Source organism: Pseudomonas sp. FSL L8-0168 (assembly GCF_037976155.1).
In the GTDB taxonomy this organism is placed as follows: Bacteria; Pseudomonadota; Gammaproteobacteria; order Pseudomonadales; family Pseudomonadaceae; genus Aquipseudomonas; species Aquipseudomonas paracarnis.
On sequence record NZ_CP150262.1, the window covers coordinates 631,312 to 688,982 of the forward strand.

Genomic DNA, 57,671 nt, shown 5'->3' on the forward strand with positions numbered 1-57,671 from the left:
AAACCGGCCCCAACGGCCCGCTGGTGCCCGAGCTCAAGGCCCTGTTCCCGGATGCGCCGTACATTGCGCGCCCAGGCCAGATCAATGCCTGGGACAACGAAGATTTCGTCAAGGCCATCAAGGCCACCGGCAAGAAGCAATTGATCATTGCCGGCGTCGTGACCGAAGTGTGCGTGGCGTTCCCGGCGCTGTCGGCCCTGGCCGAAGGCTTTGAAGTGTTTGTGGTCACCGACGCCTCCGGCACCTTCAACGAACTGACCCAGCAGTCCGCCTGGGCCCGCATGTCCGCCAACGGCGCGCAACTGATGACCTGGTTTGGCCTGGCCTGTGAGCTGCACCGCGACTGGCGCAACGACATCGAGGGCTTGGGGACGTTGTTCTCCAACCACATTCCGGACTACCGCAACCTGTTCACCAGCTACAACGCGTTGACTGAAGGCAAGTAAGCCTGATGGAAGGCGGCCGCTAGCCGTGGGGGGAGCGGTAGAACGCCTATTTCCCCTGACACCCCTAGGTCCAACTGTGGGAGCTGGCTTGCCTGCGATGGCGGCATTGCGCCCGACACCTATTTACCTGACACACCCGCGATCCAACGGTGGGGTGTCAGGTAAATAGGCGTTGGCTGTCAGACCGTCATCGCAGGCAAGCCAGCTCCCACAGTTGGATGGCGCAGCATCAATGGGATCAGCTTCGACCGTCACGGGCGCAAGATCAGTACCGCTAGAGGGATGACAGCACTGTAGTCGTATTTTGTTACTAACCCATGCCCTAAAAACACAGCGCTGTGGCGGCAAAGCGGGACAAAACACCCCCTCGCCATTCAATTTTCATAAAAATGTAACAACCCTGCTTCACAGTTCGGGAGCCCGTCACCACAACGAGTTCCTTTTAATGAAAAGCTTGATGAAGTCCGCAGCACTCGCCGTTACGGTATCCCTGTGTGCCTCCTCCATGACCTTCGCCGCCGAAAACGTGCGTCTCACCGGCTCTGGCGCCAGCTTCCCTGCACCGATCTACCTCACCTGGTTCAAGGATTTCAGCAAGAAGACCGCTGGCGTCACCGTGGATTACCAGTCCAAGGGCAGCGGCGCAGGTGTGCAGGACTTCCTGAATAAAACCGTCGACTTCGCCGCCAGTGACTCGGCCATGAAAGACGAAGACATCGCCAAGGTCGCCGAGGGCGTGCAACTGCTGCCAATGACCGCCGGTGAAATCGTGCTGGCCTATAACCTGCCGGGCAATCCCAAGGGCCTCAAGCTGCCACGCGATGTTTACTCCAATATCTTCCTGGGCAAGATCACCAAGTGGAACGACCCACAGATCGTCGCCGCCAACCCGGACCTGAAGCTTGGCGACACGCCGATCACCGTGGTGGTGCGCGCAGACTCCAGCGGCACCACGGCGGTATTCACCAAACACCTGGCGACCATCAACCCTGAATTCAAAACGGCACTGGGGGAGGGCAACACCGTCAACTGGCCGGCTAGCGACAAATTCATCAAGTCGCCCAAGAACGATGGTGTGACTGCCACCGTACGCCAGACCCCAGGCGCGATTGGCTACATCGAATACGGCTTCGCCAAACTGGCCAAGGTTGACTTCGCCCAGTTGCAGAACAAGGCCGGCCAGTACGTAGTGCCGAACGCCGAAAGCGGCGCCGAGGCCCTGGCCGCCGTGAAGATGCCGGAAAGCCTGGTGGCCTGGTTGCCGGACCCGGACGGTGCCAAGTCTTACCCGATCACCTCGTACACCTGGATGATTTTCCGCAAGGACAACGGCAACCCTGCCAAGGCCAAGGCCATGCGCGAAATGGTTGAGTACAGCCTGACCGAGGGGCAGAAAATCGCCGACTCGATGGGGTACATCCCGCTGCCGCCATCGGTGGTGGAGCAGGTACGCAAAGCCTCCGCCAACATTCAGTAACACCCGTGAGGCCGCTCTCGGTGTGGGCTGTTTGCCGCGCCGGGGGCGTTTCCCCCCTGTTCCGGAATTAGCCAATGAACAAACCTTTCGTCGTACCGGTTAACCGGGATTCTGCTTGCCAACCTCCCTCGGCCAAAGACTTCCTGGTCGATCGCACCTTCCGTGGGCTCGCGCGAATCGGGGTGGTACTGATTCTGGCGTTGGTCGCAGCCTTGGTATTCGAGGTGGGACGCAAGGCCTTGCCGGGCATGGAAAAGCACGGGTTCGATGTGCTTTTTGGCAGCGTCTGGGACGTTAATCAGGGCAAGTACGGGATCTTGCCGGCCATTTGGGGCACGCTCTACAGCGCTTTCATCGCGCTGCTGATTGCAGGCTTTTTCGGTGTCAGCATGGCGATTTTCCTGACTCAGGATTTTCTGCCGGCCAAGCTGGCCGCTGTGTTTCGCACCATCGTTGAACTGCTCGCTGCTATTCCCAGCGTAGTGTACGGCCTGTGGGGCATCTACGTGGTGATCCCGGCCATTCGGCCACTGACCACCTGGTTGAACAGCGAACTGGGTTGGATCCCGTTTTTCGGCACGTCCTTGAGCGGGCCGGGGTTGCTGCCGGCGGCGCTGGTGTTGGCCATCATGATTCTGCCGACGATTGCCGCCGTGTCCCAGGACGCGCTCACCAGCGTGCCGATGAAGACCAAGCAGGCCGCCTACGGCATGGGCACCACCCATTGGGAGGCGATTCTCAAGGTGATGGTGCCATCCGCCGCCACCGGTATTTTTGGCTCCCTGGTACTTGGCCTCGGCCGTGCGCTGGGCGAAACCATGGCGCTGGCGATGCTGGTGGGCAACGCCAACAACATTTCCCTGTCGCTGTTCGCGCCGGCCAATACGTTGGCAGCCTTGTTGGCGCTGAACTTCCCCGAAGCCGGGCCCAACGAGGTGGAGGTATTGATGTACGCCGCTCTCGTCTTGATGTTCATCACGCTGCTGGTGAATGTCATCGGTTCCATGATCATGCTCTACGCCCAACGGGGTAACCGATGATGACGAATCTCACATCCCCTATCACCGCTGTACCGAGCCTGCAGCGCAAGTTCGAAGGCCGCGCCTTGCGCAGCCTGGTGTTGACCACGTTGGTATGGTTTGGCGCGCTGCTGGCCAGTGTGCCGCTGATTTCCGTGCTCTACATGCTGATCACCCGTGGCGGCGCACGCCTGAGCCTGGAGGTGTTCACCGAACTGCCGCCCACCGGCTTCGAAACAGGCGGCGGTTTCGGCAACGCCATGGCAGGCACCTTTGTGATGGTCGGTATCGCTGCCGCGATTGCGGTGCCGGTCGGCATCATGGCCGCGATCTTCCTGGCCGAACTGGGGCCGGACAGCAAATTGGCCAACGCTGCACGCTTTGCCGCCAAGATGCTCACCGGCTTGCCTTCGATCCTGGCCGGCGTGTTTGCCTATGCCTTGGTGGTGATGACCACCGGCACCTACTCGGCACCGGCAGGCGGCGTAGCCCTGGCGGTACTGATGCTGCCCATCGTGGTGCTGACGGCTGAAGAGTCGATGCGCATGGTGCCCAAGATCATGAAGGACGCTGCCTACGGCATGGGTTGCACCCGCTCGCAGGTGATCTGGAAGATCATCTTGCCGACCGGCCTGCCGGCGATCCTCACCGGCGTAATGCTTGCTGTGGCTCGTGCCGCAGGCGAAACCGCGCCGTTGTTGTTCACCGCGCTGTTCAGCAACTACTGGATCTACCACGACGGCGACCTGGCGGTGATGAACCCCACGGCCTCCCTTGCCGTGCTGATCTACAACTTTTCCGGCATGCCCTTCGACAACCAGCTGGAGCTCGCCTGGGCGGCCTCGTTGGTGTTGGTGATGATCGTGCTGGTCGTGAATATTGTGAGCCGTATCTTCGGCAAGCCTAAGTATTAAGAACGGGAGCATCTGAATCTTGAACGTCTCAACTGCGCAAATAGCCGCTCCGTTTGTTACCCAATCGCCTGTGGTCATGGACTGCAAGCTGGACAGGATTTTCTACGGCAACTTCATGGCAGTGCGTGACAGCCATGTGCCGATCGAGAAAAACAAGATCACCGGTTTCATCGGCCCGTCCGGCTGCGGCAAAAGTACGGTACTGCGCAGCCTCAACCGCATGAACGACCTGGTGAAGGGCTTTCGTTTCGAAGGCCACGTGCATTTCCTGGGGCAGGATGTGTATGGCAAGGGTGTAGACCCGGTGGTGGTACGCCGTTACATCGGCATGGTGTTCCAGCAGCCGAACCCGTTTTCCATGAGCATCTTCGACAACGTCGCCTTCGGCCTGCGCCTGAACCGCTACAAAGGCGACTTGGGCGATCGCGTCAAGCACGCCCTGCAAGGCGCTGCGCTGTGGGATGAAGTCAAGGACAAGCTCAAGGTCAGCGGCCTGTCGCTCTCCGGCGGCCAGCAGCAACGGCTGTGTATTGCCCGCGCTATCGCCACCGAGCCGGAAGTGCTGTTGCTCGATGAGCCGTGCTCGGCACTCGACCCGATTGCGACTCGCCGGGTAGAGGAGCTGATGGTGGAACTGAAGAAGGATTACACCATCGCCCTGGTCACCCACAACATGCAGCAGGCCATTCGCGTGGCGGACACCACGGCGTTTTTCTCGGTGGATATTTCCCAGGGCACGCGTACCGGCTACCTGGTGGAAATGGGCCCGACCGCGCAGATTTTTGGCAGCCCGCGTGAACAGATGACCGAGGATTACATCAGTGGCAAGTTCAGCTGAGTAACTCCATGTTCGATAGAAACCACAGGTGCGCCACCGTCAGCCCAGGATTGCCAATGTCTGCAACGCATCGTCTTGATTTGTCAGCGATTGAACGCGCGCTCCGCAAAGTGCAGAGCCGCTTTGCCGAGCTCAGCACGCAATTTACCGAGCCGCGCGACCCCTTGACCGACGAAGTGCTGCACAACGTGCTTGAAGGCTATGCGCTGGTTGACGACTATGTCGCACGGGGCGTTGACCTGTTTGACCTTCATCATCTGGACCTGATGCTGGAGATCAACGCCACGGTGCTCTGCGGTAGCGACCCGGCGCGCCGCGTGGAATACGCGCAGCACCTGGCCGCCACCGAGGAGCACTTCTTCAACAACGTTGAAGGCGGTATCAAGGACTTGTTCAATTGGTACTGCGCGTATCGCAGTGAATCGGTGTGGAAGCGTGCGGCCGGTGTGTATGTGCGCATCCTCAGCAAGCCGCAGTTGTTCATCGAAGGCAACAACCGCAGTGGTTCGCTGATCGTCAGTTATCTGCTGATGCGGGCCGGGTTGCCACCGTTCGTGCTGACGCTGGAAAATGCCGAGGGTTACTTCAATCCTTCCTCGGTAATCCGCAACTCGGCCAAACATGGGGTCAAGGCGTTGTATGAATTGCCCAAGATCAAGAAAAAGTACGCCGCCTTCCTGGAGGAACAGGCGCCGGATCCCAAGGCGTTTTTCTTGAACGACGCACCACAGCCTATTTATCAGGGAGGCCATTAATGCGCCGGTATCCAACACTCGCCAGCCGAGCCGTGCAAGCCATCCAGCAGGCGCTTCTCACGCGTGCCGCCAAGCGCCCGCGCGTACGCATCTCCTTTGATATCGACGACACATTGGCTTGCCAGCTCCACCACGCTGACGTCGAGAGCAGCTGGCTACCGGCTTGTGCTCATCGTTGGTGGGGAGAGCCGCTGCGTATCGGCACTCGTTCGCTGACGCGGCAGCTGCGGCGCCAGGGTTGCAGTATCTGGGTCTATACCTCATCGGGAAGGGCGCCTTCCTACATCAGGCGTTGGCTGATGCTGTACGGCATTCGTGTCGACGGCGTAGTCAATAGCGAGCGGCATAACCACGCCCTCACGGTGCATGGGCTGTCGAACACCCCCTCGAAATTTCCGCCGGCCTTCGACATTGATTTGCACGTGGATGATTCCGAGGGCGTGCGCCTTGAAGGCAACGACCACGGCTTTCGCGTGGTGGTGGTCGACCCGCAGGATGAGCACTGGGCACAACGAGTGCTTGAAGCGGTCGCGGGCGTGCAGGCGCAACTGGCCCGGCAGCAATTACCCAGGTTCAAGCAGCCTGTATGCCAAGGTGCTGAGGTTTATTCTTCCTGAGTTCCAGTGAAACCTGAACTTATCGAACCCTTATTGCAGTTCACAACTTGCTATAAGGGTTTGATTTTCTTTGACTCGCCAGTCACGAACAACACAGAACTTCACCTCGTGTTCGTCAAACAGCGCTTATGGCGCTTTTGTCGTCTATCTCCCTAAGTACATACCCTTGTCATCCGATAGTCGGTCACTTTAACGCTGCACTTCTAGGCTAGTGTTGACGAGCTTCCTTAATGGTCAACCTCGATATTAAGCAACGAAGCAGCCTGAACAGAATGCACAACAACAACTTCAATGCATATTGTTTAGCCCGACGCATCAGGTATTACCGTTGACTTTCGGTGTTGATCGCTGGGCTCAAGGAGTACTGACATGGCTATATTCGATTACAAGGGGCAAGATGCCCGCGTCCTGATTTCAGATGCCTGGACCCTTGCCACTTACACCAGTGGTGTCGCGACCGTCGGCGCGCTCTACAACATTCCGGGACTTGTGCTGGGCGAGGGCAACACCTTCGCGCTGCCCAAGGGCTGGCGTGAAATCGGCGCGAGCGAACTGCAGGTGGATAGCAGCCACATCGACATCACTGGAAGTTTTACCGGTGACGGCGTGTTCGGCTCCCAGGCCAGGGTGTTTGGTCAATACGATGACAGCGGCCAATTAGTCAAAATGGGTTTTTCCATTGCCGGCACCAACTCGCCAATTGATCTGCTGGGTTGGCCGGCGATGATCGATAACTCTTATATCAACGGCTACGACTACCTGCTCAATTCAATCAAGGATTACGCCACCGACCACAACCTGAGCGGCAAAGATGTTCTGGTCACCGGCTACAGCCAGGGTGGTTCTGTCACCAACAGCATGTATATCGGCAAGGACACTTTGGCAGACGGTTTTTTCAAGGATTCGGACTACTTTGGTATGGAGTCGCCCAAGTCCAGCAACAGCGACGGAATCTTCAACTTCGGTTTTGAAAACGATGTGGTCCACCGCCTCACGGGGCAAGAGACCAACGTGGGCAGCGCCATTATCGATGCGCTTCAAGGCAGTGACGCCAGTTACACTTCGACGACTGACAACATCGTGCTGTTCGACACGATCTACGCGCTGCCAACCTGGCCCAATGGTCCGTTCTCAATTGCCAACCTGTCAGGCTGGGCCGCGCATCTGGAAGGCATTTTCATCAACCCTATCCAGCGTATCGCCCAATCGACCTTCTACGATTACATCGAACGCGACAGCACCATCATCATCAGCAATCTCGACGCCATCAGCCGCAGCTTTACCTGGGTCAGCGACAAACAGACCGCCACCTCCAACCATTACGGCACACCGGCCTTCCTGCTGGGCACCGACAGTTCGGACAAGCTGCAGGACGGGCGCAGCGATGACTTCCTCGACGGGTTCAAGGGTGACGACAGTTTCCGCGTGAGTACCGGTACCGATATTGTCGCCGGCGGTGAAGGCAACGACAAAGTCTTCCTCAAAGGCACTGCATCTTCCTACGAAGCGGTGAAACTCAGCGATGGCACGTTGTTTTTGAACGACAGCAGCGGCCAATACGGCCTCAAGGAATTGCACGGCGTAGAGCATGTGGAGTTCGAAACCGGCCTGGCCAATAGCCTCGGCCAGGTGCCCGTGTTCGGCGGGCTCTTCGGTGGCATTGGCGAGGTCCTCACGCCGGCCTATACGGTGACCAGTGGCAAACTCGACTTCGAAGGCCTGTTTGGCGCCGATAAGGCGTATGCCAGATCCATCGAAGGCAGCCAGTTGGCCGACACCCTCAAAGGCACCGCCGCGCGTGACCTGATATTCGGCCAGAACGGCAATGACCGGCTCGACGGTGGCGCCGGCAACGACCTGCTGCACGGCGGCGACGGCAACGACACACTGCTGGGCGGCACGGGCAACGACGCGCTGTATGGCGCCAGCGGCAATGACGTCCTGATCGGCGGGTTGGGCAATGACCAACTCAGCGGTGGCGTGGGCAGCGACCTGTTTGTTTTCGATCAACGCGGGTTTGGCCACGACGTGATCAGCGACTTCAACATTCACCAGAATGGGCAGGACCTGCTGGTGTTCGCCAAGTCGCTGTTTGCCAGCGCCGATGCCGTGCTCGGTGCCACTACCCAGCATGGCAGTGACAGCGTAATTCTGGCGGGGGACAGCAGTGTCACCTTGGTGGGGTTCAATGCGGCGCAGTTGAGTGCAGAGATGATCAGCGTGGTGTGATGCGACACCTGCGAAACGGAAGGTAAAACCTCACAGGCTCCCCGAAGCTGTGGGGTTTTTTATGGCCTGCTGTTTGACGCAATGGCTCGGTACCACACGCAGCGTCAGTGCCTAGCGGTCGGACTCAAACGGGCAAAAACTCTTCATTTTCACGCCTGAGCCGCTCTGCGTGAAGGGTTGAACGAGTTTGCACTGTTAATTGACGCCATCAAAATGACATCTTATCATCGCCACATTGGATGGCATAAAGCCATATAGAGGGATCTATACAGTGTGGCGTTTACCGCGTCGGACCAGGTTAAGCCTGCTGTCCGCTTTTTTTTGCCTGGGCACCTCCGGATGGGCGCAAGCGGCCACGCCGCAGAACGCCCCCGGCATCACCGACCTGATCCGTGACCGCCAGGACCGCCTGCTCGAAGAGCAGCAACGGCGCCTTGAGGAGCTCAAAGACTTGCCGGGTAAAGCCGCCGCGCCGGCAACCTCGGCAACACCTGTCGATACCCGCTGCTTCCCGATCAAAACCATCGAGCTGGGCGGCGCGGATGCGCTGACTGAAGGTGAGCGAGCTCATCTGATCAAGCCCTACCTCGGCCAATGTCTTGGTGTGCCGCAACTCAACGCGGTGCTCAAGGTGATCACCGACCGTTATCTGGCCAAAGGCCTGGTCACCAGTCGCGCGTATTTGCTGCAGCAAGACCTTTCCAGCGGCAATCTCAAGATCCAAGTGGTCGAAGGTAAGCTGGAGAGCCTCAAGGCTGCCGAAGGCAGCGGAATCACTGACCGTCAATTGACCATGAGCTTCCCCGGCAAGCAGGGCGAACTGCTCAATCTGCGCGAAATCGAGCAGATGGTCGATCAGTTGAACCGCTTGCCGTCGAACCAGGCGCAGATGGAATTGGCGCCGGGCAAGGCCGTGGGGGGCAGTGATGTACTGGTCAAAAACACCTCGCAAAAGCCCTGGCGTGTTGGCCTGTCGCGGCACAACGGCGGCCAGCGCAGCACCGGTGAGCAGCAGTGGGGCGCCAGCCTGGATTGGGACAATCCGTTGGGCCTGGCCGACCAGCTTTCGCTACGTGGCGGCCACGATGCCGTCAGCGATCACCAGAAAACCTCGCGCAATTCGATGCTCAGTTACAGCCTGCCGTTCGGTTGGTGGAACCTCTCGTACAGCTACATCGAAAGTGAGTACCGCTCCCAGGCCGAGGCCAACCACTTCAAGTTCAAGCAGACCGGCGACAGTCAGAATCACCAGTTGCGCCTGGAGCGGGTTATCCATCGTGATGCGTTGAGCAAAACATCTCTGAACACTGGCATCGCCTACCTTCGTACCAATAATTTCATTGAAGACAGCAAGCTTGCCTTGAGCAGCAACCGCCTCAGCGAAGCGCAAGTGGGTATCAACCATGGTCGGCGTATCGGCGGTTCATTCCTCAACATTGACCTTGGCATGCAAAACGGCATCGGCGCATTCGATGCCCAGGCCAATCACGATCCAAAGCCTGGGCAGCCGGATGCGCGCTACCGCAAGTACACCGCCACGGTGAGCTATCTGTATCCATTCAAACTGTGGGGTGAGTCCCTCAGTTTCAGCAGTGTGATGACCGGTCAGCACAGCGAAGACGTGTTGTTCAGCCCACAGCGCATGAGCCTCGGCGGGCAGTCGTCGATTCGTGGCTACAAAGACCAAATGCTTGCCGGCGACAGCGGCGGCTACTGGCGCAACGACCTGCGCTGGAGTCGGCCGGTGACTTGGGCCTGGATGCAGCCGGTGCTCACTGAATACGGCACCAGCCTGGGCTACGACCAGGGCGTCATCAGCCATGGCCGCTACAACGCCGAGCAGCATGGGCGCATGAGCAGCAACTCGGTGGAGTTGTTTGCGCGCGGCAAGAACGTCGCGGCCAGCGTGACCTTTGCACACTCTTTGGAACGACCGGAAGCGATCACGGACCGTGAAGCGCCGATCTATTTCCGTCTGGACTTTTTCCTTTAAATTTTTGACCGCCTTCGGGCTTCGAGACATGACATGGACGTTCGCCAGTACGCATTCCTCGCGCGCCAGCCTTCTGCTGCCGTAAAAAGCCGCGCCCATTTCCTGGGGCTGCCTAAACGTGGGTTGGCATTGATTCTGGCCAACGCCATGTTCTGGCACCCGTTGCTGGCCCAGGCAGACGGCATTGTGGTGAATGCTCCAGGTACTTCGCTCGGACAAGCGGGCAATGGCGTGCCCATCGTCAACATCGCCACGCCGAACGCCAACGGCCTCTCGCACAACCAATTTCATGACTACAACGTTGGCGCCAACGGGGTCATCCTCAATAACGCCACCGACCGTACCCAGTCCACCCAACTGGGCGGCATCATTGTCGGCAACCCCAACCTCCACGGCACCGCGGCCAATATCATTCTCAACGAAGTCAACGGCGGCAGCCCCAGCCAACTGCGCGGCTACACCGAAGTGGCCGGGCAGTCGGCCCATGTGATCGTTGCCAACCCGTATGGCATCAGCTGTAACGGTTGCGGCTTTATCAACACCCCGCAAGCGACGCTCACCACCGGTAAAGCCGTGATTGAAAACGGCCAGATCAATCGTTACCAAGTGGAACAGGGCAGTGTGGCTATCGAAGGCGCCGGCCTGAATGCCAGCAACGTCGACCAGTTCGAAATCATCACCCGCGCCGCCACCATCAACGCGCAGATCCAAGCGAAAAAACTCACCATCGTCGCCGGTCGTAACGACGTCGACGCTCGCACCCTGAATGCCACGGCGCGGGCAGCGGATGGCAGCCAGGCGCCGGATCTGGCGATTGACTCGTCGGCACTGGGCGGCATGTATGTGGGCGCAGTCAAGCTGGTGGGGACCGAGGCGGGTGTCGGCGTGAAGTTGTCGGGGGACATGGTCGCTGGCGGTGATATTCAGATTGATGCCGGTGGCCATGTGGTCATGGGCCAGACAACGGCGGCCGGCGCCATTGACGTGAAGGCCCGCAGCGTTGAAGCCCAGGGCGTGGTCGCGGCGGGCAGTGTGCTTGAGATGAAGACGCAAGGCGACTTGCTCAATCAAAAAAGCCTGGCTGCGCGTGATCGCGTGGCGCTGCAAAGCGGTGGGGTGTTGACCAACAACGGCGTCATCGAAGCGGGTGTCAACGCTGATCAGACGCGCAATGCTCAGGGCGATATCCACGTCACTGCCGCCCAGTTGAATAACAACGGCAAGACCGTCATCGCCAGTCGTGACCTAGCCGTGAATGTGGATGGCACTCTCGACAACCGCGGCGGCACCCTTAGCGCGCAAAACCAGCTGAAGGTGACGACCGAAGAACTGGATAACCAACAGCAAGGCCGCGTGTTGAGCGCCGCGCGCCTTGAGCTGAATGCCGGGCAGTTGCTCAATACTGACGCAGGCCTGGTGGTGGGCGACCGAGGGCTCAGTGGCCGCATCGGGCAGTTGGTCAATCGCAAGGGCGAGCTCTCAAGCCTTGCTGACGTCACCTTGCAGGTCGACAGCCTGGACAACGTCGCCGGCCTGATATCTGCGGGCCAGGCGCTGCGCTTGACTGCCAGCGCGGCGGTGAACAATCAAAACGGTCGCCTGGTGGCCGGGCAGATGGTGCGGGTCAACGCGGGGCAACTGGACAATAGCCAGTCAGGCATCCTCACCAGCCAGGGCGAGCTGGGGCTGAATATCGCCGGCACGTTGGATAATCAGCAGCAGGGCCGCATCGAATCGGGGGCCGCTGCACAGGTCAATGCCGGGAACTTCAATAACCAACAACATGGCGTGCTCGCCAGTGGTGGCGCCCTTGAACTGGCGGCCGGCCCGGTCAATAACAGCCAAGGTGGATCAATCTACAGCGCCAAGGCTCTCAATGCCCGTGTCACCAGCCTCGACCAGCATGACCAAGGGCGCATTTACAGCAATAGCGACCTAACCCTGGACCTGAGCAACGGCCACCTCGACAACCACGATGCAGGTTTGATCAATGCCAGTGGCCAGCTGGCGCTGAATAATCTCAATAGCGTCGACAACCGCAGTGGCGAGATTTCCAGTGCCCGTGGGTTTAGCGTCGCGGCGAACAGCCTCGACAACCGCGCTGGCAAGCTGCTCAGTGATCAAGCCTTGGGCTTGCGTATCGCCCAGGCACTGAACAATGGTGCCGGTCAGATTGCAGCCAGCGGCCTGGATATTGACGTTGCCAGTTTGCTCAACGACCAACGCGGTCGAGTTCACAGCCGTGATCGGCTTAACGCCCGGGTGGGTGGTTTGCTCGCCAATCAAAGCGGAAGTTTCAGTGCCGATTCAGGCGCACAGTTGACCGTAGGTCACCTGGACAACAGCAATGGCGGCCAACTCTTCAGCCAAGGCGATTTGAGCCTGAACCTCAATCGGGGTCACCTCAACAACCAAGGCGGCTTGATCAACTCCCCAGGCCAGTTGTTGCTGACTCAACTGAACAGCGTCGATAACCAGGGCGGCGAAATCTCCAGCACCCAAGCCTTCGATCTGAATGCGGATCAACTCAATAACAGCGCCGGCAAGTTGCTCAGCGAGCAAGCCTTGAGCGTGCGCATTGCCCGCGCCCTGGACAATACCAAAGGTGGGTTAACCGCCAAGGCCCTGGAGGTACGTGCGGGCACACTGATTAACCAGGCCGGTCGACTCGCTGCGGTGGAGGGCCTCAACCTGCAAGTCGATGGCGAGCTGGATAACCGCAGCGCGAAGGTGCTAGGCAAGCACCTGGTGCTTGGGGTTGGGACGCTCAATAACGACCAGGGCCTGGTGCAGGGTGATGGAACGCTGGTGCTCCAAGCGGGTGGCGCGATCAGCAACCAGGCAGGCACATTGGCCGCCGGGCAAAGCGTGACCGTCAACAGCGCCAGCCTGGATAACCGTCAGGGCACCCTGACCAGCGATGCGTCGCTGACGGCGCGTATAGCCGCGAATATGCTCAACCAAGCGGGGCTGGTGAGCGCCGGCACTGACTTGCAGGTGAACGTTGCTGACTTGAACAACTCGCTCAACGGTCGTATTGCCGCTGAGCAGGTACAGATCAGTGCACAAGGCATCGATAACCGCGCGGGCGGTAGCCTGTACGCCAAACACCAACTGGGCGTCGATGTTGGCGGTCAGTTGAACAACGCCCAAGGCACGCTGCGCAGCGATGCTCGCCTGACCATCAATGCCGGTGGTTTAACCAACGATGACGCAACGCTATCGAGTGCTGGCGAGCTGAAGATTGCAACGGGCAACCTGAGCAACCAAGGCGGAGAACTGCGCAGTGCCACTCAGTTGGGGATGACCGTTACTGCACTGGACAACAGCCGTAACGGGCATGTCGCAAGCCAAGCCGATGTAAGCCTGGATATGCAAGGTGGTTACCTAAACAATAACGGTGGTTTGATCAACGCGCCGGGGCAATTGCTGCTCAAGCAACTGGGCAGCGTTGATAACCAGGGCGGTGAAATTTCCAGCGCCCACGCCTTTGAGCTGGCGGCAACCGCCTTGAACACATCGGACGGCAAGTTACTCAGCCAACAAGCCTTGACCCTGCGAATCGCCCAGGCACTGGATAACACCCGTGGCCTGATTTCCGCGGCAGCCTTGCAGGTCAGCAGCGCCAGCCTGGACAACCAGGGCGGCAAACTGAGTGCCGTTTCCGACCTGAACCTCGGCGTAGAAGGTGTGCTGGACAACCGCAACGGTGAATTGCTGGGTCAGCACTCGACAGTCGAAGTGGCTGCGCTGAACAACAGTCAAGGGCGCATCCAGGGCGATAACCGCTTGACCTTGACCAGCCACGGCGCGGTCAACAATGACAAAGGCACGCTAGCTGCCGGTCAGATGCTGACGGTCAATGCTGCCAGCCTGGACAACCAGTCCAAGGGCCGTCTGACCAGCAAGGGTGAGGCGCACCTTGTGGTGGGTAGCGTGGATAACCGAGGTGGCAGCATCACGTCGGTCGGGCAGTTGCAAGTCAAGGGGGACGAGCTGGACAACCGTCAGGCCGGGTTGCTCAATTCGGGTAAAGCCATGAACCTGTCCATCGGCAAGCTGGACAACCGAGGGGGTGAAGTTTCCAGCGTTACCGAACTGACGATGATGGGCCGTGAGCTGGACAACAGCAATGCCGGTCGCGTACTGGCCAATAGTACGCTCCAGCTGACGCTCGACAGGCTGAACAACCAGCTCAAGGGCCTGATTTCTGCGCAGCAGGATGTCAACCTCAAGGCCACCAGCCTGGATAACAGCGCCCAAGGCAGTGTCTACGCCAAACGCAACCTGGACGTGACCCTGGCCGGGCAGGCTGACAACAGCCAAGGCGTCATGCGCAGCGACGCCGCCTTGCAACTGCGCAGCGCCAGCTTTGGCAACAACGGCGGGCGTATCAGCAGCGGCGGGGCGTTACTGTTGAGCGCCGCCAATGCCCTTGCCAATCAGAACGGCGAGGTGCTCAGCGCTGATACGGCGACGGTAAATGCAGGCAGTGTCGACAACAGCCACGGGCGCATTGTGGCTGACGGTGCGCTGCAACTGACCACAGGTGTATTGCTTAACCAACATCAAGGCCGTGTCACCAGCGCTGATCGCCTCAACCTGACAGCGACCGACGTAGACAACCGCTTCGAGGGCCGTATCGCCAGTGGCCAGGCGCTCAACGCCAGCCTCAGCAGCCTTGACCAGCGCGGAGCCGGTGAGTTTTACAGCAACAGCGAACTGACCCTGGACATGAACCAGGGGCACTTGAATAACGCCGATGGCTTTATCAACGCGCCAGGGCAGTTGTTGCTCAAAAACCTCAAAAGCGTCGACAACCGTAACGGTGAAATTTCCAGCGCCAAGGCCTTTGCCTTGCGTGCCGACACCCTGGACAACAGCGGCGGCAACTTACTCAGCGACCAAGGCTTGACCCTCAAAATCGAACAGGCGTTGCTTAACGTCAAAGGGCTGATTTCAGCCGCCGGTGTCGAGCTGGGTGCCTCGCGCCTGGACAACCGTGAAGGCAAGGTCAGCAGCGCTCTGGACGCGCGCCTAGCGGTCAATGAGGACCTGCTTAACGACCAGGGCGAAATCGTCAGCGCAGGCCACACGCAGCTGAAGGCGGCCAGTTTGGATAACACTGCCGGGCAGGTGCTCGGTGATGTCAGCCTGGATGTGAAGGTCAAGGGCGCGCTGAATAATCAGGCCGGCACGCTCGGGGCCGGCACCTCGTTGAACGTGCAGGCCGCCAGTCTGGATAACCGCCAGGCCGGGAAACTTGGCAGCGACGGCCAACTCAAGGCCACGATTGATGGGTTACTGGACAATCAGGCCAAAGGGCAAGTGTTGGCCAAAGGCGCGATGGAACTGCGTGCCGGTCGTCTGGATAACCGCGAAGGGCGGCTGACCGGGCAGGACCTGTTGACGCTGCACAGCGCCAACGTCGACAACCGTGGTGGTGTGATCCTTGCCCAGAAGGACCTTCAGCTCAATGTGGGTGAGTTGGACAATCAGCAAGGTTCGCTCAGCAGCAAAGCGGCCCTGAGCTTCTCCGGACAACAATTGCGTAATCAGAAGGGGCTGGTGAGTGCAGCAGGGCCCCTGCGACTGACTGCCGATAATGTGCAAAACGCGGCTGGCCGAATCGCCAGCCAGGCGGATCTACAGGCAACTATCGGTGTACTGGCCCAACAGGGCGGTGAACTGGTTGCCCAGGACGAGCTGAGCTTGAGCGGGGCCTCCCTGGACAATCGCGATGGCGGCCTGGTAGGCGCCACAAAAGCGCTGAAACTGACGGTCGACGCCATTGATAACCGTGCGGGCGAGATTTCCAGCCAGAGCAGCATCGACTTCAAGGCGCAGCACCTGGATAACAGCGCGGGCAAACTGATCGCCGGTACCGCATTGGAACTGGCCGTGGCCCATGTGATCAACCAGGCCCAAGGGATGATTTTCGCCCGGGACAACCGCTTCAACGGCGCGCGCCTGGATAACGGCCAAGGCACTTTCGCGGGCCAGCAATCGCTGAGCATGTCGCTGGTCGCCATTCCCGGCACTGAACTGGATGGTCGGCTGGATAACCAGCTGGGCAAAATCAGCAGCGAAGGTACCCTGCAGGTGAGCAGCGCGACGCTCAACAACGACGCGGGTGCCGTCTCTTCGGCGGGTGCGCTCACACTTGCTGCCAGCGGTGCTATCACCAACCAGGGCGGCGTCATGGAGACCGATGCCGCCCTGACGCTCACCAGCGCGAGCCTGGACAACGGCCCCAAAGGCCTGCTCAACAGCCGTGGCGCGCTGACCCTGGCCACCGGCACGCTGAACAACACTGGCCGTATCACCAGCGCTGATCGCCTGGACCTGGCAGCCACCCAGGTGGCCAACAGCGGACGTATCGCCAGCAGTAAAAATCTTACCGCCGCGATCAACGGCCTGAATCAACAGGGCGGTGAACTGTTCAGCAACACCCAGCTCGACCTGGACCTGAACCACGGCCAACTGAGCAACGTGGGTGGCCTGATCAATAGTCCGCTGCTGATGTTGAAAAACCTGGCTGATATCAATAACCAGCGCGGCGAAATTTCCAGCCAGCAAGCCTTCGTGCTGGCGGCTCGCAACCTGGATAACGGCGGTGGCAAGCTGATCAGTAACCAGGGCCTGACCCTGCAGATTCAAGACGCTTTGGGCAACGCCAAAGGTGCGATCAGCGCAGCCGCCCTCAACGCCAACAGTGCTCGCTTGGACAACACTGATGGTTTGCTCAACAGTCGTGGCGTCATGGACGTCTCTGCCACCCAGGCGCTGGATAACCAGCGCGGAACGCTGATTGCCGACGGCGCCATGCGGCTGTCTTCCGCTCGACTCGACAACCGTGACGGTGATGTATCGGGCAAAGCCTTGGTGACGGTTGATATCGATCAGGTCGGTAACCGCGGCGGTCAACTCATCAGCACCACAGCCGTGGATGTGCGTGGTGCGGTCCTGGACAACCGCAAAGGCCTGGTTGGCGCCGATAAGGCGGTGAAACTGCTGGTCGATCGGGTCGACAACCGTGGTGGCGAACTATCGACCAACGCCGACCTGACCGTTACAGGGCACACCTTGGATAACAGCGATGCGGGTCGTGTGCTGGCCGGGCAATCCTTAAACCTTACGCTCACCCAGCTGCTTAATCGCAACCAAGGCCAGCTCAACACTCAGCGGCTGATGCTGAGCGCTCAGGACCTGGACAACAGCAACGGCAAACTGCTCGCCCAGCAGCTTCTGCAACTTGAGCTGAAAGGGGAGCTGAATAACACTCAAGGCGTGCTCAACAGTGAAGGGCGCCTGCGCGTCGATGCGGCGAGCGTAGTCAACCGTCTGGGGCGGATTTCCAGCGCCGACGCGTTGGTGCTGGGTTCGCAGGGGGCTCTGGACAACGAGGGCGGTGAGCTCGTGACTGACAGCACGCTGCAACTGCGCAGCGCTAGCCTGGGGAACCAGAAGGGCGTGCTCAGTGGCAAAGGGGCGGTCAGTGTAACCACTGGCGCGCTGGATAACACTGGGGGCCGTCTCACCAGTGGCGACACCTTGGAGCTGAAGGCTGGGCTACTGAACAACAGCGCCGGCAACATCGGCAGTGCCCAGGCCCTGACGGCTAGCGTCGATGGGCTTGATCAACAAGGTGGCAAGCTGTTCAGCAACGCGGGCCTGACCCTGGACCTGAACAATGGCCAGCTCAACAACCAGCAGGGCCTCATCAACGCGACCGGGCCGCTGGTGCTCAACCATCTCAATGGTGTGAACAACCAGGCCGGTGAAATCTCCAGTGGCCAGGCCTTCAATATCGTGGCGCGCAACCTGAATAACAGCGGTGGTCGCCTGCTCAGCAACCAGGGCCTGACACTGCGTATCGACCAGGTACTCACTAACATCAAGGGTTTGGTTGCAGGTGCAAGCCTGAGTGCGCAAGCGGCCGTGGTCGATAACAGCGGCGGTACGCTCACCAGCCGTGGTGGCCTTGAATTGACCAGCACTGGGCTGCTGAGCAACGGGCAACAAGGTTTGATCAACGCCGCGCAGGCATTGACAGTCAACGCGGGCAACTTCAATAACCAGGGCGGCAGCCTGCTGGGTACCAGCGCGCTGACGCTCAATGCGTTGGCCGTGGACAACAGCGCCAAAGGCCTGATCAACAGCCAGGGCAGCCTGGAACTCAATGCCCTGAGTTTAGACGCCAGTGACGCCGGCGAGGTATCGGCCAAGGGTGATATGGACCTCACGCTCACGTCCATGGCCTTGCGTGGCGGCAGGTTGATAGGTGAGCAGCGCCTGAGCGTCGACTTGGCAAACGGTGATCTGGATAACCGCAAGGGCCTGATCTTTGCCAAAGGCCCGTTGACCTTAAAACGCCTACGCGACCTGCAAAACCAGGGCGGCGAACTGTCCAGCCAAAATGCACTTAGCTTGACGGGGCGCAGCCTGGACAACAGCGCCGGCACGCTTATCAGCCAACAGTTACTCACGCTCAATGCAGGCGACGTGGTTAACCGCGGCGGCCTGATATCGGGTTGGCAGGGCCTCAACCTGATCGGCACTCACTTGAATAACCGTGACAAAGGCACGCTGTCCAGTCGCAACGGCGACCTTGACGTGCGCCTCAGTGGCAGCTTGCTCAACAGTGCCGAAGGGGCGTTGGCCAGCCAAGGGCAGTTGAGTGTCAGCGCCGCGAGCCTGGATAACAGCAACAAAGGTGTTATTTCCAGCGGCGCGCAGCAGACCTTGAACGTGATTGGCGCATTGAACAACACCCAAGGTGGGTTGATCGACAGCGGCTCGACGCTGGATCTGAGCGCGGCCGACCTCGACAACAGTGCCGGTAATATCACGGCCCTGCGCAACCTGAACTTCCTGGGTGGCAACTTGCTCAACACCGGTGGCTCGCTGATGGGTAACGACCATCTGGTGCTCAACCTGCAAGGCAACCTTGGCAACGTCAACGGCAAGATCGCAGGCACTGGGTCGTTGGTACTCCAGCGCGCCATCGAGGTGGATAACCGAGGCGGCCAACTGGCCAGCCAGGGACGCCTGTCATTGGCCATGGGCGGCCTGAACAACAGCCAAGGCGGCACCGTCGCGGCCAAAGGTCCGCTGGCCATCGATGCCAGCGCCATCGTTCAAAACAACGCTGACGGTTTGATCTACAGCCAGGACGGCGACCTGCGCATCAACGCCTTTGGCCTGACGAACGCGCAGGGCAAGTTGCAGGGGCAGAACGGCCTGCGTGTCGAGGTCAATGGCGATCTCGACAACCAAGGCGGCAATATCATCAGCCAGACCGGTGACGTGCACCTCAAGGCCGGGAACCTCGACAACCGTAGCGGTGTGCTCGCCAGTCTCAAGGGCGCCATTGAAGCCGGTGTGGTGGGAGTGCTTCGCAATGGCCATGACCTCAATGGCAGCCCCAAGGGCGGCTTGATTCAAGGCCAGCGCCTTCTACTCAATGCCGGTCAATTCGATAATCAGGGCGGCTATCTCGGCGCGCAAACCAGCGATGCATGGCTGACGGTTGCCACCCTCAATAACCAGCAGGGCGCGTTGTATGCCAAGGGCCTGATGCGCATCAATGGCAGCGCCCTGGAAAACAGCGCCGGCCAGATTGCCGGTGACCAGATCGCGCTTGGCCTCGATGGCCAACTGACCAACCACAACGGCCTGATCGAAAGCACCAACAACCTGACCGTGGCCGCCAACGCCATCGATAACCAGGGCGGCAAGTTGCGCGCCCTGGGACGCGCCGGCAAGACAGAGTTCCAGATCGGCAGCGTGTTCGACAACCGTAACGGCGCCGTGGAAACCGCCAACCAGGACCTGACCCTGGCGGCTGCGAGCTTCCAGAACAACGGCGGCCAATTGCTGCATGTGGGTGAGGGCACATTCGACATCTCGTTGCCCAACGTAACCGGCGCGGGCGGCACTGTTGTAACTCGTGGTGGCCTGACTCTGAACGCGGATACCTGGACCAACACCAGTGTCATTCAGGCAGGGCGATTGAACGTCAACGTCAATCACTTTACCCAGACGGAAACCGGGCAGTTGCTGGCTTCGACGCACCTGGAAGGTAAGGGTGGCAGTTGGGTGAATAACGGGTTGATTGCCAGTGATGGCACGCTCAGCCTGGGGCTAACGGGGACCTACGGCGGCAGTGGGCGTATCAGCAGCGTAGATACCCTGAACGTCGGCGCCGCTTCGTTAAACCTTGATGCTGCTTCAAGTATTACGGGGGGCCGGGGGGCTACCATCAGCGTCGCAGGCCAAATGACTAACTCGGGCCGTATCAGCGCCATGGGCAATTTGGCGATCAGTGCTGGAGCGCTGACTAACGCGGGCACTCTTGGCAGCAGTGAGGGCATGCTGATTGACACGCAGACCTTGCTCAACGAGCGCGGCGCGATCATCAGCGGTGGTGACATGTCGCTGCTGGCCGAGAGTTTTACCAATAAAAACGCGGATGTTTACAGCCTGGGCAAACTCTTTGTCGCCCGGGATATACAGGGCAATTGGGCGGGCACCCTGAACAATATTTCGGCCAACCTGGAAAGCGCGGGCGATATGACGCTCCATGTGGGCGCGATAGAAAACAAAAAAGAATTCTTCAATGTTTCATCGACATTGGTTTCCGGCGCTATCGGGATGAGAGGCACGTCGGCACGGGCCGGGCACATGGTGCTGATGGAAGAATATGAGTCCAAGGTGGATGCGGAGTCGGTGTCCGCAAGCATCTCGTCCGGCAGGAACCTGGATGTTCAGGGACGTAGCCTGTTGAACTCTGCGTCGGTTATTTCGGCCACCGGCAATATCAGTGCTGCGCTGGAAAACTTCAGTAACGTTGGCGCCACATTAGGAAAGTATTCGGTTCTCAAGTCTTTCGACCTTCCTAACCTCAAGGAAGACAAGAATATCTCCCGTTTCTGGCGTTCGATCATGGATTACAACGCTGCGAATGATCCGTCCTATACGCTTCAAGGCTCCGGTTCGAGACGCGCGGGAACCCTGCATTTCTGGGATCAAAACTGGAACGAGTCGATGGTGACGCCCTACACAAGAATGGGGGGGACGGCTCAGCGACAAACCAACCTGACGTTTGGTTGGAAAACGTACACGACCTTCAATGTCAATTTCCAAGCCCTGTTTCCTGCGCCAGCCTACAACGCGGGCACCAGGTCGGCATTACCGGCCACTCTGAGTGGAGTCAATTTCTACGATCAGCGGATGATCTCCAAGCCCGGCAGTGCAGGCACTGCCCAAGCCATCGTTCAGGCTGGCGGTGCGGTTCAAATCAATGCCAGCAAGAATCTGGTCAACAGTGTCATCCAAGAGGGCCAGCCGATATCGACAGGTTCCGGACGTGGGTTTGATGCCACTCGTCCAGTCAATAATGCTGTTGTTGCAATCGACTTGAATGCGCAGCTGCCACCGGACTTGGCCCAACAACAAGTCAACCCCTTGACGCTACGCGGGTTCACCTTGCCCACGGGCACTCACGGACTGTTCCGCCTCAGTAGCCGGGCGGGTGAGGATGCCCAGGCCACCCAAGCCACCAGTGGCCCACAAAGCTGGACCATGGGCGGTGCGACCCTCGGCCTGGCTCAACGCCAGGATGCACAACCGGCGCTTGAAACGCGCACCTTCGATTTCAAAAGCGTCACTCAACAGGGCGCAGCTACGCGTCAGGTGGACTCCACTGCACGTCAGGTCAGTGGTGTCACCGCCACCACCAGAACACTTAACGTTGCCGGGGCCGGCGATGTGGCCAACGGCAGTGGCTGGACGCCCAGCCAGATCACCCCAGGTGAAATCGCCCGGGGCGACGGTATCAACGCCCAAGATCCGTCCAGCGGTTCAACGCCGCCAGTGGCGAAGGTCACAGGGCCTGCGGATCAGCCAGACCTGGCGCTGACCCAAAGGGACACCCACGTTCAGGTCGCCACACCGGGCGAGCCCGCTCGGCCGACGTTGAACATCCCTGGCGTGACGCCGGTTATGCCAGGCGTGCAGCCGGTGGTGAACACACCCGTCGCACAAGGTGCGGGCAGCAGCCCAACCCAGGTCGCGGAGGTGATTGCCCAGCCGGTCAATGCGCTGGCGCAAACCACTCCGGTCGCCAGCCAGACCATCAACCGCGTGCAAGGCTTCACGCCTACCGCGCCAAAGTCGCAACCACATAAATACCTGATCGAAACCAACCCGGTGCTCACCGACCTCAAGCAGTTCATGAGCTCCGACTACTTGCTCGCAGGGCTGGGTTACAACCCGGACGAAAGTGCCAAGCGCCTGGGCGACGGGCTCTATGAACAACGCTTGATCCAGCAGGCCGTGCAAGCACGCACAGGGCAGCGTTTTATCGACGGCCAGAACACCGACGAAAAGCTGTTCAAGTACCTGATGGACAATGCGATCCAGAGCAAGCAGCAACTGAACCTGGCAGTGGGCGTTACCTTGACCTCGCAACAGGTCGCGGCGCTGACCCATGACATCGTCTGGCTCGAACAGCACGAAGTGAACGGTGAAAAGGTGCTGGTGCCGGTGCTGTACATGGCCCAGGCCGACAATCGTCTTGCACCCAATGGCGCATTGATCGCAGGCAACGACCTTAACCTGATCGCCGGCGAAAACCTGGAGAACGCCGGGACCCTGCGTGCCACCAACAACCTGTCCGCCAAAGCGGGCAATGACCTGATCAACAGCGGCTTGATCGAAGCCGGCAACCGCCTCGACCTGCTGGCGGGTAACAACATCGTCAACAAGTCCGGCGGCATCATCGCCGGACGCGATGTCACGCTGACGGCGATCAAGGGTGATGTGATCAACGACCGTGCAGTAACCCGTACCGGCAACGGTACCGCTGAGCGCCGCGACTATCTCGACAGTGCGTCACGCATCGAGGCAGCTAATGACCTGACGATGAATGCAGGTCGTGACATCGCCAATACCGGTGGCGTACTGCAAAGCGGACGTGACACCACATTGGTCGCTGGCCGCGATGTGCACATCGATGCCGTTGAGCAACGCAATGGCTTGGATCTGGGCAGCCGCCTGCGCACCGAAACCGTGACGCAAAACGGTGCCAGCGTGGAGGCAGGCCGTGACCTCAAGGTATCGGCAGGGCGTGACTTCAGCGCCATTGCCAGCCGCATCGACGCCAAGCGTGACTTGAGCATTACGACCACCGAAAACCTGAGCATTTCGTCGGCCGCCGACGAACAGCATTCCTCCAGCAAGTCCAAGAAGGTCACCCAGTCCAAGGACCACATCAGCCAGGTTTCCAGCGTGCTGACGGCCGGCGGCGATGTGTCGCTCAATGCCGGTAAAGACCTGGAACTCACCGCCAGCCGGATTGCCGGGGGCGGCAACGTGACCCTCGATGCACAGCGCGATGTGAGCATCCTGTCGGCACTGGACGAAGACGCTTCGTTCTACTCGAAAAAGAGCAAGGGCTCATTCGGTCGTAGCAAAAGCCAACAGCGGGAGAGTTACGACAGCACCAACGTGGCCTCGGTCGTTGAAGCCGGTAAAGACCTGACCATCAATACCACCAAGAAGCCTGATGGCGGGATGAGCATCGACGGCGGGCGTGACGTCACCGTGATCGGCAGCCAGTTGAAGGCTGGTGGGGACATGTTGCTGGGGTCCACGGGGGACGTCGCGGTGTTGTCGGGTGTCGAGGAACATGGCTCCTACAGCAAGAAGACCAAGTCTGGATTCCTGGGGCTGTCCAAAAGCGGCAAGAGCCAGTTGAAGACCACTGCCAGCCAAGTGGGCAGTGAGTTGGAGGCGGGCAATGATGTTGTGGTGGCGGCGGGTAATGATGTACGGGTGCGGGCCAGTGAGATCAGTGCAGAAAATGATGTCGAGTTGAGGTCTGGACTGGTCAAGGAAACGGGCGATATCAACCTCGTCTCTGCTAACGACACCGCCTATAGCCGTAGTGAAAAATACGAGAAGAAAACCGGCACGATCTCCGGTGGGTTTATTGCGATCTCCTCGGCCAAAAAAGCTGGTCAGGAAGCCCAAAGCAGCACCAGCGTGGGGAGCCAGGTGTCCGCGGATCGTGATGCGAACTTGCACGCCGAGCGAGATATTAACTTGGTGGGCAGTGGGGTCAGCGCCGGGCGTGATGTCAGTCTCAATGCGGGGCGCGATGTCAATGTACTTGCGGCCCAAAGCAGTACCAGTGAGCGCGATTGGCAAAAAAGCAAACAGACCGGTATTGGCGTATCGAGTGACGCCAATGGTGTGACCTTGTTTGTGGGCGCTGATAAAAGTGCAGAGAAAAATAGACTTGAGCAGCAAACAGCAGCCGCCAGCCAGATCAATGCAGGGCAAGATTTGGCGATCAATGCCAAGCGCGATATCAACCAGCGTGGGTCGGATATATCGGCTGCCAATGATGCTGAGCTGACGGCCGGGCGGGATATCAACATCGATGCGGCGCGTGAGCGTTTGCTGATGGAGCAGCAGCGGGAGACGGAGCGTAACGGGTTGAGTGTGGCTATCAACCACAACTATGGCAACACCAAGGATGCGGTGAGCGGGGCCGGGAAGGGAGAGGACAACATCAGCAAGGGCTCCAGTACGCTGAAAGGTGTTGATGCAGTCGGCCAATTCCTTGCTGGTCCTACTGGGGACGTAAAATTCGGCAATAGCAAGCACAGCACCAGCACGCAGCTGATTGAAGAGACCAATCGCTCATCGACCCTGAAGGCCGGTAAAGATCTCAACTTGGTCGCCGGGAATGATGTGGCCATCAGCGGCGGCCAGTTGAATGCCAGCCGTGATATCAACATCAAAGGTCGGGATGTTTCGCTTGATGTAGCGAAGGGCAGCATTAACCAAAATGACAGTGAGAGTCAGAGCTGGGGTGGCATCCATGGCGGTACCAGTGGTGGCATAAAGTTAGGCGTAGGTGGGAGCCATGGCGTTGCTAGTGAGAAGGGTCGTAACGGTACTTCTACCGTCACGACAGCTCAGGCCGGGCGCGATATTAACCTGAACGCGAGCAATGACCTGAGCCTGGTAGGTACGCAAGCCAAGGCTGGTCGCGACATCGATCTCAAGGCAGGAAACGACTTGAGCATCCGTGCTGCGCAGAACGACAGTTCAAGCGACAGTAATAGAAACAGTGGTGGTGGCGAAGTCGGGTTTACCTTTGGTAATGAGGGGGTCGGCGTTTATGCCAGCGTCAGCATGGGCAAAGGGAACCTGGACCGGGAAGGGCAGCGTCAACAGGATGCCTATCTCTATGCTGCAGATCGTTTGGGCTTCGAGAGCGGCCGCGATACCCAGGTCGCAGGTGCCGACTTACGGGGAGATAAAGTCATTGGCCGGGTCGGCGGTGACCTGAATGTTTCTTCTGTCCCAGACACCGGCAAAGTCAAAGGCAAAGAATTTGATGTAAGTGTCACCGTCACCATCGGGCCGGGCGCCGGTGTCAGCGGTTCGGTTGGTTACGGTCAGACCTCTGGAAAAACCAATTGGGTCGAAGACCAGACGCGGATCACCGCCAGCGACAAGCTGGATATCCGTACGGAGAAGCACACACAACTCGATGGCGCTTTAATCGCTTCGGACAATGGCAACTTGAAACTGGACACCGGCACGCTGGGGTTCAGAGACATCTCTGGAGAAGATAAAGAGCACGGGTATTACTTGAACGTCGGTGGCACCTATAAAAACGGTGAAAGCACTACCCAGGATCCGAGCCAGGTCGGTAAAGGCAAGACGGGGCAGACGGGGTGGAGTGTTACTGGCTGGAAGTACGATAAGGACCGCGAGCAATCAGTCCGCGCGACAGTGGGCGCGGGTGAGATCGTTGTGCGGGATGTGGGCGATGCTACATCTGCAGTGACGGGGCTCAATCGCGATGTTGATAAGGCTTACGAAGTTACCAAGGACCAGGAAAAACGTACGGATCTGTATGTAACTGACTCTTCGTTGAAAGCGGTGACATCCCCAAAGGCAACATTAGAACAATGGAAAACCGACGCCGCCAAGTTAGGTGACAGAACCGAAGAGACGATTTTCCAGATGGTGGACCTGCTCGGCGCTGGTTCGGAGATTGCGCAAGGCACAAACCCTGATTGGGTTGGCCGCATGATGGACGGCAAGGCTGCTTTTAGGCAGCTAGGTAGTCGCCACGTAGACGAACGGTCCGCTATCGTCAACCGAGTGCTTGGCAATATCACAAATAACGACCACTCTCCTGAAACTCAAGCACTGGCAGATAAGATCACTCAGATAGCAGGAGACGACCCGCAAAAAGCTCAGCAAGTGTTGACGTTGCTAACGAGCTTGAATAAAAGCGGTCATGGAGAAAATAACTTCTTACCGGCGATACCTCTCGCTATGGCGGGCATCACAGCCATAGGAGGCGCGTTAGTTGCAGCTAACCCAACCACTCAGGAAAACTTGCGTATTGCGGCAAACTCCATGGTTGAGGCAGCAGCCAAAACTGGAGAGAATGCTGCGCAAAGCATGAAAAGCAGCATACTGATCTGGGATGTGATTGTCGGTACGGCATTCCCGATCCACCTGCTTGATCCTAGCAATCGCAGTCTGGTCAATCCGATCCTGACTGACATCGCCGTGCATCCGAGCAGTGGCGGATTTGGTGATGGCAGTGTGGTTGCTCCGACGGTTCATACCGGTGGGACGCCGCTGGACGGGCGACAGGATGATGGCAAGTATGTGACGCCGGAGCATCGACTTGATCCGGGAAACATGTACAGTGAGGAGAACGGTGCAAAAGGTAATAGCGTTGCTGAGTCATTAACTAGCGTTACCCAGAAGCAGCTCGATAAAAAATTCAAGCATGCTTCTGATTTTGGTGTGGTGACTACAAAGAAAAATCCTGAAACTCTTGCTCAGTATGAGTCTGCAATCAAAACTCACATGGGGTCCCCTTCTACGACTCAGCAAGGCACATACGGATTTGTAAAAGACTCCAAAGTGTTCTTTAATTCGACTACCAACAACGCTGTTGTGCTCGATGCGTCAGGAAATTTTGTGACGGGCTTTAAGCTCTCACCGGGAACTCAGCAGTTTGAAAACTTTATTAAAAATGGAGTTCTGCGATGAGTCTTACTATCTTGGAATTTGCAAGATCGTATGTAGCGGGAAGGCTGAAAGCCGAAATTTTTTCTGAAGCGTATATTGAGCTTTGGAAAATTGAGCGGGATAGCAATGTCCTTCAGCTTGATGAGCCTTCGTTGAGCGAGTGCTTGTCCAGTATCTTTTGTGCTGCGGATATGTACGAACCAAAAGAATCAAGGGAAGAGTATGAATTTGACGATGAAAGACTTAGAGTTGAAGTCGCAAGCTTGCTGCAAAAAATAGTCGCTGATTAGTTGGTGCAAAAGCAACCACAAGCTGGCAGGGTTCAGGCCCTGCACCTGGAGTATTAGGCTTGGAGCCGGGTTCGGTATCATCTAAGGCTATACAGAATTATTTTCCTAGCACAAAAAACGGTTCCATTGAGTTTGTTTTTGATCCTAAAACGAATACTTTTGCTGTCGGTAAACCAACCAATAACCTTGGAGTCTCTCCTCATCAACAGTTGGCAGAGACAATAAAGTCCGATGGGTCGACTCTCGTTGGTGGTATGTTTCGGCGAGGGCCCAACGGGGAGGTAATCACTAATGAATTTAGTGGGCACTACTGGAAGAACTGGACGCCTGAGGTCAGAGCTAAATTTGAGCAGACTCTTAAGCAGTACGATCTCAATGTCAAACATCATCCTGGAATGTGATTTATGACTGATTCTGAAAAAACTATCTTGGGTAGCGATTTCATAATTTACAGAGATGAGTCTGGTTGCTGGAAACTTGTAAGTAATGAGATTGTACTTCCTCTAGTTAGTTCGTCAGACTTTAGGCGGATTATCTCATTGCTTGAGATGCCTATTGAAAGTGTTAGGCAAGCGTTAGGTCTCGACTTTCCCTGCATGAGTGTGGCAGAGATAGGGCTGAAGCACGACTCTGACTATTGGATAAAACTCGCCATTTCTTGGATCGCGCACAGTTCGGTCCAAGAGGCCTCTTCCTTTGTGGATGATCTGAAAATATTGTCAACAGATAAGGCTGTCTCACAAAGTAATCGGCACTTGGCAAAAAAGGAGTTAAAGCGCCTTCTTAATAGTTAATTTGTGCAAAGGCGACAGGCGAACTGCCAATAACTTTGAAAAAAAAGGGGGCAGATTTATTTATAGGTTTGACGAGTCCTTTCAGATATAAGGAATGAGTCTCTGGAAAATAAATCTGTCCCCTTTTTTCCTAACGTCTCAGGCGCTCCAACATCGACAATCAAAATAAATGTTCGGGATGGTGTGATTCAGACTGCATTCCCGTACTAGTTAGGAGTGGTTATGAGCAGTGGCGGCACAATAATAGAACGATTTGTCGCCCAAGAGTTGGACGACAGCGTTCGCTCTATTTTGAAAGATGCCTTTGATGAGCGGATTTGCTCAAAGAGCGTTCTGTTCAGGGAGTTCGAGTTTAATTGCTTTGACGTTTCTTTGGACTTTGAAAAAGGCATCGTCACATTGCAAGATGTTCTTTCCGCTGGAGAGAGTAGCTTTCTTGATATACCGATACGTGATTTTATCTCTGCTTGTGGTTTGAATGTCTTTTGTTAATTGTAGGGGCCTAGATGTGATCTGACGCCGGCTTAGCGCCGGTGTTTTTGCACCCAATCTGCACCCTTTTTGCCGCCTTCTTGCATCCTTTCTGCAGTCAAGTTGCATCCCTTTTGCACCCACCCTGACGACCTACGGTCTAGCTGCTCAATACGCCCTTTTTGAGCATGATTTTTCGCCCCTTAACAGTCTCTGGAAAATAAATCTTGGGCCTGTCCCGTGACAACGGACGCCAAGAAGCGATACTTAAATCGTTCTCTTGGAGGTTGCCATGTATCCATCCACTCGCCGTAACTACACCGATGAGTTCAAGACTCAAGCGGTTGCGTTAGCTGAAAGCGTTGGCAGAACCGAAGCTGCCCGCCAGCTAGAGATGTCCGTCAAAACGCTCGATAACTGGGTGAACGCCACGCGCAAGGGTCAACCGTTGAGCTCGCCCGAGCGCAAGCCCATCACTAAGGAGGACAGCGAGCTTGCCCGCCTGCGAGCCGAGGTTGCCGAGCTAAAAATGGAGCGTGAAATCCTAAAAAAGGCGGCGGTATTCTTCGCCAGAGAGTCCAGGTGAGATACGCCTTCGTCGCTGCTGAACGGACTCAATACCCGGTACGTATGTTGTGCCGGGTGATGGAAGTCTCAACTTCAGGTTTCTACGATTACACGCACAGGCAGCCTCGCCCTGATCCTGACGCTCAGAAGCGTCTATGCGGCCAGTCGACACACCTACGGTCGGCCACGGTTGGTCGCAGCCTTACGCCAGAAATCGTATGCAGTGGGCCACAAGCGAGTCAGCCGGTTGATGCAGGAGGAGGGTATTCACGGCAAGTCCAAACGCGGTTTCAGGCCCTGTACCACTGACAGCAACCATTACTTGCCGGTCGCGAACAATGTGGTGGCGCGGCAGTTTGCCATCGATAACCCCACTCCGACTTGGGTCAGTGATATCACCTATCTCCCAACCAGAGAGGGTTGGCTGTATCTGGCCGTAGTGTTGAGCATCCAGACCCGCCAGATCTTGGGCTACAGCTTGTCAGACCGCATGCCAGATGGCCTGGTGGAAAGTGCGTTTCTGAATGCCTGGAGCGCCTGTTCTGGCACTAGCGGAGCAGTATTTCACTCCGATCAGGGCCCGTCAGTACGCAAGCAGTAAGTTCCGTCTAGCGTTAGCTAAGAAGGACTTCAAACAGAGCATGAGTCGAAAGGGAAATTGCTGGGATAACGCAGTGGCGGAGAGTTTTTTCGCTACGCTGAAAAGAGAGGAGGCTTTTGGGGTCTACCCCACCAAAAAACAGGCACAGCTATCGATCGCCAGCTATGTGCATGGGTTTTACAACAGCAGTCGACTGCACTCAGCTCTGGGGTATCGTTCTCCGAACGAATATGCAAAGAGCTTGAGGCAGAAGACTGGATAACCAGCTTCATGGCGTACGCTGCCGGGGGACAGGCCCACCGAGGCAAATTCTCCTCGTCCTCTTGCCGAACCTGTCTATAGGACAAATAAGGAGGACAAGCAGGCTGCAGAAGCGTTGGGGTATAAAAAAATCAACGAAACAGTTCATGATGGGCAGGCTGTTTTCAAACAGGGGAATTTGTATATCACTAGGGACCTTGACGGACATAACGGAGGAGCATGGAAAGCAGCTAAATCGGTTAAAGCGCTTGGCTCGAAAGATACGAGACTGGGTACTTTTGACGTGAATATGAAACGTATTGGTGATTGAAATGAAAAAAACTGAGATGCCGGATTGGATTACACGTGGGAAGACCATTTCTGAATTAATTGAAGAATTACGCTCATTTGAGGATCAAACTCTTATGGTTGAGATTTCAGTTGACGGTGGCGTAAGTAAAAAGCCAATCAGCTTGGTTGGGAAGGAAGATGGTGTCTGTGTTTTATTTAATTGCGAGTCGGATTTTTAACGCGGGCTATGGTAGTGCCGGGGGGGGCGTAGAGCAGAATAGATGGGGCTACGGTGACTCTACCCGACACTGCGGCCAATCGAATTACGGGCAAGGTCAAATGCAAAGAATTCGATATCAGCATTATGGCGAAACAAAAAGGGGACAGATTTGAATGGCACTTAATTAACAGCTAACAGGCTGATCTGATTACAAAAAAATGAAGAAAAGGCCGCCCTTGGTCTACGGTGATAGTTGTGAACACACACCACTCGAACAAGGACAGCCCGCGTGAATCGCAGACCTCAAGTCGTCAGGCATCCACCCGCCATCGTCATGACTTGGCCTGCGCCGAGTACGTTGGTTGTCGGGTGGCCCGCCAATGCAGGATTTGCTGTTGAATATTCCAGTGAATAATCTGCTCGTAGAGCTTCTCGACGAAAGCGACATCAAGTTCGGCTTCTACCGCCCATAGTCGCCGCTCCTCAAGCATGGCCGCGACGCGTTCAGGTGCTGGAATGTCCTGTTCGTTGGCTTTGAACTGCGCCGCAGCCTTTACGTAACGCAGGCGTTTTTGTAGCGAGTCAAGGATCTGGCGGTCAAAAAAGTCGATGCCCGCTCGAATGTCATTGAGGTTCTCGCAGGCTTGTGGCGGTTTTAGCGGCAGCATGAGGCTGGTCTCTTTCAATAATGGGTACGCAAGTTGAATGACGCCGCGGGCAATCGCTCGACGACCGTTTGTTCAGTGAATGCTCGCTTGGATCGAAGGGTATTCAGTTGAGCTTCGGCAACCACTTCGTCGATCAAGGCGTCGATCATGCTGCAGTCGTGATGATGAGGTGTGGTGATCAGGTGTGCCGAATTACCGGAGGTGGCCAGGCAGTATTTCGTCGCAATTCTTTCTGATGGGCAAGGGAACACGACGGTGATGGAGTTTTCGTTGCGCCAGGCATCAATGCCCGAGGCCTGGAAGCGGTCGACGGCGTACTGTGCCGTGTCCAGGCTGTGTTTGATTCGATGGCGCCATTCAGCCCATGAGTAGCTGCGCAGTGCCGCCCACATCATCAGGGGTGTGTGGCCGTTGCGCGAGCCGCTGATGGTCTTGTCATGGGCGCGGATATAGTCCACTTCCACTGAAATGCGCGCGACGTTGTTGCGTTTGGCCACGACAATTCCGCAAGGAATGGGCGAGCCGATCATCTTGTGGCCGGAGACGCAGATCGAGTCGATGCCGTCGGCAAACGAGAAGGGTTGTGGGTGATCGACGAAGGGCAGGATCATCCCGCTCAAGGCCGCATCAGCGTGCAGGTAGTAGTCGTGGCGGGCAATGCCTGCCTGTTGCAGGCGTTGCTGGATGGTCACGATATTATCCACGGCTCCACGCATCGTGGTGCCGATGTTGGCGAAGATGATGGGGTGACGCTCCTGGTCGGCGGTTATTTTTGCCATCAGGTCGTCGTAGTCGATTTCGCCATTGGGCAGCGATTCGACCGCACGGCATTTGATCCGCAATAATTTGACGATCTTTGCCACGGAGTAGTGGGTGTCTTTCGAGTAGTACAGGGTGCCGTCCGGAAACAGTTCGCGTCCCAGGTAGCAGCCAAACATATTGCCTTCCGTCCCGCCATTGGTGACGTAACCCCAACTGTCTTCAAGGGCAATGTTGAACAGCTCGGCGAAATACGTCATGACGTCTTTTTCAAAGTCGAACGAGTTCAACAGGTAGTTGCTGTACTCGTTCCAGTCCCCGCAGTTGTTAATTGAAAACTGCAAGAAACGGTGCAGCTGGGAGTAATCAAAATCGGCTGATTCGGGATACCCAATGTTGAAATACTGATGTGTCACGCAGTGCTGCCAGAAGCCTTCAAGCTTGCTTTGGTCGGCAGGGGATAAAGTCATGTCTAACTCCTTTTAAAACGACTGGGTGACGCCGCCCGGTCAGGCGGCTATCTGCCTCGCGTCTACCAATGACCACCAGCTGCTGAGCGTGGGCGAATCCGCCAGTTCTTCGAAGCTGACGGCAATGCCACGCTCCTTGAGTTCGGCAGCGAGTCTCATCACTTGCAAGGAGTCGAGGCCATAGAAAATCAGGTTTTCCTCGGGGTCCAGGTCTTCACAGTCCTCGACGAGTTGCCGCACGCGAGTCTGCAACCAGGCGCGGGTGGTTTCCGCTGCCAGAAGCTGACGCAGATGCTTCTTGTCAATCTTGCCCACGGGGGTCAGCGGCATGGTTTCGATTAACCGGATGCGGTCGGGCAGTTTGTATTCGGCGATGCCGAGTTCCATCAGGTGACGTCTGAGCGCGGGCGGCTTCAGGCTCGGGTTGCGTGAGACGACGAACGCGCAGCTTTTTTCTCCCAGCCTGTCATCGGGCATGGCCACCAAGCCCGCGTGAGTCACATCAGGATGGAGGACGATGAGGTTTTCGATTTCCTCCGAGGCGACTTTTTCACCGCCACGGTTGATCTGGTCCTTGACCCTGCCGACCACGCGCAAATCGCCGCTGGGCATGAGTTGGACGAGGTCGCCGGAGTAGTAGTACCCCTCGTTATCGAACGCCTGGGCATTTTGTTCGGGGCTTTGGTAGTACCCGCAAAAAGTGTAAGGGCCACGTGTGGCGAGCATGCCAGGTTCTCCGTCCGGGACGGGGAGGCCTTGTTCGTCAACGATTTTGATTTCATCGTCGGGGCTGATCGGACGGCCCTGGGTAGTAAAAATCTGTTCGTCGGAGTCATTTAGCCGGGTGTAGTTGATCAGACCTTCGGCCATCCCGAATACCTGTTGCAGCTTACAACCGAGCACGCCGGGCACCTGGCGTGCCAGCGAGTCGGCAAAACAGGCGCCACCTACCTGGAGGAACTCAAGCGATTGCAGTTGTTCTTTATGCTCCGGCGCTGCCTGCAGCCACAAGGCGACTGCACTTGGCACCAAGGCCACAGTATTGACTTCTTGGCGCTGGATGATCGAAAAACAGGTCAAGGGCTCCGGGCTGGGCGCCATGATGATGCAGCCGCCAGCATGTAGAACACCGAGGGCGCCGGGGGAGCTGAGCAAGAAGTTATGGGCGGCAGGTAGCGCGCATAGAAAGCGCGTGCGTGGGGTAAGTTCGCATACTTGCGCGCTTGCCCTTGCGTTGTAGTAATAGTCGTTGTGAGTGCGGGGGATGAGTTTGGGGGTGCCCGTGCTGCCGCCTGACAGTTGGAACAATGCGACCTCGCCGGGCCCCGAGGGGGAGACGTTCACGTTGCTCTCGCTCGGCGTATTGATCCAGTCGGCGAGGTTGTTTTCGTGACGTTGCTCGCCCAACAGCAAGATGATGTCTGGACTTGAACCCACCTCCTTGAAGACGGGGATATAGCTGTCGTCACGGAAGACTTCATGTTCGCGGGAAGCAATCAACAACGTTGGCGCGATTTGTTTGGCGTAACTCTTGAGTTCAAGTTTGCGATGGCTGTAGAGCGCGTTGAGGGGGGCGATTCCTGACTTGAGCAGGGCAAAAAGGACAATGTAAAACTCCGCGATATTGGGCAACTGCACCAGTGCAGTGTCACCGTTGCCAAGCCCGCTGGCGGCCAGTCGCGAGGCCAGGTTGGAAGACAATTGGTCCAACTCGGCATAGCTGAAGTGGCGATCGCCGCAAATAATCGCGGGGGCGTCGGGTTGCGACTGGCTGCGTTCCTGAAGGAGGTGGGTGAGCGGTTTGTCGAGCCAATAGCCTTTGTCCCGATAACGCTGTGCGCTTTCCAGAGGCCAGTGGTTAAATTCAATAGTCATAGTATTCACGTGTGAAAAAAAATTCGAGTTAGTGGGCCAATCCGCAGGCGCGCAGCATGGTGCCAAGCTTGGTCTGGACTTCTGCCCATTCGGAGTCGGGGCTTGAGGCTTCAACGATGCCTGCGCCGGCGAACAGGCGGACCTTGTTTCGCCTGACCGTGCCGCAACGAATCGTTACGACCCATTCGCCATTGCCCTGGGCATCGCACCAACCCACCATGCCGGTGAACAGGCCGCGCTCGAAGGGTTCGACGAAGCGAATCAGGCGCCGGGCGCGCTCGGTGGGGAAGCCGCACACAGCCGGTGTGGGGTGCAAGCGGCAGGCAAGCTGCAAGGCCGATACAGCCGGGTCTGCCAGCGTACCTTCGATGCGGGTCGAGAGGTGCCAGAGCGCGGGCGTGCTGATGAGGGAGGGGCGTTGCGGCACATTCAGCTGCGTGCATAGTTTCCCCAGTTGGCTGACGATGTCCTGGGTCACGAACCCGTGTTCGTAGTGATCTTTTTCCGATGTCAGCAACCAGTCTGCATTGCGCCGGTCGGCTTCTGGATCGGCCATGCGCTTGGCTGACCCTGCCAGCGGGTTGGACAGAAATCTCAGGCCTTCCTTGCGGACCAGAAGTTCGGGACTGACACCGATCAGCGTGGTGCCATCAGGCATTGGCACACGGAAGTGGTAGCCGCTCGGGTTCTGGGCTTTCAGGTTGTGCTGCAGGGCACTCACATCCACATCGTTTGCAAATATCAGCTCGCGTTGAACCGAGAGCACAGCCTTGCGTACGTCGCTGTGGCGGAAGTTGACGACGGCGTGTTCCACCGCCCGTTTGAAGGCCTGTTCGTCCGGAATGTTTTTCTGTTCGATCAACTCAGGCAGCGTCGACATACCCGTTTTCGCGTGGATGTCTCGGGTCCGCCATTGCGCGTGTTCGGGAATGTAGAGGCAGGAAGGTTCAGCAGGGTCGAAAGGGATGGCGCCAACGATGATTGGGTTGCTCTGGCCAGCTTCGCGCGCCCGATCAAGCGCTTGCACAATTGTCTGCTGGAACAGGCTATTGGCGTCATCGCCGCCAATGGCAGGTGTTTCAATTCTCTGCAGCATCCCGGTGACCGCTAACTCGCGATCGCCGGATGTGAACGAAAAACTACGTTGTACCTCTGCGAGTTGCACCTCTTCCATCTCGGTTGTTCTTAGGGTGCCCGTTCTCATTTGGGGGAAGCCTCCGTGGCCTAGGGATAAAAAGAAATCTTGAAATAGAATCATTATCGTTTCTAATATGTGATGCTAATCATTACGATTTGTCAATCACATGAGTGAGCCATGAGAGAGTTAACTTCAATGCAAGCCGCCTGTTGGATCGGGCGGACTGCTCATGCGTTTTTAGGGAAAGTTTCAGCTCATCTGTATGCCGAATTCGATGGCCATTGCATTGAGCTGGAGCGGCTGCGCAAGGCACTTGAGCAGGTATGTCGGCTGCACCCCATGCTGCGAGTCAGGCTGAATGCGGAAGGGCTTCAATCCATTGCTGCGATGGACCAGTCACCGCTATTGGAGGTGGAGGATTTACGTTCGATAAGTGAAGAGGAGGTTGCGCAGCGCCTGCTCTGCAAGCGTGAGGAATGGACTCATCAGCAGCTTGATCTGTGTCAAGGGCCCGTAGCACGGTTTTGTGTGAGCCTGCTGGCCAATGATGCGTTTCGGCTGCATGTCGATACGGACATGATCGCCATTGACCCATCCAGTTTTCGCACGTTGATAGAAGACCTGGCAGAGCTCTATGAACATCCAGAGGCCGCTCTGCCACACACGCCATCGTTCTTCGACTGGTATGACAAAGCGCGCACCGATAGCGCACTTAAAACGGCCCGCGACCGGGACCGTCGCTGGTGGCGCGAGCGTCTGCCTGATATCGCGCCGGCGCCGACGTTACCTTTTCTTGAAACCCCGCCTGACCAGCCGCACAGCGATCGACTCAGCACATGGCTGGGTCCAGAAGAGCGCCAGGCGTTACAGCGTCTCGCCCGCGAACGCAGAATAACGCTGTCTACCTTGATGATGGGGGTGTTTGCAGCGGCCCTCGGCGCCCAAACGGGAGACAAGCGATTTCGCCTCAATGTCCCTACGTTCTGGCGACCTGCGCTGGTGGGCGAGGTTGAGCGGATCGTCGGCGATTTTGCCAACATGCTGATTCTGGATATCGATCTGGAGGCGGCCCGGAGCCTGGCCGAGCTGTGCAGGCAACTGGCAGGCAATATGGTGGATTTGCTCGAGCATTGCGCTTATCCCGGGGTGAACCTGATGCGCGACCTGTCGCGTCATCATGGCGCTGCGCAACTGGCCCCTGTTGTGTTTACCGCCGGGCTGGATCTGTCTGGCGCAGACCTTCTTTCTGAGCGGGTGCGGCGAGTGTTGGGCCCCATGAACTGGGTGGTTTCCCAAGGGCCTCAGGTTGCGCTAGACGCGCAGGTTGTCTGCGCCGACGGCGGCATCTTGATCAATTGGGATATCCGTCTGGATGCGTTACCACCAGCCTGGGTGTCGGAGTTTTTCGACCGTTTCGTGCTGATGGTGCGCGAGGTGGCCGCTTGCTCCGCTGTTCTGGACCAGCCTCTCTCCCAGCCAGCGGTTGTCGCAAAACCACTGACCGCTTTACAGCAGGCTTATTTGCTTGGGCGCAGCGCGCAGATGCCGCTGGGTGGTGTGGCCATGCAAGAGTTTCGCGAGTACCGCGGCGCTATGGATCCGGCACTGCTGCGGAGCCGGCTGGTCGAGATGGTCCAGCGCCACGAAAGCCTGAGAGTACGCATCGACGCGCAGAAACTCGTGCAGTTCGTCAGCGATGAGGTGCAGTTGAACCTGGACGAAGTCGACCTTACGACCTTATCGCCAGAAGAGGCGCTCAACTACGTCGAGGCGCGCCGCGAGGCGTATGCGCATGCGTTGTTCGAGCTGGACCGTTCGCCCTGGAACGTCACGATCTTCAAGCTTCCGGAGGGCCAGTTGAGCGTCTTCGTACGCCTCGACGCCTTGATTCTCGATGGGCGCTCAATCGCCACCCTCATGGTCGAGCTGTTCGACGGCACAACTGGCGAGGAGTCGTTCCCGCAGACGGCATCCGAGCCAGAGGATTTGGACAGTAAGCGCAAGGCAGATTCCGTTTATTGGAAAGCCAAGCTTGCTGCGGTCAGCGGGGCACCGCGGCTGCCGTGGATCACTGCGCTGGATCGGGTGGGCGCTTCACGCTACGAGCGACAGAGCCTGCTGATCCCCAAGCCTACGTTCGGCGCCTATTGCAAGTTGGGCGCGCGGCAGCGGCTGTTTAAAAACACCACGCTAATGGCACTGGTGCTGGAAGTGCTCTCGCACTGGCTCGATGAGGGTGGTTTGTGTGTTGCGGTGCCTGTTGCCCCGCAAACGGTCGGTGCCTTTGCGAATCGCTCAAGCTTTATCGCGATCAATTGGAGCGCCGAGCCAGATGGTTTTGCCGAACGCGCTGCCAAGCTGCAAGTAGATGTGCTGGAAGGGTTGCAGCACCTGAGCTTTTCAGGGGTGGACCTTGCTCGTTTGCTGTTCGAGTCCCATGGTCCCGGCCCGGTGCTTCCGGTGGTGATCACCAACGGGTTTTCCTGGCCAGTCTCGGCGCAGGGCAGCCCGATGAGCCTGCACGGCGGTCTGACCCAGACGCCACAGGTGGCGATGGATATTCGCTTCTCGGCCAATGCCGACGGCGAATTGGTGTTCGATATCGACTATGCACGCGCAGTGCTGGAGCCGGAGCTTGTCAGCGCCGTTTTGAACGCAATCGAAAAAGCGGTCGACCAAGCCACCACAAGCGGGGTTTTGGCCGTTGATGCCAAGGCGATAATCGAAAAAGGCCACTACCGTTTCAATAGTCGGGTCACTGAAGCGTGCCGCGAAGGGTTTCTCGACAGGATCGCGACCAACATCTTTGATCGGAGCAATACCAAAACTGCTCTTATCAGTGGTGATCGGCTAATTAGCTATGCCGAACTCGGCCACAGCGTGTGCTGCATCATCGGGGCATTGAAAGCGCGCGGATTATCACGTGGGCAAGTCGTCGCCATCTGCCTGCCTCGCAGCCCGGAACATACGATGGTGACGTTGGCGTGTGCTCTGACAGGCGTAATCTGGGTTCCCATCGACGTTTCAGCGCCGGCCGAGCGGTTGCGTTACCTGCTGGAAAACTGTCAGCCCGATCTTGTGGTGATTGCCCAACATGAGTCTGTCGGCTCAGTCACGGCTACACCGGCGGAACTCTTGGCTGTGCAGACCCAGGCGATGCCCGTGCTGGATGACCTGTCGTTAAGCGACGCCCCGGCCTATTACCTTTATACCTCGGGCACCACTGGTAAACCCAAATGCGTGGTTCTGAACAACCGAGCCACCGCCAATGTCGTCGGCAGCACCCTTGAACGTTGGGCTGTCACCGAGCGCGATGTGTTCATGTCCGTGACTCCACTTCACCACGACATGTCGGTGTTTGACGTTTTCGGATGCCTGACGGCAGGGGCAACATTGGTGCTTACCGGGGGTGGCGAGGAAAAGGACGCCGTACGCTGGAACCAGTTGATTGCCCAACATCAGGTGACGTTGTGGTGCTCTGTGCCCGCTATTTTGGAAATGCTCCTTTCATGCCGCACCAGCCATGATTTGAAGAGCCTGCGTTTGATTGCTCAGGGCGGTGATTACATCAAGCCGGCCGTGATCGCCGAGTTGCGTGAACTGCTGCCGTCATCTCGGTTGATTTCCCTGGGGGGGCCGACGGAGACCACCATCTGGAGTATCTGGCATGAAATTACGGACGATGACCGTGCGCTGATTCCTTATGGAAAGCCCTTGCCCGGAAATAGCTACTTCGTCCTAGACCCACGAGGCGAGCATTGCCCGGCGGGCGTAGTTGGCCGAATTCACACCGCCGGCGTCAATCTCGCGCTGGGGTACCTCGAAAACGGCGAGTTGGCTCAAAGCGAGTTCGTGACCGTCACTGATGAACATGGCCAAGCCGTTCGGGCGTTCCGGACCGGTGACTGCGGGCGTTACCGCCGCGACGGTACCTTGATCTTCGACAGTCGGGTAAATGGCTACGTGAAAGTTCGCGGTGTGCGGGTATCGCTTCCGGATATCGAGATAGCGCTGATCAATCATCCGTCGCTCAGGCACGTGTTGGTCGTGGATTACGGCGAGCAGCGCCAAGGCGAGGTCTGCATTGGCGCTTTGTATGTCTGTCAGCAGGGCGGCGTAGAGCCGACCATCACCGAACTCCGCAACTTCGCCCGTCAGCACCTGCCGCACTCCCATGTGCCCACGCGTTTGCTCAGGGTGGACGCGTTGCCGCTGTCGCAGAACGGCAAGCCTGATCGTCAACGGGCCCGCAGCCTGCTTACGGCTTCGGTAAATGACGCAAGTGAGCCCGCTGCGATGAGGCGCTCGACCTCACGCAACAAGGTATTGGATATCTACTTGAGCGTACTGGGGCGACCGCTGGCGGATGGGGCGAATGCCAGCGTGGACTTTATTAGCCTTGGGCTACGGCCCCAGCATTTGAAGGCGATTTCGGCGCGGGTCCAAGAGGATTTCTCGGTGCGCCTTTCGCCAGGGCAGCTCCTGCGCTGTCGCAATGCACAAGACGTTGAACGCCTGCTCATGGCTGAGGGTTCCTGAGCGTGTAACGGATGTTGATATAAGCGCGGTGGCGCGCCTGCGCGCACGTCAACTGCAATAACCAAACAGTTGGGCCTAGGGAGATGGATTGGATGATGGATGTACAAAGTGTTGATATTACCGGCGTTGGAATTGGCCCCTTTAATCTGGGTTTGGCCGCGTTACTGTCCAAGCATCCTGGCGTGACCGGTGTTTTCCTTGACCGGAAAGCGGAATTTCGCTGGCATGAAGGGCTTTTGTTACCAGGCACAACGCTTCAGGTTCCGTTTCTGGCCGACCTGGTGACGATGGCGGATCCCACCCATCAGCTCAGTTATCTGAACTACCTGCATCAGCACGATCGCCTGTACCCGTTCTACTATTACGAAAACTTTCAGGTGCCTCGCCGTGAATACGATCACTACTGCCGCTGGGCGTCGCAGCAGCTGCCAGCCTGCCATTTCGGCGAGGAGATCTGTGATGTGACGTATGACGCCAACGCTGGCCAGTTTCTGGTAGAGAGCCAATCAGTGTCAGGCTTCAAGCGCTATTATCACAGTCGGGACTTGGCGATTGGTGTCGGTACGGCGCCTGTATTGCCCCAGTGGGCACAGGTCAAGAGCACCGCGCCGGTGATGCACTCGGCGGAGTTCGGCAAGCGTCAGCAACAGTTGTCGAAATGCCAGCGGGTCACGGTCATTGGCTCCGGCCAAAGTGCGGCCGAATGTGTGTTGGCCTTGTTCAGCGAGTTGACACCCGAGCGGATTGCAGCAGGGGCGTCGATTCGCTGGATCACACGCTCAGCGGGTTTTCATCCCATGGAGTATTCGAAACTGGGGCAGGAGTGTTTTACGCCGTCCTACATGGAGTACTTCCACAGCATTCCGAGGGAGCGACGCCGTGCCATCGTTGCAGGGCAAGGGCTGCTGTACAAAGGCATTAGCTTCTCGACCATCGCTGATATCTACGACCTGATCTATGAACGCTCGATTGGCGGCAGTGATCCGGGCCTGACGTTGCTATCCAATTGCGAGGTGCAGGCCGTGGAAGAGATTGATGGCATGCTGAAAATCGCTTACCGGCACCGTGAATTGAACCAGACCGGCACTCTTGAAGCTGATGCCATTGTGGCGGCGACAGGCTACGGGCATACATGGCCGCAGTGGTTTGAAAGGCTCAAGGGCGTGGTGCTTGAAACCGATGAGTATGGTGACTGTATCGTCCAGGACGATTTCACCGCACGCCGCTGCGATGCAGGCACGGGCCGTGTCTTCGTGCAGAATGCGGAGATCTTCCAGCATGGTGTTGGTTCGCCGGACTTGGGGATTGCGGCGATTCGCAATGCAACGATTATCAACCAGTTGCTTGGCCAGCCTTACTACCGCTTGCCCAAACGGTCATCGTTCCAGCGCTACGGGATGCATGAAGCGTAGAGCCGAGGGTTGAGGGTCTTGGTAGCATTACCAAGGCCCTGATCAGGTTATAGGTGGATATGGTTAAGGGCGGTGCGGGCTGCGTCGGGCGTCGTAAACAGCGCGAACACCTGATCTATGGTCGTGCTCAGGCGCGCCATCTGTGCTGCGCTGTAGCGGTCCGAACGGTAAGTAATGACCAGGCGCAGCGAGCGTTTGCCGTCGATCGTGTTCTCCATGATTTCGAACTGAATACCGAACATCGATTGGTTCTTGTCCGGGTCAATCTGCCGGTAGCGGATCGTCCCGGCGTCCGGTGTGCTCAGGGTGCCATTCAAGGCGTTGTTGGCGTGTATTTGAATGTACACGTCGAACAGCAGGCCGTCTGCGGGCGTCATGCCGAGGGCCTGTTGGATCTGCTCCATCGGAATATCGGCATAAGCCATGGAATCATTGATCAGGCGAGTGGTGTTTTCAATCAGTGCGCCAACGGCCTGCTGGGGATCGAACTGCACCCGATGCGCCACCATCGTGGTGAAGTAACCGACCGTTTCATAAAACCCTGGGTCGGTGCGGCCGGAGGCGGACGTGCCGATCACAAGGTCTTTCAAATTACCGAGCTTATGCAGGGATAACGCAATCGCTGTATAGACCACACCGAACAGCGAAGCGTTATTCCGTCTGGCGAAGGCATACAGGTTATCGGTGAGCGCCTGGTCGGGTTTGATTTCGAACCATTGCGCGTTCGTCGACACTTCGCTGGCCGGCACGCTGGCCTGATAGTCAGGGGAGGGCAGTGCCAGGCCCTGGGTTGCGCCGCGCAACATGCTCGTCCAGTAGTCGAGATGTTGTTGGTTGATGCCAGTGGCCTGTTGTCGTAGGGCGAACTCATGGAATGACGGTGCAGGCGCTGACCAGGTGGGTGCTTTGTCTGCTGCACGGGCGAGGTAGGCCTGAGCCAGTTCCTCCATCATCACGTTGAGTGACCATTCATCAATGGCCATGTGGTGGATCAGCAATGACAGGGTTTGGCGTTGGCGTTGCGGGTCGTAAATGAAGCGAACCCGTAGGGGTAGCTCGCGGGTCAGGTCGAACTGATAGGTGGCTTCGCTTTTGAGCGTTGCACCCCGGCTTTCCTGGCTTGGCCAGAACCACTTGTATTCGGACAGCTGCTCGAACGGCACGATCTGCTGGTACGCCTCAGAGCCCTCGAAGTGGAAGGTTGAACGCAGGCTGGCGTGACGCTTGAGCAGGTCACGGAAAGCTTGCTCGAACAGTGCTTCATCCACCTGGTCGAGGAAGTCCAGGGCAAAGGGCAGGTTGAAAATTGTCCCGAACTCAAAGGCTGCGTAAGCCCGCCCAAGGGAGGCTTGGGCCAGCGCGAAAGGTGCCCTCTGTACGTCTTGCTGGCGGTCCATGGCAACAGCAGTTGCATCGTTTTGCTCGATGATATGGGCGTGTGCAGCCAAGGCGGCGGCCGACGGCGCGCTGAAAAAATCATTGAACTGGACTTCAATGCCATGGCCGCTCAGCAGCTTGCCAATGATGCGTGTGGCCAGTAGCGAATGACCGCCGAAATCAAAGAAATCATCAGTGAGTTGCATGTCAGGCTCTACCAGGGCCGCTCGAAACTCATCAAGAATAATCGACGCAACGTCGTCGTTGGCCGCAGGCTGGGCGGTGGGCGCACTGATGGGTGACGATAGCGCTTCACCATTCGCCAAGCCGTGCAACCAAGGCGTATTGCTGGCCGAGTGGCCTATATAGGCGCTCAATACCTGGTGATACAAATGGTCTTCCTGGCAACTCTGGTCGAGGACCTGATGGAGTATGAAGCCAAGGATAGTGTCTTGCCCGGTTTGGATAATCAACGCCTTGAATGGCGGCTGGCTTTGCGTGTCCCAGGGTGCCATTTGCTGCGCGCGCAAATGCTCGGTGGCCTCTACGTCCGAGTGTAGATGCATGAGTTCAAAGCAGGACTGCCAGTCAGCGGCGTGCACTTTGTGCACTTCGCCATCGTCGTTGAACAGGTAGCGCGCATTCAGATCGGGGAGTGTTTCGATAACGCTCCTGATCGCTGACGTGAGTCGTGAAAGGTCAATGTCGGCGTCGAATCGCCAGGCGCTGAAGTGCTTGAGCACGCGTTCGGGATATTGCTGCTGCAAGAGCCAGAAATGCTCTTCGTTATCAGTGACAGACAGTTTCGGTAACGAGTCTGGATTGAGTTCCATCATGGAAATTTCCCGCCTTATCAAACTGAACAGTAAGAAGTAGAGAGGGCACCGCAGTGCCGACAGGCCGATCCTCGGTCTGCTGCAACGCTCAGAAATCCAGGCGCAAGAGAAGGTGCAAGCAACTCACATTTGCAGGGGGTCAATGAACGCCGTATGATGTTAAATAATAATCATACCTATTCGCATTAGTCAAAAGCTGATCGCGAATTGACCGTCTCAGGAGAGGTGTTGTGAACAACGGAGCGTTCGCGTCCACGCAGCAATTTGAAAAGCTCTATGTCGACCATCACGGTTGGCTATGCAGCCTGTTGCGCCGCAAGTTGGGCAGCTCGGTCGATGCCGCTGATCTCGCTCACGATGTCTATCTCAATCTCATCAAGAAAGGCCGGGTTCCTTCCACCGAGGATTCTCGCGCCCACCTGACCCAAATCGCCAAAGGCATGGTGATCGATCTTTATCGCCGACGTCATCTTGAGGCCCGCCATCTGGAGGCGCTCAAGTTGCAGGCCGAACTGTTGGTCCCGTCAGAGGAGCGACGTGCCCTCGTGAGTGAAGCGCTGGCTCAGATCGATGACGCATTGCGCCGCAAGCCAGCCAAAACCCGCCAAGCGCTGCTGCTGTGCAAGTTGCATGGTATGGGCCACCGCGACATTGCCTGCGAGTTGAAAGTGTCGGTGTCTTCCGTCGAGAAGTACATCGCGTCTGGCCTGCGAGCCTGCTACCCATTCGTGCCCGGGCTGGTGCCTGGCACCGCCTCATCGATTAATGAACGTCTCGATTGAGGATTTTGCGTTGCCGTTCGGAATACAAAGTACGCAGTGCATACCACTCAAACCTAAAGGAAGCCAGGTGGCCTTCAGGCTACCTGCAGTGGTTATTCAGGAGAACTCATGAGTGCTACAGATGAACCCGGCGTTGCCGGCACGGTATCTCAGATACTCAGACCCATACGTGGGCAACTGATAGTCGCGGCGGTATTGGCCGCCATCGGTACCATGCTGACGCTGGTGCCCCTGGCCGGTATCGCCCATATCGCACAGCTTGCAATGGCCCAAGATGAGGTGGCGACAGCCTGGAGCCAGATGCAGGATCAAGTCTGGCGGGTTGTCATCATCAGTCTGGCCTGCCTGTTTCTCGGGATGACCTTGATTTCGCTGGGCGAAATGGCTGCGCACCTGGCCGACAACCGCATCACCGGCCATTTGCGTCGGGCGATTACCCGCCGTCTGGCCAAGGTGCCATTGGGATGGTTTACCAGTCGGGCTTCTGGCGAGGTCAAGCAAGCGATGCAAGACGACATTGGCACGTTGCACAGCCTGACCGCGCACTTCTTTACCACCTTGGGTCGTACCATCGGCGCAATTCTTGTTTCGGTTCTCTACCTATTCGTCATGGACTGGCGCATGGCGATTGTTTCGCTGTTGCCGTTCCCGCTGTTCTTCCTGTTTTTCTCCAGGGCCACCAAGGCCAGTGGGGCGAACATGCAGTCATTTGGCGCCGGCATGGCACGCATCAATAATGCAGTGGTTGAGTTCGTCAATGGCATTCCTGTGGTCAAGGCTTTCGGGGTCGAGGGCAAGGCCCATGGCAGCTACCGCAAGGCGGTTGATGGCTTCGCTGAGGCCTTTACCGACTTCACCCGGCCGCTGGTCAGCGCGATGGCCAACGCTCACGCCATGATTGCCCCGGTGGCGGTGCTCGGCGTAGTGCTGACGTTTGGAACGCTTTGGGTGAGCCTGGGCTGGATCACACCGGTAGACGTGTTGCCCTTTGCCTTGGTGGCGCCGGGAATCTGTGCGCCGCTGTTGCTGCTGAGCTACGTTACTCATGACTTGAACAATGCTACGGGCGCAGCGCAGCGCGTTCATACGCTGTTGCAAACGCCCGTGCTGGAGACCTTGGCAACTGCCGCGCCAGCGTTGCCGGAAAATGCCGAAATACGTGTCGAGCAGCTCGGCTACAGCTACGACGGCCAGACCCCAGTGCTCAAGGACGTCAACTTCACCCTCAAGCCGGGCACGGTGACCGCGATTGTCGGTGCTTCGGGCTCCGGCAAGTCGACCCTGGCCCGTCTGTTGCTGCGCTTCTTCGACCCGAGTGAAGGGCGCATCACCTTGGGCGGCGTCGACCTCAGGCACATCGAGAGCACGCAGTTGTACCGGCGCATCGGTTTTGTGTTGCAGGAGGTACGCCTTATCCATGCCAGCCTGCGCGACAACATCGCCCTGGGCCGCCCCTCGGCCAGTCAGCAGGAAATCGAAGACGCAGCCCGCACTGCCAATATCCATGAGCGCATCTGCGCCTTGCCGCGAGGTTACGACTCGGTGATCGGGGAGGATGTACAGCTTTCCGGCGGCGAGTTGCAGCGCGTGAGTATTGCCCGCGCCATATTGTTGGACCCACCACTGCTGGTGCTCGACGAAGCCACGGCGGCGGCCGATGCCGAGAACGAGGTGAAGCTTCAACAAGCACTGTCGCGCTTCGCCCGGGGCCGAACCTTGATGGTGATCGCGCACCGCCTCGATACGGTGATGCATGCTGACCACATCATCCTGATCGACAACGGCACGATCTGCGAGCAGGGACGCCACCACGAACTGCTCGCCCGCAACGGCCGCTACGCTCGAATGTGGGCGCTGGGCGGCTACGAACAGGCCAAGGAACAGGCGGTATCGTCATGCTGAAAACCTTTAATCAACTGCTGGGCGAAGATGCCCGCGTATTGCGCCGCTACCTTTGGATGACGCTCGTCTACGGCCTGCTCTGCGGGCTGACGATTGTCATTCTGGTACCGGTGCTCACTCGTCTGCTGAACGGTGATGTGCGCTCAGCAGGGCAATGGCTGACTGCGCTCGTGATCGGGGTGCTGGTTTGCTGGGCCTTGCGACGGACGGTGGAGAAGGCGGGTATCCGCGTCGGTATCGCTGTTCTGCAGCGCGGTCGTCATCGGCTCGGCGACCATGTGGCGCGTTTGCCGGTCGGTTGGTTCAGCGCACAAAATACCGCACGACTGAGCCATTTGGCCTCCCAGGGCATGATGGAATTGGCTCAGCTTCCGGCCCACGTTTTCACGCCGTTGATCACAGGGGTGGTCACACCGGTTGTAATCGTTGCCGCGTTGTTCAACTTACATTGGCAAATGGGATTGATCGCGCTACTGGCTTTACCCCTCTTGTTGGGTATCTTTGCGCTGACCGCTCATCTGGGGCAGCGCGCCGACCAACGCTTTCAGCACAGCGCCGCGCAGACCAGCCAGCGCATGGTCGAGTTTGCCCAGGCACAATCGGTGCTGCGCGCCTTTAATGGCGAGGACGGCGGCACCCAGTTTCTCGAGCAGGCCATCGGGCGCCAGCAGCAGTCTGCAAAGCGGCTGATCCACGTCTCGGCGATGTCGGTGGTGTTCAATGCCTGGGCGGTGCAGGCCGGCTTCGCCGTCTTGCTGGTGGCTGCCACGCTATGGCTGGGTGATCAGTTGAGCGCAAGCCTGGCACCGTCTTCGGTCATAGCCGTGATCGTGTCGTTGCTGTTGGTCAGCCGCTTTATCGACCCGCTTCTGGAGGTCGCAGGTTATAGCGAAGTGCTACGTGGCGCGCGCGGTCAGCTTGATGCCGTGCGCGAAATCTTCGAGGTCGACCCTTTGCCGGAGCCGCAGGCCCCGCAAGCGCCGGTCGATGGATCGGTCGTATTGGAAAACGTGAGCTTTTGCTATGCCAAGGATCAGGCCGATGTGTTGCGCGATGTCAGCCTGCGTATCGAGCCCGGCAGCATGACGGCGCTGGTCGGTGCTTCTGGCTCGGGCAAGACCACCCTGGTGCGGCTGATTGCGCGCTTTTTCGATGTGACGCAAGGCCGTGTGCTGGTGGGCGGTGTAGATGTTCGGCAGATGTCCAGTGGGCAGCTGGCCGGTCAGATCAGCCAGATCTTTCAGGATGCTTACCTGTTTCAGGGCAGCATCGCCGACAACATTCGCATCGGTAAACCCGATGCCACTGATGCCCAAGTGATGCAAGCAGCAACACAGGCTGGCGTCCTGGAGATCATCGAACGCTTGCCCCAAGGCCTGGACACGCCAGTAGGCGAGGGCGGTGCACGCCTGTCCGGGGGAGAGCGACAGCGAATCTCTATCGCCCGTGCGCTGATCAAAGAGGCGCCGATTTTGTTGGTCGATGAGGCCACCGCCGCTCTCGACGCCGAGAACCAAGCGGCGATCGCGCAAGCGTTGGCGCGTTTACGCGGCACGCGCACGCTGATTGTCATCGCGCACCAGCTGTCGACAGTGGTCATGGCCGACCAGATTCTAGTGCTCGATCACGGCCAGATCAGCGAGCAGGGCTCCCATGCGCAGTTGAATGCCAAGCCAGGGCTCTACGCGCACTTTCTCGCCCAACGCCAAGCCGCGAAAGGCTGGCGGATTGCTGGAGAATCAGACGGTGAGGGCGGTTCTTGAGCCGTGCAATCTTACTCTGCGTGTTTGCCGTGCTTTGTTGCCTTTCGTTGATGGTGGGGGTCAAAGAGGTTTCCTGGACGGCACTGTTCACGTTATCCGATGACGCTTGGCTGACACTGACTGCCAGCCGCCTTCCTCGCCTGGCCGCCCTGATTCTCACGGGGGGGGGGCTGGCCGTGTGCGGCGTGATTCTGCAGCAGATCGTGCGCAACCGCTTCGTCGAACCGGCAACTTCCGGCGGGCTGGATGCAGCAAAGCTGGGCATTCTGATTTCATTGACGGTGGCCCCCGCTGCCGGTGCGGCCGGCCGTATGCTGTTTGCCTTGGCGTTTTGCTTTGCGGCGAGCCTGCTTTATGTCGCGATCATCCGCCGCATCAAGTTCAAGAACACCGTGATGGTTCCGGTCATCGGCCTGATGTACGGCAGCGTATTGAGCGCCATCGCCGAGTTCTACGCCTATCGTCACAATATCTTGCAGAGCATGCAGGGCTGGATGCTCGGAGACTTCTCGAAGATCGTCCAGGGCAATTACGAGATCATCTACCTGATCTTGCCGATAGTCGTGCTCACTTATCTGTTCGCGCACCGCTTTACTGTACTCGGCATGGGCGAGGGCATGGCCGGCAGCTTGGGCCTGAACTACACGGCAAATGCGGCGTTGGGGTTGATGCTGGTGGCGGTCACCGTTTCCGCCACGGTCATTACCGTAGGGGCCATTCCCTTTGTCGGGCTGGTTATTCCCAACCTGGTGGCGTTGCACTACGGCGAGAACCTGGAGCGAACATTGCCCATCGTCGCGTTGTGCGGCGCGTCGCTGTTGCTGGCGTGCGACATTCTCGGCCGCTTGTTGATCTATCCCTTCGAAGTGCCCATCGGTCTCACCGCGGGAAGCGTAGGCGGTGTGTTGTTCCTGGTGTTGCTGATCAGGAAATACGCATGAGGCGTGTGGCTACCCGCTATGGTCTATGGGCACTGGTGCTGGTCCTGGCGATAGCGTTCCTGTTGTTGGGCTCAGGCTTTGACTTCGAGTACGTCATTCCCAAGCGAATGACCCGTTTGGCCGCGATGGTTATTGCCGGAGTATGCGTTGCTTATTCTTCGGTGATTTTCCAGACCCTTGCCGGCAACCGAATACTGACGCCGGCGATCATGGGGTATGAGGCAATCTACCTGTTGTTCCAGGCCTTGCTGATCCTGGTGCTGGGTACCCAGAGCCTGGTGCTGTTGGGGCGTAACGGTAACGTATTGTTGTCGATCCTGTTGATGCTCGCTTATTCAGGGCTCATTCACCGTTGGCTGTTCCATGACGGACGCAACAACGTGTACCTGCTGCTCCTGCTTGGGCTGGTACTGAGCATGGTGATGGGCACCTTTACCCAGTTTATCCAACTGAAGATCAGCCCTGGTGAGTTCTCGATCTTCCAGGGTTTCAACTACGCCTCCTTTAATAAGGCGCAACCCACGCAAGTGATCTATTCGGGGCTGCTGGTGGCGGCGGCGTGCTTTATCGCGCAAAGAAGCCTGCCGGTGCTCGATGTGTTGTCGCTGGGGCGTGACCAGGCGATTTCCCTGGGTGTCGATTTTCAACGCAGCGTGCGCCTGCAACTTGCGCTGATCGCGATTCTGGTGGCTGTCTCAACCAGTCTTGTCGGGCCGACGGCTTTCATGGGCGTGTTTGTGGCAAACATCACCTATGCGCTTGCCCGCACCGCCCGGCACCGGATTACATTGCCCATGAGTTGCGCCATTGCCATTGGCATTTTCATCGTCGCCCAGTACATGGTCGAGCAGATGTTCAACTACAACACCTCCGTCAGCATTCTCATCAACCTGGTGTGCGGCGGGTATTTCCTCGCGCTGATGATTCGAACCCGAGGCGCTTCATGATTTCCCTTCGTCACGTCTATAAGACCTACGGCACCAAGCACGTCCTGAGTGACGTCAGCGTTCAGTTCCCGCCAGGGCAGGTGACTTCGCTGATTGGGCCCAACGGGGCAGGCAAGACTACCTTGCTGATGTTGATCGCACGTCTGCTGGCGCCGACCCGCGGCGAACTGCTGATTGGCGGGCGTAGCATTGCGGATGTGCCCATCCGCGAATATGCCAGGCGTGTCGCCACCTTACGCCAGACACCCGATTTCAACCTGCGGCTGACCGTTGAAGAATTGGTGGCTTTCGGGCGTTTCCCTTATAGCCGAGGGGCGCTCACCGTCCAGGATCGCCAGGTCATTGACGAAGCCATCGAGTTTCTGTCGTTGCAACCATTACGCCTTTCTTACATCGACGAGCTGAGCGGCGGGCAGCGGCAAATGGCGTTCCTGGCAATGACCATTGCCCAGCAAACCGATTACCTGCTGTTGGACGAGCCGCTCAATAACCTGGACATGAAGCATGCCGTACAAATCATGCGTGCGCTGCGCCGCTTATGTGACGAACAAGGTCGCACCGTGATTCTGGTGGTGCATGACATCAACTTTGCGGCCAACTACTCCGATCATATCGTGGCCATGAAAAACGGCGCGGTGCACTTGCGTGGCCCGGTAGCGGAGGTTGTCACCGAGGCGCACCTGCGCGATCTCTTTGATTTGGATTTCGAGATTCTGCAGAGCGAGCAGGGGTTCGTCTGCAACTACTTCAACCCATCATTATCAAGGGAGCAGATATGAGTATTGGTAAGGCAAAAACAATCCGTGGGGCACTGCTGGCGGTCGCGGTGGCGGCCGGCCTGCAGGGCTGTGACAAACCCTCGGCACAGGCGTCCGCGCCAGTCGCTGCGCATACGCACTACGAGCCGATCAAGATCGAGCATCCACTGGGTAGCACGATGATCACCCAGCTCCCCCAACGTGTGGTGGCGTTCGATATGAGTGAACTCGATACACTCGACCAGCTGGACGCGCCGGTGGTGGGTATCGCCAAGGACTATGTCGCGAGTTTCCTTACCCAGTACCGTGACAATCCGAACATCATGGACGTGGGGTCGACCATCCAACCCAACCTTGAACGGTTGCATGCCCTCAAGCCCGACCTGATCCTGATCTCGCCGCTCCAGGCGCAAAGTTACGCAGAACTGAGCCAGATCGCACCGACGCTCTATGACGATGTGGACCTGACCAACCAACACGGCAATCTCTTCGCCACCGCCAAGGATCACCTCATGACCCTGGGGCGCATTCTAGGCAAAGACGCGTTGGCTCGTCAGAAGGTTGCGCAAATGGACGCCAAGGTTGAACAGACTCGGCGCGTCACCGATGGGCGCCCGGAGAAAGCGCTGATCGTTTTGCATAACAACGGCGCATTCACCTCCTATGGCGTGAAGTCGCGCTACGGTTTCATCTTCGACACCCTGGGCGTAAAACCCGCCAGCACCGACATCGAGGCTGGCTTACATGGCCAGCCCATCTCCAATGAATTCATCCAGCAGGCCGATCCCGACATTCTCTACGTGATCGACCGTACCGCAGTGATGGAACGGCGGCCGGCGCTGGACATGAAGAGCCTGGATAACCCGCTGCTGCGCAAAACCAAGGCCTGGACCAACGGACGTGTGATCTTTGTCGACGCCCAGACCTGGTACCTGTGTACCGTCAGTGCAACGTGTCTGGGTCGCATGGCCGACGAGGTGGTTCAAGGCTACAAGGGCTGACCCGCTGCGCTTGGGGTCGCAAGGGCGGGTGCCGTGCAGGCACTCGCCTTTATTTTCAAAAAAACACAAATGCTAATGATTGTTATTGAGGATTTTACCTTCTGGTTCGGAAAGCCTAGTGAGCACATACACATTCTCCGAATCAAAAGGAATTCAGCATGTCGGAACGCTGTCGCCAACATCGCGCTACCCCTGATTCACCGCAGGCTGCGCAACGCTTTACTTTGAGTCATATGTTCACGGCTGTGCAGATGGCGCTGGTACTGGGGCTGACGGCGGCGCCCACCGCCGCGAGCGCTGCCCCGCAAGCAGGCACAAGCAGCGCCAGCCTGGAGTTGTCGGAAACGGTGGTGGAGGGCGTCATGGACCCCGCTACAGGTCTGCCGCCGGCTTATGCTGGCGGGCAGGTTGCCTCCGGCAGCCGCGTTGGGCTGTTGGGCAACAAGGATTTCATGGAGACGCCTTTCAATACCATCAGCTATACCGATGAATACATACAGAACCGTCAGGCGCAGGATATCGGCTCGGTGATCGGTGCGACCGACCCCTCGGTGTACGTGCCCACCAAACGAAGCAACTTTGAAACCTTTTTCATCCGCGGCTTCTACAGCAACGCCGATGACATCACCTTTAACGGCCTGGTCGGCATGGCGCCGAATATGCGCGGCTCTACCGAATTGGCGGAGCGCATCGAAGTGCTCAAGGGCCCTTCGGCGCTGCTCAACGGCATGCCGCCAAGCGGCAGTGTAGGTGGCAGCATCAATCTGGTACCCAAGCGCGCCGGCGACGAACCGTTGGCACGCTTGACCACCACTTATGAGTCCCGGGGCCTAGGGGGTGTGCACGCGGACCTGGGGCAACGTTTTGGTGATCAGAAGCAGTTTGGTGTGCGCTTCAACGGCGTTTACCGTGACGGCGATACCCCCGTGGATAATCAGCAACACAAAATGGCACTGTCTTCCCTCGGGCTGGATTGGCGTGGCGAGCGGGCTCGGATATCGCTCGATTTCTACAAACAGCGTGAACGCATTGATGGTCTCAACTACTTCGGGATCAACACAATTGCCCCCAACGTCACCCACTTGCCAAGCCCCAAGAAGGGCGATTATGCGTTGGCACCCAAGTGGGCCTACACCATCAACAACACCACTACCACGATGGTGCGGGGCGAATACGACCTGACGGATTCGCTTACTGCCTACGCGGCGTGGGGGCAGCGCGATGGTGGTTACAACGCGATGATCAACTCAAGCACCCTGGTGAACAATGTGGGTGGCATCAGCTCTTCGGCCATTCGTTCGATTCGCAGTGGCACCCAGCAATCGGGTGAGGTCGGGTTGAAGGGCAAATTCCAGACGGGCCCCGTGGATCATGCCTGGACCATCGCCGCGACCCGTTTTACCTCCGACAACAGTTTCAAGGACGCGAGAGCCGCCATCCCCGGCACCACAAATTACGACAACCTCGACTTTGGCAACGCGCCGACCTTCCCGGGCTATGGTGCAACCACCTCGCAAACCAGGGCCAACCTGGGCAGCTATGCGATTGCCGATACGCTGTCCTTCGCCGAAGGCCGTGTGCAATGGACCGTAGGCGCCCGTCGTCAGCGCGTGCAAAACACCACCGACGCTTTCGGCCCCAGGGCTTCGAAAACCAGCTATGACGAAAGCCGTGTCTCGCCCGCCACCGCACTTCTGGTCAAGGTGACGGATGAGGTGTCGCTCTATGCCAACTACATCGAGGGCCTCAGCCAAGGCACGTCGGCCCCTGACTCGGCAGAGAACGCAGGTGCGGTCATGCAGCCGTACCAGACCAAGCAATACGAACTGGGGACCAAGGTAGACCTGGGCTCTTTCGCCCATACCGTCAGCCTGTTCCAGATTGAGAAGCCCAGTGCCTTTACCGATCCGCTCACCAATGTCTTCGGCGTCTACGGCGAGCAACAAAACCGTGGCGTGGAATGGTCGTTCTTTGGCGAGTTGCAACCAAGATTGCGCCTGATGGGCGGTGCGACCTATACCCAGGCAGAAATGACCAAGGTGGTCACCGGTGGTGTCAAAGACAAGCAAGTGACAGGCGTGCCCAAGGTGATTGCCAAGCTAGGCACGGAGTATGACCTCCTCGACGTCCCTGGGTTGACCCTGACCGGCAACATCAACCACACGGGCAAACAATACGCGACCAACGATCATCGGGTGTCGCTGGACTCGTACACCACCTACGATGTGGGGGCTCGCTATGCCTTCAAGGTCGAGACCAAGCCTGTGACCTTGCGCGCCACCGTGCAGAACGTCACCAATAAGGCGTACTGGCTTGGTTCGTGGAACGGCGGGGATGGCAGCGGCCTTTCTGGCGGCTTGGGCGCGCCGCGCACGGTATTGCTCTCGGGTACGGTAGATTTCTGAGGGTTTGCAAGTCCAAAAGCACTGGACCCTGGCGAGGAATGCCAAGCCAGCGTTCATACAGGCTGAGCGCTTCCTCGCTGGCAGAGTTCGGAAACACGAAAGTCTGCAAACATACGGAAACCGACGAAACGCCATAAACGAAAAAACCCGCCAAACGGCGGGTTTTCAAGGGTTCCACAAACAGTGCTGGCCGTCAGTGGAACAGGAGATGGTGCCCGAACCCGGAATCGAACCGGGACGCCCTTACGAGCGGGGGATTTTAAGTCCCATGCGTCTACCAGTTTCGCCATTCGGGCGGTAGCGCGGTGTAACAGGGTTGGGAATATATAGATCCAGCCGCTTCAGCGCAACCTCCAAGCCGGTTTTCCCGCATAAAGATGCGCAGGAAAAAGCGTGGCAGATCAGTGATCTACAGGGCCTTTGTGTCAAGTCCAGATGAACGCAAGCCACCCAGGAACAAGCCCCATAAATGACAGTCATAGCGATAGGCCATTTCGGCATTTTCGCAGGGAGTCGTTTGATGCTCAGTATCCGTAAGCAGGCTTGGATCATGGCCGCAGGTGTCGCGGGGTTGTTGGGCACTGGCGTATTCAGTCTGGCGCAGGCGGGGAGTGCGGTGCAGTGGGGGGAGTTCAGTGCGTCGTCTTCAGACAAGTTGGCGGCCGGCTCGATGGATGTGGGCGGCGCCTATGTGTTGAAGCCCTCGGGTGTTTCCGTGGGTGATGTCGAGGCGCTGCAGGCTGGGCAAAAACAGAGTCAAAGCGAATTGCAAAGCTTGAAAAGCAAAGTGGAGGGCCAGGAGCGGGCGTTTGATGAGTTCAAGCGCAAGGACGGCTCGAGTGCCAGTAGCAGTGACAGCCAGCTGTCGAGTCTCAAGCGTACGGTGGATGAGCAGAAGAGCACGATAGAGCGGCAGAAAAGCGAAATCGACGGCCTCAAGCGAAGCCTGGATGATGTGAAGCGCAGTGTGGAAAACTTGAGCAGCAAGGTGAAGTGACAGCACTGATGCTGTGGGCAATATAGCGCAACTGTGGGAGCTGGCTTGCCTGCGATAGCGATGTGTCAGTCACAGGTATTGAACCCGTTACACCGCCATCGCAGGCAAGCCAGCTCTCACATTGATCGTGTCTGTATTTAGTCAATCAGTGCCAGCAAGTCGGTAATCCCCACATCCACACCCGCCTGGCTCAGCAGTGTCGTCACTTGGCCGCGGTGGTGGGTCTGGTGGTTGAAAAAGTGCACCAGCAGGCCGAAAAAGGGTTTCTCGGCGGCCACGCCGCGCATGTTGTGATAGCGCAGGTGTTGATCAAGGTGGGACTCGTGCAGGCTGTTGGCCCAATCGATGATCAGTTGATCCAGCCAGGCGCGATGGGCCGATAATTCAGCAAGGCTGGCGAAGGCCAATTGCTTGAGGTCACCGGGCGTAGCAATGCCGTTGAGTGGCGCCAAGGCCGCAAAGTGGGCCGGGTGTTCGGCAAAGCGTTTGAGCCAGACGGTGTCGCCCAGCATCAGGTGGTTCAAAGTGCCGAGGATCGAGCCGAAAAACGCCTGGCGGTCCAGGGTCAATTGTGCGTGCGTGAGGGTGCCGGCGGTGTCGTAGACCTTGCGGTTCATCCATTGGTTGTAAGTGGCCATCAACGCAATATGCTCGATGCGATTCACCGCTGTTCTCCCTTTTCGGCGTGATGGCGTCATCATAAAGCTTGCCCGCCCGACGGTCATGGTGTTCCATCAGGGGAGGACTATGTTTGATCAACGCCACTATTGCGCCCCGGAGGGCGACACCATGAATACCAGCGATCTACTGGAACAACTGTTGCGTGCAGGGCAGCAAGGCGGCGGAGCTGCGGGCGGCGGCCTGGGCGGGTTGCTTGGAGGGTTGTTGAAGGGCGCCGGCACCGGCAATGCGTCTGCGGCGGGCGGCGGTTTGGGTGGTTTATTAGGTGGCCTGGGTGGCTTGTTGGGCGGCGCGCCGGCGGGTGGGGCCACCCAAACGCGTAGCGGCGGTGGGATGAACTACGCGGCGCTGGCGTCCCTGGGCATGGCGGCGTTCCAAGCGTACCAAGCGTGGCAACGCCAACAGGCTTCGGCCCCGCAGCAAGCTATCCAGACCGTTGACCAGCTTGAAGGGCCTGAAGCCGAAGCCCATAGCCACGGCGTACTGCGTGCGTTGATCGCGGCGGCCAAGGCCGATGGCAAAATCGATGCGCAAGAGCAGCAAATGATTTCTGCCGAGATTGGCCGTCACACCGACGACCCTCAGTTGCAGCAGTGGCTCGACGCCGAAGTCGCCAAGCCCCTGGATGCCGCCGATTTTGCCGAGTATGCCAATGACCGGGCACTTGCTGCGGAGATTTACCTGGCGAGCGTGATGCTGGTCGATGATCAGCAGGACGCCGAGCGCAATTACCTTGACGACCTGGCTGGTCAGTTGCACATCGATCCGCAATTGCAGGTGCATCTGGAGCAGCAGGCCAACGCCTAGAACCTCAGCGTCGCCCCAGTGGTCAGCCACTGGGCGCGATCGCCAATCAGGCTGCGCCCGACCAGCAGGTCCACGTCGACAAATTCGCCAATGTGCAAGCGCGGCCCAGCCTGCCAGGCCTGTTCGCCGCCTTCCTGGCCATAGCGCTCGCCAATCAGCGTGAGCTTCTCTGCCAACTGATATTCGAACCCCGTGCCCCAAGTCAGGCGATGCTGTTGATCACCGTCGTTGTAGGCGTGGCCCCAACCGGCGTTCAGGTTCAGCCGCAAGGGCGCCAGGGGTTGCCATGTCAATGGGACGTTCAGGTCTGCGCCATCAAACCCGTGATGGCGATCCAGCGCGGCATGCGCCCCGACCGCAATCGCCAGTTCCAAGCCCAACTCTTGTCGTGACAGCACCTGCACCTTGGCTTGCGGGTTGATCTGCGTCTCGCCTTTGCCTGCATCCACGGCCCGTGACAACGCGGCGCCCCATTGCACGGCAGGCATAGCGCTGAACGTGCACGCGGGCGACAAGCTGCTGTTGTGGGTGCTGCCCGCGTGCCGATGGGCGCTGTACCAGGCGTCGACGTTGCATTCCCCCGGCGCGTTGATCGCACCGCCATCAACCACATAAGCGCCGCCTGCGGCTTGGGCTTTTGAAATCAACGCGACGACAAAGACCAGGCCCAGGGTCATGCCGATAAAGATCAAGTTGCGCTGCAATGCACGGCGCTTTGCTGGCGGCAGTAACAGCAGGGTGTGACGAGAGTGGCGTGCGCGATATTTGGTAA

35 protein-coding genes and 1 tRNA gene (2 of these 36 only partly in view) are annotated in these 57,671 nt (G+C 58.0%); 28 read left to right on the top strand and 8 right to left on the bottom strand.

The window, feature by feature from the left end:
• The 16 genes from ycaC to MHH62_RS02715 all read left to right on the top strand — a co-directional run.
• A protein-coding gene (gene ycaC / locus MHH62_RS02640; protein WP_003191542.1) for an isochorismate family cysteine hydrolase YcaC crosses the window boundary here: on the top strand, positions 1 to 446 show its 3' portion. Its footprint begins 181 nt before the window's first position; 446 of the gene's 627 nt are visible here — the last part of the coding sequence; its start codon lies off the left edge, out of view; it ends in the stop codon at positions 444 to 446.
• 445 nt (positions 447 to 891) lie between these two features.
• Positions 892 to 1,923, top strand: a complete 1,032-nt coding sequence (gene pstS, locus MHH62_RS02645; RefSeq protein ID WP_020302728.1) for a phosphate ABC transporter substrate-binding protein PstS — start codon at positions 892 to 894, stop codon at positions 1,921 to 1,923.
• 74 nt (positions 1,924 to 1,997) lie between these two features.
• Positions 1,998 to 2,963, top strand: coding sequence for a phosphate ABC transporter permease subunit PstC (gene pstC, locus MHH62_RS02650; RefSeq protein ID WP_003191517.1), 966 nt, complete (start codon positions 1,998 to 2,000; stop codon positions 2,961 to 2,963).
• Positions 2,963 to 3,856: a phosphate ABC transporter permease PstA gene (gene pstA, locus MHH62_RS02655; protein ID WP_014718563.1), complete on the top strand. Its 894-nt coding sequence runs from the start codon at positions 2,963 to 2,965 to the stop codon at positions 3,854 to 3,856. Before pstC ends, pstA begins: the two co-directional genes overlap by 1 nt.
• Before the next feature lie 76 nt (positions 3,857 to 3,932).
• Positions 3,933 to 4,694 carry a phosphate ABC transporter ATP-binding protein PstB gene (gene pstB, locus MHH62_RS02660; protein ID WP_019817112.1) on the top strand — a complete coding sequence of 254 codons (762 nt, stop codon included), beginning with the start codon at positions 3,933 to 3,935 and terminating at the stop codon, positions 4,692 to 4,694.
• 56 nt (positions 4,695 to 4,750) lie between these two features.
• Positions 4,751 to 5,449 carry a hypothetical protein gene (locus MHH62_RS02665; RefSeq protein ID WP_019817111.1) on the top strand — a complete coding sequence of 233 codons (699 nt, stop codon included), beginning with the start codon at positions 4,751 to 4,753 and terminating at the stop codon, positions 5,447 to 5,449.
• Positions 5,449 to 6,066: a hypothetical protein gene (locus MHH62_RS02670; protein ID WP_020302730.1), complete on the top strand. Its 618-nt coding sequence runs from the start codon at positions 5,449 to 5,451 to the stop codon at positions 6,064 to 6,066. Before MHH62_RS02665 ends, MHH62_RS02670 begins: the two co-directional genes overlap by 1 nt.
• A gap of 369 nt (positions 6,067 to 6,435) precedes the next feature.
• Entirely contained in the window at positions 6,436 to 8,295 is a 1,860-nt protein-coding gene (locus MHH62_RS02675; RefSeq protein ID WP_014718560.1) for a calcium-binding protein, read from the top strand.
• 271 nt (positions 8,296 to 8,566) lie between these two features.
• Positions 8,567 to 10,288 carry a ShlB/FhaC/HecB family hemolysin secretion/activation protein gene (locus MHH62_RS02680; RefSeq protein ID WP_032902391.1) on the top strand — a complete coding sequence of 574 codons (1,722 nt, stop codon included), beginning with the start codon at positions 8,567 to 8,569 and terminating at the stop codon, positions 10,286 to 10,288.
• A gap of 33 nt (positions 10,289 to 10,321) precedes the next feature.
• Positions 10,322 to 27,388: a hemagglutinin repeat-containing protein gene (locus tag MHH62_RS02685; RefSeq protein ID WP_339232394.1), complete on the top strand. Its 17,067-nt coding sequence runs from the start codon at positions 10,322 to 10,324 to the stop codon at positions 27,386 to 27,388.
• A complete protein-coding gene (locus MHH62_RS02690; protein WP_032902389.1) occupies positions 27,385 to 27,657 on the top strand; it encodes a colicin immunity domain-containing protein in 273 nt (90 codons plus the stop codon). The genes MHH62_RS02685 and MHH62_RS02690 overlap by 4 nt, the downstream gene beginning before the upstream one ends.
• Positions 27,658 to 28,673: 1,016 nt before the next feature.
• Positions 28,674 to 28,943, top strand: coding sequence for a hypothetical protein (locus MHH62_RS02695; protein WP_032902385.1), 270 nt, complete (start codon positions 28,674 to 28,676; stop codon positions 28,941 to 28,943).
• Positions 28,944 to 29,214: 271 nt separating this feature from the next.
• The gene (locus MHH62_RS02700; protein ID WP_020300742.1) at positions 29,215 to 29,508 is read left to right on the top strand and encodes a transposase; all 294 of its coding nucleotides are present in this window, start codon (positions 29,215 to 29,217) and stop codon (positions 29,506 to 29,508) included.
• A 117-nt stretch (positions 29,509 to 29,625) separates the two neighbouring features.
• On the top strand, positions 29,626 to 30,090 hold the full coding sequence (locus tag MHH62_RS02705) for an IS3 family transposase (protein ID WP_339233044.1): 465 nt from the start codon (positions 29,626 to 29,628) through the stop codon (positions 30,088 to 30,090).
• 376 nt (positions 30,091 to 30,466) lie between these two features.
• Entirely contained in the window at positions 30,467 to 30,661 is a 195-nt protein-coding gene (locus MHH62_RS02710; protein WP_232246130.1) for a toxin C-terminal domain-containing protein, read from the top strand.
• 1 nt (position 30,662) lies between these two features.
• Entirely contained in the window at positions 30,663 to 30,860 is a 198-nt protein-coding gene (locus MHH62_RS02715) for a hypothetical protein (RefSeq protein WP_032872340.1), read from the top strand.
• A gap of 313 nt (positions 30,861 to 31,173) precedes the next feature.
• On the opposite strand, the gene MHH62_RS02720 is transcribed toward MHH62_RS02715, so the two are convergent.
• The 4 genes from MHH62_RS02720 to MHH62_RS02735 are packed head-to-tail and all read right to left on the bottom strand — an operon-like array spanning position 31,174 to position 35,787.
• Positions 31,174 to 31,509: an isochorismate lyase gene (locus MHH62_RS02720; RefSeq protein ID WP_014718554.1), complete on the bottom strand. Its 336-nt coding sequence runs from the start codon at positions 31,507 to 31,509 to the stop codon at positions 31,174 to 31,176.
• Positions 31,510 to 31,523: 14 nt separating this feature from the next.
• Entirely contained in the window at positions 31,524 to 32,738 is a 1,215-nt protein-coding gene (locus tag MHH62_RS02725; protein ID WP_014718553.1) for a histidine decarboxylase, read from the bottom strand.
• Positions 32,739 to 32,777: 39 nt separating this feature from the next.
• A complete protein-coding gene (locus MHH62_RS02730; protein ID WP_020302735.1) occupies positions 32,778 to 34,613 on the bottom strand; it encodes a (2,3-dihydroxybenzoyl)adenylate synthase in 1,836 nt (611 codons plus the stop codon).
• 28 nt (positions 34,614 to 34,641) lie between these two features.
• The gene (locus MHH62_RS02735) at positions 34,642 to 35,787 is read right to left on the bottom strand and encodes an isochorismate synthase MenF (protein ID WP_336826662.1); all 1,146 of its coding nucleotides are present in this window, start codon (positions 35,785 to 35,787) and stop codon (positions 34,642 to 34,644) included.
• Positions 35,788 to 35,928: 141 nt separating this feature from the next.
• Here MHH62_RS02735 and MHH62_RS02740 point away from each other — a divergent pair, with 141 nt between their 5' ends.
• Together MHH62_RS02740 and basC are read left to right on the top strand one after the other, a co-directional pair.
• Positions 35,929 to 40,290 carry an amino acid adenylation domain-containing protein gene (locus MHH62_RS02740; protein WP_339232397.1) on the top strand — a complete coding sequence of 1,454 codons (4,362 nt, stop codon included), beginning with the start codon at positions 35,929 to 35,931 and terminating at the stop codon, positions 40,288 to 40,290.
• A 92-nt stretch (positions 40,291 to 40,382) separates the two neighbouring features.
• Positions 40,383 to 41,702: a putative histamine N-monooxygenase gene (gene basC, locus MHH62_RS02745; RefSeq protein WP_014718549.1), complete on the top strand. Its 1,320-nt coding sequence runs from the start codon at positions 40,383 to 40,385 to the stop codon at positions 41,700 to 41,702.
• Between the two features lie 47 nt (positions 41,703 to 41,749).
• Here basC and MHH62_RS02750 read toward each other — a convergent pair whose 3' ends face one another.
• Positions 41,750 to 43,915, bottom strand: coding sequence for a condensation domain-containing protein (locus MHH62_RS02750; RefSeq protein WP_130175482.1), 2,166 nt, complete (start codon positions 43,913 to 43,915; stop codon positions 41,750 to 41,752).
• 230 nt (positions 43,916 to 44,145) lie between these two features.
• Between MHH62_RS02750 and MHH62_RS02755 the strand changes: the two genes are divergently transcribed.
• The 8 genes from MHH62_RS02755 (at position 44,146) to MHH62_RS02790 (ending at position 54,414) form a co-directional block, all read left to right on the top strand.
• Entirely contained in the window at positions 44,146 to 44,697 is a 552-nt protein-coding gene (locus MHH62_RS02755) for a sigma-70 family RNA polymerase sigma factor (protein ID WP_014718547.1), read from the top strand.
• 108 nt (positions 44,698 to 44,805) lie between these two features.
• Entirely contained in the window at positions 44,806 to 46,599 is a 1,794-nt protein-coding gene (locus MHH62_RS02760; protein ID WP_339232399.1) for an ABC transporter ATP-binding protein, read from the top strand.
• The gene (locus MHH62_RS02765) at positions 46,593 to 48,362 is read left to right on the top strand and encodes an ABC transporter ATP-binding protein (RefSeq protein WP_103451485.1); all 1,770 of its coding nucleotides are present in this window, start codon (positions 46,593 to 46,595) and stop codon (positions 48,360 to 48,362) included. The genes MHH62_RS02760 and MHH62_RS02765 overlap by 7 nt, the downstream gene beginning before the upstream one ends.
• Positions 48,359 to 49,303 carry an iron chelate uptake ABC transporter family permease subunit gene (locus MHH62_RS02770; protein WP_339232400.1) on the top strand — a complete coding sequence of 315 codons (945 nt, stop codon included), beginning with the start codon at positions 48,359 to 48,361 and terminating at the stop codon, positions 49,301 to 49,303. The genes MHH62_RS02765 and MHH62_RS02770 overlap by 4 nt, the downstream gene beginning before the upstream one ends.
• On the top strand, positions 49,300 to 50,250 hold the full coding sequence (locus MHH62_RS02775; protein WP_168223847.1) for an iron chelate uptake ABC transporter family permease subunit: 951 nt from the start codon (positions 49,300 to 49,302) through the stop codon (positions 50,248 to 50,250). Before MHH62_RS02770 ends, MHH62_RS02775 begins: the two co-directional genes overlap by 4 nt.
• Positions 50,247 to 51,029, top strand: a complete 783-nt coding sequence (locus MHH62_RS02780; RefSeq protein ID WP_019817091.1) for an ATP-binding cassette domain-containing protein — start codon at positions 50,247 to 50,249, stop codon at positions 51,027 to 51,029. Before MHH62_RS02775 ends, MHH62_RS02780 begins: the two co-directional genes overlap by 4 nt.
• Positions 51,026 to 52,009: a siderophore ABC transporter substrate-binding protein gene (locus MHH62_RS02785; protein ID WP_339232401.1), complete on the top strand. Its 984-nt coding sequence runs from the start codon at positions 51,026 to 51,028 to the stop codon at positions 52,007 to 52,009. Before MHH62_RS02780 ends, MHH62_RS02785 begins: the two co-directional genes overlap by 4 nt.
• Positions 52,010 to 52,167: 158 nt before the next feature.
• Positions 52,168 to 54,414, top strand: coding sequence for a TonB-dependent receptor (locus MHH62_RS02790; protein ID WP_339232402.1), 2,247 nt, complete (start codon positions 52,168 to 52,170; stop codon positions 54,412 to 54,414).
• 209 nt (positions 54,415 to 54,623) lie between these two features.
• Here MHH62_RS02790 and MHH62_RS02795 read toward each other — a convergent pair.
• Positions 54,624 to 54,710 (bottom strand) — tRNA-Leu (locus tag MHH62_RS02795).
• Positions 54,711 to 54,934: 224 nt separating this feature from the next.
• Between MHH62_RS02795 and MHH62_RS02800 the strand changes: the two genes are divergently transcribed.
• Positions 54,935 to 55,411 (top strand): hypothetical protein, encoded by a 477-nt coding sequence (locus tag MHH62_RS02800; RefSeq protein ID WP_339232403.1) that lies wholly within the window; start codon positions 54,935 to 54,937, stop codon positions 55,409 to 55,411.
• A gap of 137 nt (positions 55,412 to 55,548) precedes the next feature.
• On the opposite strand, the gene MHH62_RS02805 is transcribed toward MHH62_RS02800, so the two are convergent.
• Positions 55,549 to 56,076: a DinB family protein gene (locus MHH62_RS02805; protein WP_014718538.1), complete on the bottom strand. Its 528-nt coding sequence runs from the start codon at positions 56,074 to 56,076 to the stop codon at positions 55,549 to 55,551.
• Positions 56,077 to 56,200: 124 nt separating this feature from the next.
• Here MHH62_RS02805 and MHH62_RS02810 point away from each other — a divergent pair, with 124 nt between their 5' ends.
• Positions 56,201 to 56,899 (top strand): tellurite resistance TerB family protein, encoded by a 699-nt coding sequence (locus MHH62_RS02810; protein ID WP_032903063.1) that lies wholly within the window; start codon positions 56,201 to 56,203, stop codon positions 56,897 to 56,899.
• Here MHH62_RS02810 and MHH62_RS02815 read toward each other — a convergent pair.
• Positions 56,896 to 57,671, bottom strand: partial view of a hypothetical protein gene (locus MHH62_RS02815; protein WP_339232405.1) — the 3' portion only. It continues 37 nt past the right edge of the window; the window shows 776 of its 813 coding nt (coding positions 38–813); the start codon falls outside the window, past its right edge; the stop codon is at positions 56,896 to 56,898. The genes MHH62_RS02810 and MHH62_RS02815 overlap by 4 nt on opposite strands.

Excerpts from the sequence above, each read along its gene's own strand:
- pstS (WP_020302728.1), top strand. The coding sequence starts at position 892 with ATGAAAAGCTTGATGAAGTCCGCAGCACTCGCCGTTACGGTATCCCTG.
- pstC (WP_003191517.1), top strand. The coding sequence starts at position 1,998 with ATGAACAAACCTTTCGTCGTACCGGTTAACCGGGATTCTGCTTGCCAA.
- pstA (WP_014718563.1), top strand. The coding sequence starts at position 2,963 with ATGACGAATCTCACATCCCCTATCACCGCTGTACCGAGCCTGCAGCGC.
- pstB (WP_019817112.1), top strand. The coding sequence starts at position 3,933 with ATGGACTGCAAGCTGGACAGGATTTTCTACGGCAACTTCATGGCAGTG.
- MHH62_RS02665 (WP_019817111.1), top strand. The coding sequence starts at position 4,751 with ATGTCTGCAACGCATCGTCTTGATTTGTCAGCGATTGAACGCGCGCTC.
- MHH62_RS02670 (WP_020302730.1), top strand. The coding sequence starts at position 5,449 with ATGCGCCGGTATCCAACACTCGCCAGCCGAGCCGTGCAAGCCATCCAG.
- MHH62_RS02675 (WP_014718560.1), top strand. The coding sequence starts at position 6,436 with ATGGCTATATTCGATTACAAGGGGCAAGATGCCCGCGTCCTGATTTCA.
- MHH62_RS02685 (WP_339232394.1), top strand. The coding sequence starts at position 10,322 with ATGGACGTTCGCCAGTACGCATTCCTCGCGCGCCAGCCTTCTGCTGCC.
- MHH62_RS02690 (WP_032902389.1), top strand. The coding sequence starts at position 27,385 with ATGAGTCTTACTATCTTGGAATTTGCAAGATCGTATGTAGCGGGAAGG.
- MHH62_RS02695 (WP_032902385.1), top strand. The coding sequence starts at position 28,674 with ATGAGCAGTGGCGGCACAATAATAGAACGATTTGTCGCCCAAGAGTTG.
- MHH62_RS02700 (WP_020300742.1), top strand. The coding sequence starts at position 29,215 with ATGTATCCATCCACTCGCCGTAACTACACCGATGAGTTCAAGACTCAA.
- MHH62_RS02715 (WP_032872340.1), top strand. The coding sequence starts at position 30,663 with ATGAAAAAAACTGAGATGCCGGATTGGATTACACGTGGGAAGACCATT.
- MHH62_RS02720 (WP_014718554.1), bottom strand. The coding sequence starts at position 31,509 with ATGCTGCCGCTAAAACCGCCACAAGCCTGCGAGAACCTCAATGACATT.
- MHH62_RS02725 (WP_014718553.1), bottom strand. The coding sequence starts at position 32,738 with ATGACTTTATCCCCTGCCGACCAAAGCAAGCTTGAAGGCTTCTGGCAG.
- MHH62_RS02730 (WP_020302735.1), bottom strand. The coding sequence starts at position 34,613 with ATGACTATTGAATTTAACCACTGGCCTCTGGAAAGCGCACAGCGTTAT.
- MHH62_RS02735 (WP_336826662.1), bottom strand. The coding sequence starts at position 35,787 with ATGGAAGAGGTGCAACTCGCAGAGGTACAACGTAGTTTTTCGTTCACA.
- MHH62_RS02740 (WP_339232397.1), top strand. The coding sequence starts at position 35,929 with ATGAGAGAGTTAACTTCAATGCAAGCCGCCTGTTGGATCGGGCGGACT.
- basC (WP_014718549.1), top strand. The coding sequence starts at position 40,383 with ATGATGGATGTACAAAGTGTTGATATTACCGGCGTTGGAATTGGCCCC.
- MHH62_RS02750 (WP_130175482.1), bottom strand. The coding sequence starts at position 43,915 with ATGATGGAACTCAATCCAGACTCGTTACCGAAACTGTCTGTCACTGAT.
- MHH62_RS02760 (WP_339232399.1), top strand. The coding sequence starts at position 44,806 with ATGAGTGCTACAGATGAACCCGGCGTTGCCGGCACGGTATCTCAGATA.
- MHH62_RS02765 (WP_103451485.1), top strand. The coding sequence starts at position 46,593 with ATGCTGAAAACCTTTAATCAACTGCTGGGCGAAGATGCCCGCGTATTG.
- MHH62_RS02775 (WP_168223847.1), top strand. The coding sequence starts at position 49,300 with ATGAGGCGTGTGGCTACCCGCTATGGTCTATGGGCACTGGTGCTGGTC.
- MHH62_RS02780 (WP_019817091.1), top strand. The coding sequence starts at position 50,247 with ATGATTTCCCTTCGTCACGTCTATAAGACCTACGGCACCAAGCACGTC.
- MHH62_RS02785 (WP_339232401.1), top strand. The coding sequence starts at position 51,026 with ATGAGTATTGGTAAGGCAAAAACAATCCGTGGGGCACTGCTGGCGGTC.
- MHH62_RS02790 (WP_339232402.1), top strand. The coding sequence starts at position 52,168 with ATGTCGGAACGCTGTCGCCAACATCGCGCTACCCCTGATTCACCGCAG.
- MHH62_RS02800 (WP_339232403.1), top strand. The coding sequence starts at position 54,935 with ATGCTCAGTATCCGTAAGCAGGCTTGGATCATGGCCGCAGGTGTCGCG.
- MHH62_RS02810 (WP_032903063.1), top strand. The coding sequence starts at position 56,201 with ATGAATACCAGCGATCTACTGGAACAACTGTTGCGTGCAGGGCAGCAA.